The organism is Bacillus sp. JKS001846, assembly GCF_900176455.1.
GTDB classification, from domain to species: domain Bacteria; phylum Bacillota; class Bacilli; order Bacillales; family Bacillaceae_G; genus Bacillus_A; species Bacillus_A cereus.
The window spans coordinates 57,501-115,171 of the sequence record NZ_FWYG01000001.1; the positions used below are offsets into that span (position 1 = coordinate 57,501).

Genomic DNA, 57,671 nt, shown 5'->3' on the forward strand with positions numbered 1-57,671 from the left:
ATCTCCTGCGTGACAGGCAGGCATGTTAACCACTACACCACGGGACCATTTGGTTGCGGGGACAGGATTTGAACCTGCGACCTTCGGGTTATGAGCCCGACGAGCTACCGTGCTGCTCCACCCCGCGACAATACTATTCATATAAAATTATATGGTGGAGGATGACGGGATCGAACCGCCGACCCCCTGCTTGTAAGGCAGGTGCTCTCCCAGCTGAGCTAATCCTCCAAAAGTGGTGACCCGTACGGGATTCGAACCCGTGTTACCGCCGTGAAAGGGCGGTGTCTTAACCACTTGACCAACGGGCCAATATGTATGGCAGAGAAGAAGGGATTCGAACCCTCGCACCGCGTTAGCGATCTACTCCCTTAGCAGGGGAGCCCCTTGAGCCACTTGGGTACTTCTCTGTATGGCTCCGCAGGTAGGACTCGAACCTACGACCGATCGGTTAACAGCCGATAGCTCTACCACTGAGCTACTGCGGAATAATGAAGACAATTTGTATCTTATAAAAATTCTCTCTGTAAGTCAAGAAGTTTTTAACAACATCTTGTTCAAACGTGACATGTTTATAATATACTGGATTGCGTTTTTACTGTCAAGATGTTTTCGATATCGGTTTGAGTTTCCCTTTACACTTTCCACAGACATATCTTTTTGTATTTATTTGACGCCTTCTTACATATTGAAGTGAACACTCCATACATTCATACTTATAAATCTTTTTTTCCTTCTCTTCATTAATCATTTGTTTACAAAAACGTGGTGCATCAACTTTCTTTAACAACTCACGAAAATCCCTGTCCCTGTGCTTATACCCTCTTCCTGCAATATGTAAGTGATAATGACAAAGCTCATGTTTAATAATCCCGACTAACTCTTCTTCACCATACACTTCGTAATATCGATAATTCAGTTCGATATTATGACTCTTCAATAAATAACGCCCACCAGTTGTACGTAATCTATTATTAAACACTGCTTTATGTAAGAACGGTACCTCAAAGTATTGTAGTGACACTTCTTCCACTAGTCGCTGAATTTCTTGCTCATCCACTCTCATTCCTCCTAAACAAAAAAATATTTTTACACTTTTCTCCCTTCTTATACATATATTAAATAGTACATATACCCATCCTCATGTAAGAAGCGTGGTTTCTAAAAACAAAACATGAATAGAAATCCACTCACCAACCTCTCATCAATAGCATTTTAGATTTTTGAGAGCAGGATTAAACAAGGAGGGATTCCTATGCCTACGTGGCTAAAAAAACAAATGCAACGTGCATATTTCGAAAAAAACCGGTATCAAATTAAATTATTAAATGAATGCTGGTTTTATTATAGCAAAATACATCAAAGCTCATAATCCATTACACTTTTTATTCCATAAAAAAAGAGCAGTTTCATCTGCTCTCTTCTCTTACTATTCAATCGGCAACATAGATAGTGCAACGCGTCCTTTTTTTGTATCAATATCATCTACCCATACTTTTACAATTTGCCCTACTGATACAACATCTAACGGATGCTTTACAAACTGTTTGCTAAGTTTAGAAATATGTATTAAACCATCTTGCTTTACGCCAACATCAACAAAAGCACCAAAATCAACAACGTTACGAACTGTTCCTTCTAATTCCATACCACGTTTTAAATCTTCTAATTTCAAAATCCCTTTTTTCAGAAGTGGTTTAGGCAACTCATCCCTCATATCTCTTTCTGGACTAATAAGTGCATCTATAATATCAACTAACGTCGGCTCCCCAACTCCTGTTTCTTGAGATAACTTAGAAATCTCTACTTCTTCCAATCTCTTTTGTAATTGCGGTTGTCCTACGTCATCTATCGATAACCCTAGACTCTTCAATAACAATTCAACATTCTTATATTGCTCTGGATGAATACCTGTTCGATCTAATGGATTCGCTCCTTCTAGTATACGTAAGAAACCTATACATTGTTCATACGTCTTTGCACCTAAACGCGGGATTTTCTTTAATTCCGTGCGCTTCGTGAATTTCCCATCTTCTTCTCTCTTTGCCACAATATTTTTCGCAACAGTTTTCGATAAACCTGAAACATATTGTAACAATGCAACCGAAGCCGTATTTACATTAACCCCAACTTGGTTAACAGCTGTTTCTACTACAAATGTTAATGACTCATTCAGTCTCTTTTGAGATACATCATGTTGGTATTGTCCAACCCCAACTGATTTAGGATCAATTTTCACAAGTTCAGCAAGTGGATCTTGCAGACGTCTTCCAATAGAAACGGCACTTCTCTCTTCAACTTGTAAATTTGGGAATTCCTCACGAGCTAAATCAGAAGCTGAATATACACTAGCACCCGCTTCATTTACAATAATATAAAAGACATCTCGGTTCACACTTTGTAATACATCTACTATAAACTCTTCTGTTTCTCTAGATGCTGTCCCATTACCAATTGCAATCATTTCAACTTGATATTTATCTATAATAGAAAGAACTTTCGTTTTTGCATCATCATATTTACGAACAGGTGGATGCGGATAAATAACATCGATATGTAGTACTTTCCCCGTATCATCTACTACAGACAATTTACAACCAGTTCTATATGCCGGATCTACCGCTAGCACGACTTTCCCTTTCATCGGAGGTTGTAATAATAAGTTACGTAAGTTCTCAGAGAAAATATGTATCGCTTGTTCTTCAGCTGTTTCTGTTAATTCTTTACGAATTTCTCTTTCGATTGAAGATTGAATTAATCGTTTATAACCATCTTCAATCGCTAATTGTACATAATGTGCACTTTTCGAATCGTTATCACGAATTACTTTCTTATTTAAGAAAGTTACTATCTCATCTACTGGCGGAACAACAGCAACTCTCAATATATCTTCTTTCTCGCCACGATTCATTGCTAATACACGATGTGGTACTACTTTTTGCAATGGTTCTTCATAACTGTAATACATTTCATATATATTCTTTTCATCTTTTTCTTCATCTTTCACGGACGAAGACATAACACCTTTTCTAAAAGTAACATTTCGAATCCAACTACGATACGCAGCTTCATCTGAAACCATTTCTGCAATAATGTCTTGTGCACCTTGTAAAGCTTCTTCTGCAGATTGCACTTCTTTCTCTACATTAATAAATTCCACTGCCTTTTTAGCCGGATCTTCTTTCTTATATAACAATAACCATTCAGCTAATGGTTCTAATCCTTTTTCTTTAGCAATTGTCGCTTTCGTTCTTCTTTTCTCTTTATATGGACGATATAGATCTTCTACTTCTTGCAACTTTGTAGCTTTAACAATTTGCTGTCGTAGCTCTTCTGTCAGTTTCCCCTTCTCATCAATAAGACGAAGAACTTCTTCCTTCCTATCTTCAAGTTGCATCATATATTGCCATCTCTCTAAAATCGTACGAATTTGCACCTCATCTAAAGAGCCTGTCCATTCTTTTCGGTAACGAGCAATAAATGGAACTGTGTTACCTTCTTCTGTTAATTGAATAACATGACGAACTTGCTTTTCGGTAAAGCCTAATTCTTTCACTAACATTTTCATTAACGCTTGTCGATTATCTACCATTTCCATATACAACCGTAACCTCCTCTATAATAAAAAAAGTTGCCCTTCAAAGAGAGCAACTTAAACTGCCGATTTAAAAATCTATTAGTCCTAAACTAATTTGTAACGCTTCATCTACACGACTCATCATCACTTCATCCAAATGAGTGATTTTGTCCGTTAAGCGTTGCTTATCGATTGTTCGAATCTGCTCAAGTAAAATAACAGAATCTCTCTCAAAACCATACTTTTTCGCATCAATTTCCACATGAGTGGGTAATTTCGCTTTTTGAATCTGTGCAGTAATAGCCGCTACAATCACCGTTGGACTAAAACGATTTCCGATGTCATTTTGAATGACAAGAACCGGACGAACGCCTCCTTGCTCAGAACCAACAACTGGGGAAAGGTCTGCAAAATACACGTCGCCGCGTTTTACAATCAAAATATTACCCCCCGCTAACTAAGCGTTCTACTGTATGAGCTGCTTCATACTCTGCTAAGAAAGCTTCAGATGCAATACCAAGATTAATTTTTCCCATTTCAATGTACCCACGTCGCATTGATTCATGTTGGTAGCGTTTCTTCGTCTTATGTTGACGCAATAACAATTGTGTTGCCTGGCAAATTAGTTCATGGCGATTCTTATTCTCTTGTTTTCCAATTCCGTCCAATTCCGTTACCATTTGCTTTGGCAACCGAACCACGATTTCAGTAGTTACACTTGATTCGGACACAAAAATACACCTCCACCGTCAACTACACACCCAAATATATATATGACACCTATTGTAATAATACCATTGTATGGAGCCTGTTGCAAAGACTTCCTTATTCCTTGCTTATGTTTTCCAATTCACAAACAAAACATTCATCTTCTTAAATTTTTTATCTCATAACTAACTAAAAACAATAGAACTCCTCTTCAAAACTTACGTGCAACTTATATAAAAAATGATTATAAGTAAAAAGCTTCTCATCAAAAAGAGCTTATTATCCAGCAATGAACAGTCACTCCAATGACAAGAAGCAATCATACTACCTTCTATATATTGTTCAAGTAATTAATTATCTCTACAACCTTACCATTCCGTATAAATATTCTTGGCACACGGAAACTGATCGTTGCAATAATTTCATAATTAATAGTCCCTGAGTATTCCGCAACCTCTGTAGCGCTAATATACTCATCTCCTTGCCTTCCAATAAGCGTAACTTTCGTACCAAGTGGCACTTCACAAGGAAGATGAATCATGAACTGATCCATTGTTACTCGCCCTACAATCGGTACCCTTTTACCATTTATAAGCACTTCAAATCCTTGTAACCTTCTAAGCCACCCATCTGCATAGCCAATCGCTACAGTCGCAATCCATTCTTCAGTTTTCGTTCGATAGGTGACGTTATAACTAATTCCATCACCTTTAATTACCTGTTTAATATGAGCAACTTTCGTATGAAGTGATAGCGCCGGTTCTAATTCAAATGGTAAAAAAGGACGTATTTCTACAGAAGGAGATAATCCATACATTGCAATCCCAATTCGCACTGCATTAAATGTAATCCCTTGAAAACGTAACGTCGCAGCACTATTAGCTGTATGAACAAACTTAGGATCCACTCCGAATTCTTTCAACCAACTTAACTGCTCCAAGAACGTGTTATATTGCTTATCAAAATACGAAGTCTCAACCTCATCTGCCGTTGCAAAATGCGTGTATACTCCTTCTAACTCTAAAAACGGTGCACCCTCTAAACTCTTTAAAAATTCTTTTAGCTCTTTTCTTTCACGTATTCCAATTCTCCCCATACCACTATCAAAGTTAATATGGAATTTCATTACAGATGAACCATCCCAAAGTTTAATTGCTTCTTCCACCCATTCTTTTTGAAAAACAGTTAGCGCTACATCATTTTCAGCAGCTACATTTACATCACGCGGCGGCGAGGGACCTAACACTAAAATCGGTTCAGTAATACCAGCCCTCCGAAGCACTAAAGCTTCATCTAAAAAAGCAACAGCTAACCTTGTTGCACCTGCTTCTAATGCCGTTTTAGCCACCGGTACATAATCGTGCCCATATGCGTTTGCTTTAACTACAGCAAAAATCTCTACATTACTTGGGATGAACTCTTTAATATGTGTAACGTTGTTATAAATGGCATCTAAATCCACTTCCACCCAAGTGTCACGGTAAAATGGTGCTTCTTCCATAAATACACTTCCTTATACACGATATGCGAAGCTTATTCTTTTATATGCTTCTTTTATGAAATCCACCTTCAAACTAAGAAAAGACGTGGTGCACATATATCACCACGTCTAAGAAGTTTACTTCACCTGCTTCGCTGTAACTGAACGAGCAACCATTAACAGCTCCTTCGGCTCTAAACCTTTAGACACGAGCATATATTCTACTCCGTTATGCGACCACGTTACAGAGTCTTTCGTCAATGCACCAATCGTAAACCCAAGATCAACTGGTTCTCCACTTACACTTACCGCTGATGATGCCTCTGCAACTTTTGCCTTTTCTTGTATTAAAGTAAAGGATTTCTTATTTCCAGTGTATGTGAGTATCGCACGCTTGCCACTGTCTGTCTTCAACTCTTTTTCATCTTTCAGAGTCATACCTTGTGGTGTATCAAGTGGATACAAAATAGCAAACGGTTTGTCTTCTTTCGCTGTTGTTTGAACATCTACCTGTGCTCTAGACATATTTTGTTTCGTATCAAATGCACCTTTATCAAATTTCGCATCGAATTTCACTTTAGAGAAATCTACTTTCACAAGAACATTTTGATCATTATCCATTAACTTCACTGAAACTGGAGTCAAGTCGCTCTTATTCAATGTAATCTCTTGTCTCGGCAACATATTTTGATGTTGATAGTTTGTTTTTGTTTTAAAAATATAATACTTATCTGTTTTCTCAAAAGTAAGGTTTTTCTTGTCCTGCAAAATATCTCTTACAAGTGATTCATATAAATAAGCCTGGCTACTATTTTGCGGCCAATCACTTTGAAAACGGAAGCTCTTATTAAGTGCTGGCGTTAATACAAATACACCTTCTTCATTTCTCAAAATAATTTGGCTCTGATCTTTTTTTGCATTTTTTAAATTCACACGATAAAAAGACGGTTCCTTATGCCAAATCTCTACGTTATACTCTTGAGGCTCATTGCCTGTTTTAATAGATAATTTTGCCTCAGCTTGATAACTTTTCATCCCTTTTACTTTTGATTCTAAATCTCTCACGACATCATCTTGCTTCTTTTCCATACAACCCGCCAACACAAAAACGGTCAACAAACCGACAAGAACTAAAAACAGACGCCTTTTCATCAATTCAGCCCCTTTGCCCCTATAAATGAATGGAAGATGTACCTTCCTTATCGCTACCTCAAATATATGAGACAAAGATATAAAATATGCAGACTAGCGTGACGAGCTTTCTAAAACAACTTGAGCAACAGCAAATTCCTTACTATGACTAATTGATAAATGAACAATATACTCTGTACTTGTAATCAGAATTGGCTTACCTCTTTCATCATTTTTCACTTCAATATCTAAAAAACTCACTTCTTTTCCGATACCAGTACCTACAGCTTTTGAATACGCTTCTTTCGCTGCAAACCTTCCAGCTACAAACTCTGTAAGACGACTTCCTTTCAGCTCCATAGCAACATTACGTTCATTTTCCGTTAAAATACGTTCCATAAATTTAAGCTTTCCATCTAGCATTTTTTCAATACGATTTAATTCAATAATATCGATACCAATCCCTATAATCATTTCGAAATCCCCTTCTTCTATTTAACTTTCTTCTTTCATATTGATAAGAATAACAGAGAATCTTTCTGATGCAAAAGGGGTGAAAGTAACCGTATGCTAATAAGATCCACTCATATTTCTTTACAACCGACTATTCTTACCTTACTTCTTATTCATTTAGTCATGATGATATTAGGCGACTTTTTTCTCTTACCACTGGCAGCCTCTAATGAATATATCGCTAAAGGAGAATGGTGGCGTGTCATAACTTCTCTTCTCGTACACGTAGACTTACAACATTTTCTTTCTAATAGTATTTTTTTGTTTGCTCTTGGTTCTTCTATCGAAAAGCAACTCGGACACTTTTCTTTTTTTATTCTATTTTTTCTCTCTGGAATTTCTGGAAATATTTCTTCTTATATTATTATGCCGCTTGAATATATTCACGCAGGTGCATCAGGTGGTATTTTCGGACTATTAGGTGCACAGTTATTTTTATTGTACAATCGATACCGCTCTTCAAAACCAAAAGAAATTGCCATTTTCTCAATTATGATTCTTCTATTACTGCTATTTACTTTCTTTAACCCTTCTGCCAATCCGATCAGTCATTTAACAGGTTTAATAACCGGTGGCATTTTAACCCCTTTTTTAACCAAAAAAAACGATGGTGCAAAGCTTATTTAATATAAAAGCTTGCACCATCGATAATTTCTACATCTACTTGTTCACTTAAATCTCTCATTAATTGAAATAAAGACTCATCCTTCATCTTCGCCTCAATCATACAATCAATTTGCGGAACACTTCCCTTTATCCTTCTTAAAAAAGATAAAAATGTCTCTACATTAATATAATCTGCATGAGCTCTTGGATCTTTTCCCTCTCTAGGGCTAGAGATATGCATTTTAACTGGCAACAAAGACGTTTCCCACGTATGAACAACACGTGCCCAATCTTCATACCAATCTTCTTGCTCATTATTCATCATATGGTGATGCAAGTCAAATACGACGGGAATATCTAATTTTTCTCCTAAATATAATGTTTCCTCTAACGTAAAGGTTGTATCATCATTTTCTAATATAATCATTTCTTGAATACCCCTTGGGACATTCGACCAATTCTCTATAAAGCGCTCTAATGCAAGTTCTTTATCTTTATATCCTCCTCCGACATGCAGTACACATCGTTGCTTATGTTCAATCCCCATGCCTTTTAATAATTTTTTGTGCATCTGCAATGTTTTTACAGATTGTTTAAAAACACTCTCCTCAGGTGAATTTAGTACAACAAAATGATCTGGATGGAAATCAATTCTCATATTCATATGAACTGCATATTCACCTAGTTTTTTTAAATTTTCTTTTAAAGGACGAATATAGTTCCACTCTAGCAATTCCTCATGATTCGCTAAAGGAACGAGCTTTGAACTGAGCCGAAAGAAAGATATGTCATGCCCTTTATTATGCTTTAATAAACGTAAACAATTTTCTAAATTGGAATTGGCAATTCTTTCAAGTTTACGAATTGCAGCAGCACGATCATCTAATTTCTGAAACTGTGCATACGTCATCGTTTGAGATGGAGATGCATTCTTCAAATGTACACTCATCGCAACGTAACCAAGCCTTACAAGCATATAACAGCCCCTTTTCTATCATAACTATTATGTAGTATGCACAATTATAGAAATAAAAAAAAGAGAATGCCCGCAAAGGGCATTCTCTTTTTTTTATTAAGCTTGTGGACGGCTATGATGTTTTCTTTCGCCGCGTCCATTTGAAGAACCAGGGCGACCTTGGCCTTCACCTCTACGACCACGACTACCACCATCACGATTGCGATCACGGTTTCCGTCACGATTACGTCCATCACGGTTACGGTCACGATTACGTCCATCGCCACCGCCGCGTGCATCACGACTACGATTACGGTTACCATCACGGTATCCGCCTCCGTTACCACCGCGTTTTTTAGAACCGCCGCCTCTTGAAACAACAGGTGGTTCTGATGTTAAAGCGATCGGAGTTGTATCCGGCTCTTTAGTCATCATTTTTAAAGCAGCAGCTACTACTGTTACAGAGTCATTTTCTTCTAACATTTCTTCTGCAATACGCTTGTAGTATGCTAAGTTTTCATTTTCAATTGTGCTTTGAAGCTTTTCAGCGATTAAACGTTGTTGACCTTCTAATGCCTCGTCAAGTGTCGGTGCATCCATACGGTCCATTTTACGTTTTGTTGTACGCTCGATATTTTTTAATTGCCCTGATTCACGTGGTGTTACAAATAGCATTGCAATACCTTTTTTACCTGCACGACCAGTACGACCGATACGGTGAACGTATGATTCTGGATCTTGTGGAATATCGAAGTTATATACGTGCGTTACGCCTGAAATATCAAGACCACGTGCAGCAACGTCTGTTGCAACAAGAACTTCAATAGAACCTTCTTTAAATTTACGTAATACAGACATACGTTTCGCCTGAGTTAAATCACCGTGAATACCTTCTGCAGCATAACCACGTAAGTTTAATGCCTCTGATAATTCATCAACACGACGCTTTGTACGACCGAATACGATTGCAAGCTCTGGAGATTGAATATCTAATAAGCGTGTTAACACGTCAAACTTTTTCTTTTCTTGCACTTCTAAATAGAACTGCTGAATGTTTGGCATTGTTACTTCTTTTGCTTTTACTTTAATGTGTTGAGGCTCAGTCATGAAACGCTCAGCAATACGGCGGATTGGATCCGGCATTGTCGCTGAGAATAGTAATGTTTGATGTGTTTCTGGCACATCTGTTAAAATTGCTTCAATGTCTTCAATGAAGCCCATGTTTAACATTTCATCCGCTTCGTCAAGAACAACTGTCTCTACGTTTTGCAGACGAAGTGTTTTACGGTTAATATGATCTAAAATACGACCCGGCGTACCAACAATAATGTGTGGGTGTTTTTTTAGAGCACGAATTTGGCGGTTAATATCTTGACCACCATAAATTGGTAAAATACGAACGCGTTTATGCTTACCAATTTTGTATAATTCTTCTCCAACTTGAATTGCTAATTCACGCGTTGGCGCGATAACAATACCTTGAACCGATTCTTTATGTGTATCCACTTTATCTAATAGTGGTAATCCGAATGCTGCTGTTTTCCCTGTACCTGTTTGCGCTTGCCCAATAATATCTTTACCTTGCAATGCATGTGGAATTGTTTCAGCTTGAATTGGTGTAGCCTCTTCAAAGCCCATACTTTCAACAGATTGCAGTAAAGAATCACTTAATCCTAATTCTCGAAATGTTGTCAATGTTACTTCTCCTTTTCTATCCTATACTTATCATTTAAAAAAAGGCGTTTTCCGAATTTGCGGAAAAGCCCTTTTCCTGAATGCTCACGTATATAAACGGGCGTATATTCTTCACGAAAATACTTCTAAACGTTATTACACTTTATCAATTATAAGTTTTGTATGTGTAAAAAGCAAACCCAACTGTTACCTTATTTTCATATTCAGAGTTTTTTTCTTCACTTTTATTTTTTTATATTTACTGTAAGCGCTTATTATAAGTTTCTTCTATTTTCGTAACTATCATCCCTATTTATATACACCAATTATTTCAACATCGTAATTACTTCTTCTAATTTCATACCGCGAGATGCTTTTATTAATACAACATCTTTCACATCGACTACTGCTTGTAAATCTTTTACTAACTCTTCTTTATTATCATACGCCTTTACACGTTCATTAGGGAAATTAATTTTCGCTCCTTCAGCAATTTGAGCCCCTAATCTACCGTATGTGAATACATGCGAGATTTTTGCTGGATCGATTAATTTTCCTACCTCATAATGGAACTGTACTTCTTGATCTCCAAGTTCTAACATATCACCGAGCACAACGATTTTTTTAGCAAAACCATCTAAACCATTCATTAAATGGAATGCTGCTTCCATAGCCGTCGGACTTGCATTATAAGCATCGTTGATAATTGTTAAACCACTATTTGTTTTCACAATTTCCATACGCATGCCCGTCATTTGAAGTGTTACTAAACCTTCTTTCATCTCTTCCCACGTTACACCAAAATGTTTCGCAATTGCCATTGAAGCAAGTGTATTATACACATTATGTTTTCCTAACACCGGTAAGTAGAATGAAATATTTTCATCTCTATTCATTTTGAAATGTGTCCCAGTTGCTTGTAATGTTACAGTCGTTGGATAATAATCGTTTGCTCTTGCATCACCAAACGTAACCGTTTCTGTTGCTAAATTCATTTCAGGAACACGATTTGTTAATAAAGGCTCATCCCCGTTATATACGAACACGCCACCTTCTTGTAACCCTGTAACAATTTCTAATTTCGCTTCAGCAATTGCCTCACGAGATCCTAAATCCATTAAATGTGCCTCACCAATATTCGTAATGATAGCTGCATTAGGACGAGCTAACTTAGATAAGAATTCAATTTCGCCTCGGCTTGACATACCCATCTCTAATACTGCTACTTCTGTATTTTCTTCTAAGTTTAAAATGGTAAGAGGTAATCCGATATGGTTATTGAAGTTCCCTTCTGTTTTTTGCACTTTGAATTTAGTCGCAAGAAGACTTGTTACAATATCTTTCGTAGATGTTTTACCGTTACTACCCGTTACACCTACAACTTTAACATCCAATTGATCACGATAGTTTTTCGCTAACATTTGCAATGCGGATAGCGTGTCTTCCACAAAAATAACCGGAAGATTCTCAGGTGGATTCGCTACATCTTTCATCCATAATGTAGCCACAGCTCCATTTTCAACAGCTTTATCTACAAAAGCATGTCCATCAAAGCGCTCCCCTTGAATCGGAACATACAAGTTTCCTTTTTCAATTTTTCTTGTATCAATAGACACGCCTTGAATAGTAATTCCCTCATATTGCTCTGCTAATCCAGTACCATTTACCATCTGTTCCACTTGCTTTAACATTCGCTTTATCATATAGAAACGCTCCTTACATAGAGGAAGCACTATTCCTACGAATAGTGCTTCCTCCTTTTTTGTTAGATTGTATATTTAATTTTTTGTTTTTCTTCGTGACGTTCAATCGCTAAACGAATTAGCTCTTCGATTAATTCTGGATACGGTAACCCAGTATGTTGCCATAATAGAGGGAACATACTGAACGGTGTAAATCCTGGCATTGTGTTTACTTCGTTAATATACACTTCTCCATCTTTCGTTAAGAAGAAATCAGCTCGCGTTAAACCTGCACCGTCTAATGATTGGAATGCAATAATCGCATCACGCTTAATTACATTAGATTCTTCTTCTGTCATTTCAGCTGGAATAATTAGCGCCGTATCACCATCGATATATTTCGACTTATAATCATAGAAGTCCTTTTTCGGAACGATTTCACCTACAACTGAACATTTCGGCTCATCATTACCTAGTACCCCAACTTCTACTTCACGACCTACAATATTTTCTTCTACAATAATTTTGCGATCAAATTGGAATGCCTCTACAAATGCATCCTCAAGTTCTTCACGATTTTTACACTTATTAATACCAACACTTGAACCAAGGTTCGCTGGTTTTACGAAGCAAGGATATCCTAACTTATCTTCTACTTTAGAATAAGCTTCCTCACGATTTTTCTCCCATGCACTACGAATGAAAGATGCATATTTTGCTTGTTTTAAACCAGCCTCTGCAAAGATGTTTTTCATAACAACTTTATCCATACCAGCAGATGATGCTAGAACACCATTTCCTACATAAGGGATATTCATTAATTCTAATAGTCCTTGAACCGTTCCATCTTCACCGTTTGGTCCATGTAGTAATGGGAAAATAACGTCAATAGCGTTCTCCTCAGAAGCTGCAGATGGGATAATTTCTGTACTTAATGATAACGGAGAAATCGCATTTTCTGCACCGCTCATTTTTAAAGCTTCAACATCTGTTACTTCGCCTTCAATACGCTCACCGCGTACCCATTGACCTTGTTCTGTAATATAAATTGGATGAATCTCGAATTTATCTTGATTTAACGCTTTAATAGCAGCAAGAGCCGTCTGTAGCGAAACTTGATGCTCAGCTGATTTTCCACCATATAATAAACCTAATTTAATTTTCGTCAATGAAATCACCCTAACCAATTGTTTTCATTTTTCTATTTTAGCACTTTTTATAAAAATAGGTAGTTCCTATTTGAAATAAAATGTAACTTCCATAAATAATTAAATAACATCACTTATTGGTTTTTCATTTCATTTTCTATATAGGTACACAAAATAAAATGGCAATCTAATCTAGTTATGTACCTAAAATATGTAGAAATCCCCTTTTTTGTGTATGTCACCTATTCACTAAGAAGATTGTTTGGTTAGTGTGTCTTTTTGCCTTTGCTCAACAAGGCGATCTAAAGAAACATATACAATACCTGCAACTACACATCCTACAGCTAAAATTGTAAATAGAAAGTGACCAAGTAACCGATCTAATAAAAAACCTCCCAAAAGTGGGCCAAATGCGCTTCCTGTAATCCACTGCAAACTTGCAGCTCCCATATAAGTCCCTCTCAAATGCTCAGGGGCCAAATTTGCTACAAATGTCATCTGTACAGGCGACATAATCATTTCACCTAACGTATATATAGCATAAACGAACAGTAGTGTTATTAAAATAATTGTAGCATTTGTATTAAATTCTCCAAACCACTTCGGTAACCACCCTATAAAAAATAATCCAATCCCGAATAAACATGCACCATATAACATCGTCTTCCCAACTGGTTTATCCGTAGCCCATTTTGAAATTTGAAACTGGAATAAAACAACTAATAGTCCGTTTAACGCCATTAAATATGGATATGGATTATTCGTTCCAAAAATACGCTTCATTTCATTATCAAAATGTAGTGGCAGCATGCCTTCCGTTTGAGAAAACCCCATCGAAATGATAATACCTGCTAATAAGTAAATCATTAATGCCTTATCTCGCATTACAATTTTCCAAACTGCCCCAGATTCCTTTTCTTTATGTTCTTCCTTATCTATACTCTTTGGCATCGTCTCTTGAATAAGAAGTAATACAAGTAACGCATAAAATAGCATTGTAGAAGAGGCAATAATAAACACAAGGTTCTTTGACAACACAACTACTGATGCTCCCATTATCGGACCAATCGCAGCACCTATATTGTGTCCCATTCGTAATAAACCATATGCCTCTGTTCTTTTTTCTGGTGCCGTTACATCCGCGACCATAGCTGATGCAGCTGGATGAAATAAAGAATTACTCAACCCTAAAAAAATAGATAAAATTGCATACGGAATAAATCCTTCTATAAATAGAAAACCGAGCATTAATAATGCATTACTTGCCATAGAAAATATCATAATAGGCTTTCTTCCATATATGTCAGCAATTCTCCCTCCTATAAGTGATCCAAAGCTTGCAGCAATTGGAGAAAGCGCCATAATAACCCCAACTTCCAACAACGAATCTACCTTATCTTTTAAATATAATGCAAAAAAAGGCATTAACATCATCATTGCAATTCCATTTAACGTCTCTCCAATAAATCGAATCCATACGTTACGGTCCATCTCCCTTAACTCACGCCACGTATTTTTCATCATTCCACCCCTTTAGTTAGCCAACAATTATCTTATAACAAGTTCAGAAAAATGTAAATTTTCAAATAAAAAAATCCATTCTAACAGAATTAGAATGGATTTTTTCGCTTATAAATTTGCAACATCTTCTTCTTTTTTACTATTATTTAAAGCACTATGTTTTCGGCTATATAAGAAGTAAACCGCTATACCAATAACCATCCATATCCCAAAACTAATCCACGCTGTCCCTGATAATTGAAGCATTAAGTATAAACAGAAAATTACTGTTAATGCTGGTAAAAATGGTACAAGCGGAGCCTTAAATGCCCTTGGTAAGTCTGGATGAGTTCTTCTCATTACGATTACCGCAACAGCTACAAGTGCAAATGCTGACAATGTCCCCATATTTACAAGATGTGCTAAAACATTTAAATCTATTAATCCTGAAATCAGTGCCGCAATAATCCCCGTTGTCCATGTATTTAAAAATGGCGTTTTAAATTTCGGATGAACTTTAGCAAGACGCTTCGGCAGTAAACCATCTCGGCTCATCGCATAAGAAACACGAACTTGCCCATACATCATAACTAGCATTACTGTTGTAATTCCTGTAATTGCTCCTACTGAAATTACCCCCGCTAAACCATCTTGTCCAATAAATTGAAGTGCAAAAGCAACTGGATCTGATATATTTAGCTGGCCGTATGGAACAATTCCTGTCAAAATAAGCGAAACAACGATATAAAGAACTGTACAAATTAATAACGATGCAATAATACCAATTGGTAAATCACGTTGCGGACGTTTCACTTCTTCTGCCGCTGTTGAAACTGCATCAAATCCTATAAATGCGAAGAATACTGTAGCCGCTCCAGCCATTACACCATCTAAACCAAATGGCATAAAGGGCGTCCAGTTTTCAGGTTTCACATAATTAAAACCAGCAAAGATAAAAATAAGAACAACTGCTATTTTAATAAATACCATAATGTTATTTACTCGTGCACTTTCACGAACACCCCTAGATAAAAGAACTGTCATCACTAAAATAATTAGAACTGCAGGTAGATCAATTATTCCACCCTTTCCTGTACCAGGAGCCGAGGAGAGAATAGTCGGAATGTGAATTCCAAACCCCTTTAATAAAGATTGAAAATATGCAGACCAACCGTTTGCTACAGCAGATGTAGCAAGTAAATATTCAAGCATTAAGTCCCAGCCAATTAAAAATGCGAACACTTCCCCCATCGTCGCGTATGTATACGTATACACACTGCCCGAGACAGGAACTGAAGAAGCAAATTCAGCATAACAAAATGCAGCAAAGGCACAAGCTAACGCGGCAATCGCAAATGATAATATAATAGCTGGCCCAGAATGTTTCGCTGCCACAACACCCGTTAGAACAAAAATACCAGTTCCAACAATTGCTCCGATTCCAAGCATAGTTAAATCTAGCGCACCCAATGTTCTTGCTAACGTTTTTTGCTTACTTTCATGCATTAACTTTGCAATTGGCTTCTTTTGAAAAATTTGCTTCATCTTTCACTCCTCCAAGTTTTAAATTTTCTGAAAATTTTTAATTCGCTTTTTTATTTTACTCATTACGCTTTTCCTAGTCAATACTTTTGTCGAAACAAGTAGAAATTCTTCTGAATATGCACGATCCTTATTATTCTTTCTATATATCTTTCCATTATTTTTTTGGTATTATTATACATGTCGATTCCGTGAAAAAGGCATGCCCCCTTATTGAGAGCATGCCTTTTTTACTTATTTCACAGTATATGAACCTTGTTCAATCCAGCTATACATATACTTTTCATCTTCTGTTTCATGTGCTTGTTTTACAATACGAAGCGGACGGAATGTGTCTATCATAACAGCTAATTCAAGCGTCTCTTTCTTCCCTATACTGGCCTCTGTTTTCCCCGGATGCGGTCCATGGGGAATCCCGCTCGGATGAAGTGTAATAGAACCTTCTTCCACACCTTTGCGACTCATAAAGTTTCCTTCTACATAGTAAAGAACTTCATCACTATTAACATTACTATGATAATATGGTGCTGGAATTGACTCTGGATGATAATCGTATAAACGTGGTACGAAAGAGCAAATAACAAAATTATGTCCTTCAAATGTTTGATGTACTGGCGGTGGCTGATGAATGCGCCCTGTAATTGGTTCAAAATCCTCTACATTAAATACCCACGGATATAAATAGCCATCCCATCCAACAACATCTAACGGGTGGTGTCCTAAAACATGTTTATGCATATAGCCTCTTGATTTTGTCATTACGACAAACTCGCCTTTTTCATCATATGTCTCTAATTTTTCTGGACCACGAAGATCTCTTTCACAAAACGGACTATGCTCTAACAATTGTCCGTATTCATTTCGATAACGACGCGGCGTTGTAATTTGGCTATTTGCCTCTACAACAAGAAACTTAGTCTCTCCTTCATCTGGAATAACACGATAAATCGTTCCAATTGGAATCGTTACATAGTCGCCTTTTCTATAGTGAATCGTTCCAAACATCGTTTCAATTTTCCCTGTTCCATAATGAACAAATAACATTTCATCGCCATCACCATTACGATAGAAATAATCCATTTTTTCTGTTGGACTCACTACTCCAATTAACAAATCTTCATTTCCAAGTATGAAATTACGTCCACTTATTGCATCACCACTTTTTTTACTTTCTTTCGTTCGAAAGTGGCGATGAGAAAGAGCAACATCCTCTTCATACTGCAACTGACAAGAATGCGATAATGCAGAATGACCTACTTCTGTTGGCATATAATGATGATACAAAATAGACTGCGTACCAGAAAAACCTTTTGTTCCCATTACCTGTTCACGATAAAGCGACCCATCTTTTTTACGAAATTGTACATGTCGTTTATGAGGTAGTTCTCCCATGTGACGATAAAACATGCCCATCACCCGCTTCCTTTTCTTTTTTGATCGTATTACGTAGTGTACCTAAACCAGTAATCGACAGTTCTACAACATCTCCATCTTGTAGCCACTCTTCTGTACCCAGTTCTAAAATACATCCTGTTCCTACTGTCCCAGAACCAATCACATCTCCTGGATATAACGTAACGTCCTCTGAAGCACGTTCAATCATTTCAGCAAATGTATAGTAAATATCTTGGAAGTTTCCTTTTGATAATAGTTTTCCATTTACATGAGCAGTCATTTCTAAATTATATCGATCACCATTACGATAAACGTCTAATTCCTTTTTCGTAACGAGATGTGCTCCTAAAGAAGTTGCAAAGTCTTTTCCTTTCGCTGGACCGAGACCTACTTTCATTTCTGTTGCTTGTAAGTCTCTCGCACTCCAGTCGTTCATAATACAATAACCAAAAATATATTCCTCTGCTTGCTCACGAGAAATATTTCGCCCTTCTTTTCCTATTACGCAAGCAATCTCCAACTCATAATCAAGCTTTTTAGACTTTTTCGGACCAATTACAAAATCACCGGAACCAATTACAGCACGATGATTAGTAAAATAAAAAACCGGAATATCATACCATTCAGGCACAACATCTAATCCTCTTCGTCCACGAGCTGTTTTTACATGTTGTTCAAATGCGTAAAAATCTCGAATACTACTCGGATTAGGAAGAGCAGCTGTCAATTGTACTTCTTCTAAAGCATATATACCCTTATTTGGATTCTTAATATTCCGCACTACTTCTACATACTCATCCGCTTTCTCTAAAAAATCTATCATAGAAGAAGGGATTTTCCCTTCACTAGCAAGATTCATATCTATTACTTTGTCACCTTCAAGCCATCCAGCCCGTAGTTCTTTTGAAGGAAGACGAAATGTAACAAATTTCATCCTGATTCCTCCTTATAAAAATGAAATTTCCACCAGCAAAGGGACTTTTGCTGGTGGATACAAATCTTATAAGTTTCCGCGACGCTCTTGTTCTCTTTCAATTGATTCGAATAACGCTTTAAAGTTTCCTTCACCAAATCCACGAGAACCTTTACGTTGAATGATTTCAATAAATAAAGTCGGACGATCTACAATTGGTTTCGTAAAGATTTGTAGTAAGTAACCTTCATCATCACGATCTACTAAGATCTTTAATTCTTTTAACTTATCAATTTCTTCATCGATTTTTCCAACTCGTGCAGTTAGCTCATCGTAATAAGTATCAGGTGTATCTAAAAACTCCACCCCATTTGCACGAAGCGCTTCAACTGTTTTAACAATATCACTTGTTAATAAAGCAAGATGTTGTACACCAGCTCCATTATAGAATTCTAGATACTCTTGAATTTGTGACTTTCTCTTTCCGTCTGCTGGTTCGTTAATAGGAAACTTAATACGACTTCCATTCGTCATAACTTTTGACATTAACGCCGAATACTCTGTACTAATATCGTCATCATCAAAATGAATCATTTGTTTAAAGCCCATAACATTCTCGTAATAACTAACCCACTCTTCCATTTTTTCAACATTACCAACTACATGATCAACAGCAATTAAACCAGACTCCTCAAATGGAATATTAAATTCTACCTTTTGGAATCCTGGCATAAATGCCCCTTTATAATTTTTACGCTCTACAAGCGTATGAATTGTATCACCATACGTACCAATAACTGCTTTTTTCAATGTACCGTCCTCATCTGTTAATTCCTGCGGTGGAGCAATTGCGACGGCACCACGTTTCACTGCTTCTGAGTATGCTTTATCAACATCATCAACAAGTAGTGCCACATCCTTCACGCCATCACCATGAGTCTTTACAAACTCTGCAATACGATTTTCACTACTTAAAGCTCCAGACACAACGAAACGCATATTTTTTTGCACAAGAACATAAGATACCTTTTCACGGTTTCCAGTTTCTAATCCAGAGTAAGCTACAATTTTGAATCCGAACGCTCTCGCAAGATAATAACTCGATTGCTTTGCATTCCCTACGTAAAATTCCAAATGATCTACATCACGTACTGGAAAAAAGTCCTCCATTTGTGCAGCTAGCGTATCCATAGATTTTTGTTTCATAATATCTTCATCCCCCTGTAAATAGATTAAATGGTCCATACTTAAAACCAACCGAAAACGCTTCCAACATTAATTAATAGAAATTAGTTAGCAAGCTAACAAATTCTGACCTTTAAAATTTTCTATCTTTTCTGTCAAATTCCTCTTTTTTTCTTACATATAAAATTCGACTTTTTTCTCTTTGAAATAAAGCGGGATTTTATTCAGTGGATTTTTGATTATTCGTTGAATCAAGTTTCAACCGCAGCGTTTAATTAGCCATGAATGCTGGATAATGAGGTAACTTTAATACTTGAGGGTATATAAGAAGAATATAAAAAAGACTCCAACATATTAACTACTTACTAATACGTTAGAGTCTTTATTTTTTTTGAATGATTGTATTTATATATCTCATACTAATACATTTGCAAGGAATAGAATAAATGATGTTAATATTACCGCTCCACCTAAGGATCCTAATAAATCTGTTTTTGTTACTTGAAACACTTGTTCACTGTTCATATCCCTCATTCTCCTTCCTTTTTTGTTTAATTTAAAACTTCTATTATACTAATACGCTTGATAGAAATACGATTAACGCTGTTAATACTACCGCTCCACTTGCTGATCCTACGAAGTCACCTTTTGTTACTTGTAATACTTGCTCTTTCATATCTTTCATTCTCCTCTCTTTTTCTTTTATTACAAAACTTCTATTATACTAATACGCTTGATAAAAATACGATTAATGCTGTTAATACTACCGCTCCACTTGCTGATCCTACGAAGTCACCTTTTGTTACTTGTAATACTTGCTCTTTCATATCTTTCATTCTCCTCTCTTTTTCTTTTATTACAAAACTTCTATTATACTAATACGCTTGATAAAAATACGATTAACGCTGTTAATACTACCGCTCCACTTGCTGATCCTACGAAGTCACCTTTTGTTACTTGTAATACTTGCTCTTTCATATCTTTCATTCTCCTCTCTTTTTCTTTTATTACAAAACTTCTATTATACTAATACGCTTGATAAAAATACGATTAATGCTGTTAATACTACTGCTCCACTTGCTGATCCTACGAAGTCACCTTTTGTTACTTGTAATACTTGCTCTTTCATATCATTTATCCTCCCTTTTTATAAGTTATCTATATGTAATTTCTAAGAAATGTTTATTTCATAGTTTTTATGTTAACGTTACATTAAATTCGATAACGTAACGTTTGTAACATTAATGTAACATAACTATTATTACGTTGCAATATAATTACGTAAAATTTATTACACTTTTTTTACGTTTTTTTATAATAACCCTCAAAAACCTTTATTTAATGCATTTTTCACTAAGTTCACGTTTGTAACATTCGTGTAACATTACAGTCATAAAGTGAAATGTAGTCATATTCCTCTCTATTTTTGTTACAAATTGTTTATTTAGTGCCACTAAACCTATCTAATCTTTACTTACTTTTAATATGAGATAAAATACCGTCTTTCCAAGATAAGTTTATATGTTTCCTCTATATAACTATGTATAATAAAAACAAAGAGGTGGTCATTTTGAAATTAATCGCATTAGATATGGATGGTACACTACTATCATCTAATCTTGAAATCTCCAAAGAAAACCTACAAGCAATCCAAACTGCACAAGAAGCCGGTCATATTGTAATGATCTGTTCTGGTCGTGCGAAAGAGGATGCTTTAAAGCTATTGGAAGAATATAAATTATCTCTTCCAGTCGGAGCAAGCAATGGGGCTATTGTTTATGTGGATGGAAAAGTAATTAACTCGCGTTGTATACAAAACGACAAAGTGTACAAACTTGCAAAATTACTAGAATCTGAAGGTTTCCCATATAAGCTATATACAAATAAAGGAGTTTATTCTCCATATACATGGCAAGATCAAGTGATGCAAGCATTCGAAGAAAATAAGCATTCGCTTGATGTTACATTAGAGGAACTTGAACGAATTACAGAAAAGCAAAAGAAATCGAACCTAATTACTGATTTCAAAAAAATAGAAGATGTTGTAAATAACCAAGAACTAGAAATATCTAAATTCTTCATTTTAACGTTTAATGCAGCGCATCGCGCACAGCTATTAAGTATATTACAAGAGGATGCTGATATTATGGTTACAGCATCGGCTCCTACTAACTTAGAAATTATGGATAAGAATGGACATAAAGGAAACGGGATACAGCAGATGGCAGCTCATTTTAATATCCCTATTGAAGATACAGTTGCTATTGGTGATAATTTTAATGATGTACCGATGTTAGAAGTAGCGGGCTTATCTGTTGCAATGGGCAACGCTGAAGAAGATGTAAAAAAGCTATGTGATGTTGTAACACTAACAAACAATGAACATGGTGTTGCTCACGCAATCGAGCAATTTGTATTGAAACAAACTTCATCTAGTAAATAAAAAAAGGACTCTTTCAATTTGAAAGAGTCCTTTTTTATACGTGATGACAAGCAACAAAATGCTCTACACCAACATTACGGAATTCTGGTACTGTTTTTTTACAAACATCCGTTGCAAATGGGCAACGTGTATGAAAACGACAGCCCGAAGGTGGATTTGCTGGACTTGGAATATCCCCTTCTAGTATAATTCGTTCTCGCTTCACTGTTGGATCTGGTATTGGAACAGCTGATAACAATGCTTTCGTATAAGGATGTAGCGGATTGGTAAATAACTCATCACGCGGTGCTGTCTCCACAATCGTACCTAAATACATAATTCCGATTTTCGTACATAAATGTTCTACTACACTTAAATCATGCGAAATGAATAAATAAGATAATCCCTTTTTCTCCTGTAACTCACTAAATAAATTAATAATTTGTGCTTGGATAGATACATCTAGTGCCGCTACAGGTTCATCAGCTACAATGAATTCTGGATTTAATACCATAGCTCTTGCGATTACGATACGCTGACGTTGTCCACCAGAAAACTCATGGGGATACCGGTCAATATGATAAGGAGCTAATCCACATAACTCCAATACTTCAATTACCTTTTCACGCACATTTTCTTTCGTTGCTAATCCGTGGGCCAACATTGGCTCTCCAAGCGCTTCTCCAATTCTCATTCTCGGATTTAATGAGCTAAATGGATCTTGGAAAACGAGCTGCATATTAGGGCGATGTTTTCTTAATTCATCCTTGGATAAAGAATGAACATCTTTTCCTTTAAACTTCACTTCTCCCTCCGTTTTTTGAACGAGGCGTAAAATTGTTTTTCCTATTGTTGTTTTCCCGCTCCCTGATTCACCAACGAGACCAAACACTTCACCTTTATTAATAGTAAAACTTACTCCATCAACTGCTTTTACATGCCCAATTGTTCTACTAAATACGCCACCCTTAATTGGAAAATATGCCTTTAGGTTTTTCACCTCTAATAATGGTTCACTCATTGTTCCGCACGCTCCTCATATAACCAGCAAGCTACTTTATGATTTTCATCATTTACATTTAGATTTGGGGCTTCTTTTTCACATATTTCCATACAATGCTCACAACGCCCACTAAAGTAACAAAACTCACCTAAACCAACTAAATTCGGAACTTGCCCTGGAATAGAATATAGTTTATCTATTCGTTTTCCCATTACTGGTTTTGATTTCAATAATCCTTTCGTATAAGGATGTTTTGGATTTTGGAATATCTCTAGTACTGGGGCTTCTTCAATAACTTTCCCGCCATACATAACGACAACATAATCAGCCATTTCCGCTACGACACCTAAGTCATGTGTAATTAATAAAATCGACGTTTTAAATTCTTCTTTCACTTGTCTTAGTAGATCCAATATTTGAGCCTGAATGGTAACATCAAGAGCTGTTGTTGGTTCATCTGCAATTAATAACTTAGGATTACAACTAAGCGCAACAGCAATCATAATACGTTGTAACATCCCACCGCTCAGTTCATGCGGATAAGAATGGACGATTTCATCAGCGCGGGCTATGCCAACTTTACGAATTAACTCAATTGCCTTCTTATATGCTTCATTTTTACTAAGTAATTCATGCTCTCTTAACGTTTCTACAATTTGCTCCCCTACAGTGAAGACGGGGTTTAGCGATGTCATCGGTTCTTGGAAAATCATTGCAATATCATTGCCTCGTAAACTACGAAGTTCTTTCTCTTTCATTCCTAAAAGACTTTTTCCTTCATATAAAATGTCTCCACCCACTACACTACCAGATTCAGCAATAAGCCCCATAATAGATAAAGCTGTTACACTCTTTCCGCAACCTGATTCTCCTACTACACAAACTGTTTCCCCTTCTCGAACCGCAAAGCTAACATGGTTCACAGCCTTTACTGTCCCCTCGTCAGTTTGAAAATGTGTTTGTAAGTCTTTCAGCTCTACTACCGCTTTACTCATATCTTCTCACCTACCGTCTCATCTTTGGATCTAACGCATCACGAAGTGCATCACCAAGTAAATTAATTGATACAACTGTTATAAAGATTGCAAAACCGGGCGGAATCCATAACCATGGACGCTTTTGGAAATCGATTAATGAGTTAGCTGCGCTAATCATGTTCCCCCATGATGGTGTAGGTGGAACGACTCCGAGGCCTAAGTAACTTAGTGCGGACTCACTTAAAATAGATCCAGCCACACCCAAAGTTGCTACAACAATAAGTAACGGAAAAACGTTAGGAATTAGATGATGAATGATTTTTCGAGAATCTTTTAATCCTAATACATCTGCCGCTTGCATAAAGGCTTGCTCCCGCAATGTTAAAATTTGTCCTCTCACAAGACGGGCAAGTCCTGGCCATCCTACTAAACTTAAAATAATCATTACAACATATAAACGGTACTCCGATGGTAATTTCCATTCTGATAAAATTGCTCCCATTATAATAAGTAGTGGTAATCCTGGAATGGACATTAACACATCTGCAACACGCATAATTAAATGATCTACAACTCCTCGATAAAAACCAGCAATTGCTCCTAATAGAGCTCCTAGTATAACGGATAGTAGCATCGACGCTAAACCGATTGTTAATGAAATACGCCCTGCTTGCATAAGTCTAGTTAAAATATCCCGTCCCAACTGGTCTGTCCCAAGCCAATGTGACAGGCTGGGTGGTTTATTAATTTGTGTTACTTGTACTTTCCCATCAGCATACGGTGAAAAGATTGGACCGATAAAACTAAATAAAAACATAAATATTAAAACGTATAAGCCACACAGTGCCATCTTATTTTTCTTGATTTTTTTATATGCTTGGCGCCATGGTGATGATTCATTTCTCTTTTTCCGTTCTTTCTTTTTCTCTATTATTGGTGTAATAGTCTCCATATCTTCCCCCCCTTACTTCAATCGAATTCTTGGATCAACAAACGCATATACAATATCAGCTAAGAAATTAGCCATAATTGTTAAACAAGAAAGAAACATTGTAAAGGCCATTAATACCGTATAATCACGGAAGTTTAATGCTTCTAATTGAATACTCCCAATCCCTGGCCAATTAAAAATCTGTTCAATAATAATAGCTCCTGAAAATAAACCCGGTAATTCAAAAGCGAGTAATGTAATTGCTGGCAAAATTGCATTTTTCAATGCATGTTTATAAATAACGGTCCTTTCTTTTAAACCTTTTGCACGAGCAGTACGAATATAATCTTGCCTAATAACATCCAACATGCCAGTTCTAAAATAGCGTGTTAACGATCCTACACCAAGAAGCGTTAAAATAAATACAGGTAGAATCATATGACGTAATACTTCTAATATGTATGCTATCCCTGTTGAGTTACTCCCAATATCAATCATGCCACCAATAGGTAATAACTTTAAATCAACTGCTAATAATTTAATTAAAAATAGTCCGATAAAAAATGATGGAAATGACATTGCTGCAAAGACACCGATTGTTACCAATCTATCAAACCAAGAGTGCTGCTTTGTTGCAGAAATAACCCCAATAATAAGAGCAATAATCCAAGTGAAAAATAAAGCTGCAGCAGCAACAATAAATGTATTCCAAATGAATTTATTAAGTAATGAAGTTACCGGTTCTTGATACTGTAAAGAAAATCCAAAATCACCATGCAAAGCATTCACTAACCAATGAAAATACCTTTCAATAATCGGTTTATTTAAACCGTACAACTCTCTTAATTCTTGAGCTCTCTCTGGTGTTAATTTTGGATTTGAATCGATATAATCACCCGGTAAGAGTGCAAATAAGAAAAAGATAATAATAGACGTACCAAACAATGTAGGAATCATTTGTAGAAACCTACGAATGATATATGTTTTCACCTTTTGTCTCCCCAATCCTATTTACTTAAAAATAGAAGAACATTTTTTCAAAACAGCTACCATTCCATTGCTGTGTGAAAAAACGTCTTCTATTATTTAGGTCAACCCTTATTGTTCAATAGATAACACTGGTAAGTTGGAACTGATGCTATCGTACTTTTCTGGATCAATTCCTTTTATACGTGCATTATGAGCATAAAGTAGTTTACGATAGTTTAATAAAATAACTGGTGGATCATCACTTAACTCTTTATACAGCTCTTTATAAATCGCTTTACGTTTTTCAATATCTGTCGTTCCTATACCTTTTACAATCAAATCATCTACTTTCGGATTATTATAACCCGTATCACTTTTTGGATTAGTTGATAAGTACTCACTTACAACTTCACTTGGATCACTAATTCCTGGTGTTGAAACTGCCGCTAAATCGTAGTCACCTTTTCCTACTTTTGAAAGCATCGTATTAAAGTCCATCAACTCTGGATTTAATTCAACACCAATTTCTTTGTAACTTTCTTTTGCAATCGGAATAAAGATATCATTTGTTTTACCTGTATTTGATGCGTAGTATGTTAATTTTAATTTTTGACCATCTTTTTCACGAACCCCGTCAGAACCTACTTTCCAACCAGCCTCATCCAATAATTTTTTAGCCTTTTCTACGTCATGCGGATATTTATTAATACCTTCTTCTGTATATGCCCATGAAACTGGAGCAATTGGTACGTTAGCGACAGAGCCATAGCCTTGTAAAGCTGTATCCACATACTTCTTACGGTCTAATCCATAAGTAAGTGCTTGGCGTACCTTTTTATCTTTCAAATACGACTTCTTATTATTTACATAGATATAAGCAATATCACTTGATGATTCAAGATTAATATTTGCAAACTCTAATCCTTTTAATTGGTCTATATTTTCAGGGTTCGCTCTAAACCCACTATAGTCCAGTTCACCTGTTTGGAATAATTGGAATCCAGTATCACCTGATGTGATTTTGTAAATAAAGTTTTTAATTTTTGGTTTACCTGCATAATAATTTTCGTTAGCAACAAAGCGGACTTCTTGACCTGGAACATATTTTTCAAATTTATATGGACCCGCTGCAATTGGTTGCCCATATAATGCTTTTAAATAGTCTAAACTTGTATTTTGTTTATAATCTTTTCCATAATAAGCTTTTGATAGCACTGGGCCACCTAAATTCGTTAGCGCCTGTGAATTAACTTTTTCAGTTGTAATTTTAATTGTCTGTGGATCAACAACTTGGATTCCTTCAATAGAAGTTGCTTTTCCTTCTTTATATTCTTTCCCACCTTTAACAGCATACTGAGCAATATCCAATCCACCTTCATACGCTTTATCATGAAGTAGTGTTAATGTAAATGCTACGTCATCCGCTGTTAGAGGCGACCCATCACTAAATTTTAAATTTTCACGTAAATGGAATGTATATGTTAACTGGTCAGCAGAAATATCCCATTTTTCCGCAAGATCCGGAATAGGTTTACTTTGTTTGTCTGTTGTTACTAATGAAGCAAAAATAACCGACGTTACATTTCCATCCCAACCATTATCTTGGAAATACGGAAGGAAAACTCCCCCTGGCTTAGAAATGGCTGTAATGAAAGTATCTTTTCGTTGATTTGCTTTCTCTGGACTTTTCTTTTTATCTGTAGCTGGAATTGATTCAATCTTAGAGTCTTTTAAATCCTGCTTTTTTACTGGTTCTGTAGAAGCCGTATCCTCCTGTCCCCCACAAGCAGATAACACAAGCGAACTACTCAGTAATACTGAAAATACACCAGCCCATTTTTTTGTCTTTTTCTTCATTGTCCCCACCCTAACTGTTTAATAGTTATACCCTTTGAACTTATTAGCTTATGTATGCCTCCCACAGCACATTTATAGCCAATCGGAAAAGTCGGTTTTAATCGTAAAAAAATAGATGTTTTTGAGGGGTAACAATCCTATTCCGACCTTTCCGGTAGACTTTATGGTTATTAGCTTATATCTTCCGTTATATTTTGTCAATTATTTCTAAATAAATATTTTGAGAATTTTTCCAAAATTATTGTTCTATCTTTAATTTAGGTAAACTTAACAAGATACCGTTATAGTTATCTTCTTGTAATCCTTGAATGCGTGCATGATGTGCAGACACAACTTTACTATTATTTAAGAAGATTACAGGCGGATCTTCACTCAACTCCTGGTACAACTTTTTATAAATTTCTTTTCGTTTTTCAATATCTACTGTTTCTAGTGCCTGCTTCGCTAATTCATCTACTTTCGGATTATGGTATCCATCATAGTTTCGTTTACTTGTCGAAACAAACTCTTCAATCATTCTCTTTTATTTCGTATTAAAAAATTAAAAATTTACTTCTATTCGTTCCGTATGAAACATAGAATACTAATAACCAATTACCAAAAAGGGGGCGAAAACATGGACAACCTATTCCAATACGTCCTTCACTACGTATTATTAACAATTATGATAGTTGGGGCGCTATTACTATTCCCATTCTTCCCAAAGTTCGTCCTCTTTTTAGCTTTTTTTATTATGCTCGGGATCGCTATTATCATTTCAACAAGAGAAGATACGACACAAAAAGAAAACAGAGTTCAGCGTGTAAAGCTGTAACTCTGTTTTTTTCATTCGTAACGTATTCTTGTTAAACTAATTATGAAAAAGACTCCTGCAAATAAAATGAGTATACCAATATATCCCCCTATATCTGCCAATGTACCTCCCCTTACAATTAACTCCGTAAAGCCACGCATCGCCCAAGTTTGCGGAACAAAATTTGCTGCCGTCTGCATCCATGCTGGTTCAATTTCAATCGGCCAATAAAGACCGCCAATCATGCATGTTGAAATCACAACGATATTACCTAATGCAGACTGTTGTTCTGTTGTTTTCACGATACTTGCTAATAATAAGGCTAGACCAATGACAGCTAATAATAACACGGAAACGAGTATAATAACCCCTAATAAATTTCCCCACTGCACATTAAATAAGGAATGCGTTAATATCATTAGAACACCAAATTGAATCCACCCTATTAAAAAGAATGAAAGGATATATCCCGTTAGTATTTGAACTTTTGAAACTGGTGCTTCTAATAAACGAGACCAAACCCCAAGTTGTCTAGCTTTCAAAATAGTCCCCGTCGCACTTAACATAACAATCATAACGAATAGAATTGAAAATCCTGCCGCTCGCCCTGTAACGTTATTTAACTTTTGATCATCATGTGAAATTGATTCTTTTTGAATCGAAGCAGGTTCTATTTTTGTATAGATTTCTTTATACATAGGTTCCCACGAGGCGTTGCTTTTCTTCTCAAAATCGCTCGCTGCACTAACTTCTATCTCCATTTTTTTTAATGCACTTGCCAATACTTGCTCTACAGAAGTTCCACCAGTAAAATCAGCACTGGCTTGAAACTGAATACTTTCTTTACTTCCATCTAGCATACTCTTTTGAAAGTCTTTCGGAATAATAACTATGCCGGATGATTTTTTGTTTTCAATCTTCTGTTTTCCTTCCTTATACGTTACCTTCTCTATAGAAATTAAGTCACTTTTCTTTATGTCCTCGTAATACTTGCTAGATAATACAGAACCATCTTCATCTACTAAGCTAACATTTACTTTCGTATTCCCACTTCCACCCAAAAGTCCGCCGAAAATGAGTGTAAAAATAATAGGCATTCCAAACATAAGTATATAACTTTGTGGTTTTATTAAAATTTGTTTTAACTCTAGCCAACAAAGTGCCCAAACCTTCTTCATCATTTCTCCCTCCTATCTCGTACGTAAACGTAATGTTCCTATCATAACGGAGACAATTCCTGCACTACATAAACTAAAAATAACAGGGAGTAGCACATCCCAAGATGTTCCCGACATAATATTTAAAAAGCTTGTAAGTGCCCATTTATTCGGAGCAATATTCGCAATGGTTTGAAGTGTATCAGGGAATACATAAATCGGTAACATTGATCCTCCTAATATAGCGAGTATTTGAATACCGATTCCTCCCATTACATCTGCCGTTTTTTCCTCACGAATAAAAGCGGCAATTAACATAGATAAACCAGAAACACAAATTGCATAAGAAATTCCTATCGCTACTATTTGAGACAAGTCTCCGCCCCATTCCACATGAAACATAAAGTGTGTAGCAACTATAAATATTCCAAATTGTATACATGCAAATAATAACGTACCTAAAAACTTCCCAAATAAAATTGAAAATGAGCTCGTTGGTGTACTAAACAAACGCGCCAACGTTTCAGTTCGTTGCTCTGTGACAACTGACTTTGCACCTACTGTTATGTTATATAGTAAAAACATGACTAACATCGCTGCTGCATAATACTGCATCGCTGCAACTGTTTTTTTACCTATCGTTCCTTTTTCAATGTTATTTGCATCCGAAGTTGCTACTGTTTGTAAATCTCCACTTACTTCTTTTGCAACTTGTTCCACATTACTATGCTGAGACTTTGCTAATTCCGTCACAACACTTTTAGTAGATACCGCAACTGTTTGAACACGCTCTGAAAAAGAGCGGATCATTGATTCAGCAATTTTTGCTTGTATATCTTTTGATGGGTCTATAAGCACCTTTGGCTCTTTTAATTTTCCATCTTGTACTTGTTCGCTCCATTTATTTGGGATGATGATTCCCACATCGATTTTCTTTTCCTTTAACATATCTTCAAGCTCTTCCTGAGAATTAACTATCTTTACTTTCACATCATCTTTTAATTCTTTAGATTGCAATACTTCTTTTTGAAAGACATCTGCAAACTCATCAGTTCCTACTTGATAATAGCCAATCACTGTTTTTGGTAGTCCACCATTATCAAATATATTACTTAACGCTGAACCTAAAATCGCTGTTAATAAAAGCGGCATAATTAACATCATCATAAATCCGCGTCGATCAATTAAACGTATTTTTAAATCTTTCCATGCAATAATAAAACTTTTCATCTCGCACTAACCTCCTTAATCACGAAGTGAACGTCCTGTTAATTGTAAAAAGAGTGCCTCCAAATTCGGTTCTTGCACTTCAAGCTTTAAAATTTGAGCGTTGTTCTCCACCACTACTGACACAACTGTACCAATGGACTCACCACCATTTAGCCCAATATCAATCGTACTATTATCTTCATCAAAAATAATTCGTTCAACAACAGATAGTGCTTTCAACTTTTGTAGCAGTTCCGTACTATAACGATTTAATTGCAATCTCACTATAAACCCATCTGCCAGGCGATTACATAGCTCCCTTTTCGTTCCTAATGCAATTACCTTTCCATGATCAACAATTGCAATTCTTTCACATAAATACTCTACTTCTTCCATGTAATGACTCGTATAAATAACTGTCATCCCTTTTTCATTTAATTTTTTAACAGTCTCTAAAATATGGTTTCTCGATTGCGGATCAATCCCAACTGTCGGTTCATCCATAATTAACAACTCTGGCTCATGCATAAGTGCGGCACCAATATTAATACGTCTTTTCATTCCACCTGAAAATGTTTCAATTTTATCTTTTCCACGGTCCTGTAAACCGACGTAAGCCAATACTTCCTCCGCTCGCTCTTTTGCAACTTTTCCATTTAAACCGTACATCTTTCCCCAAAAAACCAAATTTTCCTTCGCTGAAAGTGTTGGATAGAGCGCAATGTCTTGTGGAACAATACCAATTTTCTTTTTCGCCTCTAATGGATATTCTTTTACAGATTTCCCACCAACTTTTATATCGCCACTGTCGTATGAAATTAACCCGCAAATCATTGATATCGTCGTTGATTTTCCCGCTCCATTTGGACCAAGCAATCCGAATGTTTCCCCTTTCTTCACCTCAAAAGAAACATTCTTTATGATTTTCTTCTTACCAAATGATTTCGTAATATGATCTATGACTAACATACTGATTCAGCCCCTTTGCATTCATCTACACTTTCATTGTAGAAAAATTTCTTCTTCTCTCCATCATCCTTGAGATAGAAATACAAAATAAAAAAGCAGCAAATTCTGCTGCTTTTTCACACTTATATATGCCAAAAGTCATGTGTACATCGTGATGCCATACCTTACTGCGTATATGGCTGCTTGCGTTCGATCTCTCAGTTCTAGCTTACTAATTAAATTAGAAACATGATTCTTAACAGTTCCCTCTGTAATAAATAACTTTTCCGCAATCTCTTTATTATTTAACCCAAGTCCAATTTCCCTTAAAACATCTACTTCTCGCTCAGTTAATTGCGCTAATTGTTCTGGTGTGGTGCACTCTACTGCTACTTTTGTCTTTTTTAATTCTTTTATGATTTGCGCTGTTATATCCTGAGGAAGCACAGCCCCTCCACTATGCACCGTTAAAATTGCTTGAGCGATTGCATCTGTCTCCATATCCTTCAATAAATAACCACTTGCTCCTTGCTCCAATGCTTCAAAGATAAGCTCACTATCACTAAAAGTCGTCAACATAAGTACCTTTATATGAGGGAACTGTTCTCTAACTAAACGTGTTCCTTCAACACCATTCATACGAGGCATCCGAATATCCATCAAAATAATTTCAGGATGTAGCTCTTTCACCTTTTGTATCACTTCGTCTCCATCTGTAGCAGTTCCCACTACTTCAAGTTCTTGACGTAAGTTTAATAACATCGCTAAACCATCACGAATGAGTGATTGATCATCAACAATCATAATCCGAATCATACAGTTCCCCCTATTAACCACGTTTTCTCCTGAAGTGGAAATTCAATCTGTAACCGAAAGCCTTTTTCTATCTCACTCTCAAATTGAATAGTTCCACCATGTTCCTCTACTCGTTCTCTCATATTAAGTAAACCAAAACCAGGGCTTACCTCGTTAACTCCCAAGCCATTATCCAAAATACATAGTTTAACTTGTTTCGCCGAACAAGTTAAACTCACTTCACATAAACTCGCTTTGCCATGCCGCTTTGCATTTGTTAAAGACTCTTGCATAACCCGGAGGAGTGTAGGTTGTAGTGACAACGGAATCAAAACCGGATCCCCTTGTAATTGAAAAGATACTTGTACTTTCGTCGCTTTAGAATATCCATGTAACATTTCACGCATATTTTCTATTATGTTCCCTAGTTTACCTTCTTCTTTTAAGGCATGTACAGACGCTCTCACCTCTTGAAGTGATTTCCTGGCTAGCCCATGACATGTATGTAAAACCTCTTCCGTAGCGTCCGACTTTTGTTTCCACAAAGCCTCTGCAAGTTGTAATTGGACAAGTAAGGCTGTCATATTATGACCGACAGTATCATGAATTTCTCGGGCAATATCATTTCGCTCTTGAACGGCTGTCAATTCTTCTACCTCTTTGGCATATAGACGTAATTGTTCATGCGCTTCTTTTAGAGCTGTATGAGACAATGTCAATTCCTCATATTGCTCATCTACCATTTTCCGAGCAGCTGTAAGTTTTTTTATTAAGCTTCCAGCTAAAGCACTAAAAACGATAAACATAAAATTAATAGCATTACTCTCCAATTCTAAACTACCTGTATGTTCATAAGCATGTATTATATTTATAAACCAGCAAAGAAAGAAAAAAGTAATAAAAAAGTACGTCATGCTTCTACGAAATTCATGAATAAATAGCCCTACTGCATCAATTCCAAATATAATTAAATATAAACATGTCTCGGGAAATAAAAAACCTAATAAAGCTGTGACTATCCCATTTGCTAATAGTGTATAAAAAACAAGTTTTTTACCTCCATTCACTTTTACTAGCAAAATATGATTCACAATATAAATAAAAAGTGCTGTACCCACAAAAAATTGCAAATGTGCTGTTTCACGTGAAACATGGCTTGCATAAACAAAACAGATCATGACGATTGTAACAATTCGCGCGTATCCTAACATAACATTCTCCTCACGTTTTAATAACCTAAAGTTCTTTTCTTGATTTTAATAACAAGAAAATTATACCAATTTTTGTCTTTCCGTACACAAAAAGAGCAAGCCCTCCCTCAAAACATGAGAAAACAACTTGCTCTTTCATTCTAATCTCTTTACTCCACCATATTCTCTAACTCATTATATAGTTCTGCTCGTAACAACTCTTTCTTCGTTTTTTCCTCATATAATTTTTCAAGTTTTTCAACATCAGCTACATGTTCCATTCCACATTCTATTGCATATATATCTTCTTCTACATGCATTAACTCATTTTCAATCTCTTCAAGATTCCTAGCTTCTTTCTCTTTTACAGGAACCGTTTCAACACTTTTTCTCCCTTGGCGTTTCTGCTTTATTACTTGCTTCTCAAGCTTTTCCTCCCACTTTTGACGAGCCCATGCATAATTTCCTGCAAACTCAAATAATTTGCATCTATCAATCCAGTACGTCTTTTCAAATAACTTATTTAAAAAATATCGATCGTGTGAAACAGCTAAAATCGTCCCATTATATTGCTCAAGGGCTTCCTCTAAAACTTCCCTTGATTCAATATCAAGGTGGTTTGTCGGCTCATCTAAGATTAGAAAATTGATGTCTTGATACATAAGTTGCGCAAGTCTTAACCTCATTTTTTCTCCACCGCTCAGTTGTGTTACTTTCTTAAACACCGCTGGACCATAAAATAAAAACTTAGCTAATATATGTCTTGCTTCTCCTTCTGTTACAGCCACATACTCTCTAAACGCTTCCAATACATTATTTTTCACATTTCCATACGTATGCTGCGATAAATAACCAATTTTGACACTACTGCCAATGCGAATTTCACCAACGTCTGGATTTATTTCTTCTAATAGTAGTTTTAATAATGTAGTCTTTCCTGTACCATTACGACCAACGATAGCAGTACGCTCTTGAAAACGAACATGTAAATTCGCTTGTTCAAATAAAGGTCGGCCAGCAAAACCTTTACTCACTTCTTTCATTACAACAACATCTTTTCCGCTTCTCTCTTGCCCTTCAAACTGAAGACCCATCTGTTTTCTTTCTAAAATTGGCCTCTTTAATTTCTCTATACGCTCTAACGCACGTTCCATATTCCTCGCTCTTTTATGCAATCCTTCATTCGGAGGATTCGCTTGATTTGCCCATTCACGTAGGCGCTTAATTGCTTCTTTCATTTTCTTTATCTTCTTTTGCTGCTCTTGATAAGCTTGAAACTCTTGAAGTAACCTTTCTTCCTTCTCCTCAACGAACTGAGAATAATTCGTATGGTACACGTGAATCTCTCCATCTTCCAAATCCAAAATTTTCGTTACAACTTCATCAAGGAAATAGCGATCGTGTGAAATAACCATAACTGTTCCATTATATTCTTTTAAAAATTTCTCTAACCATTCAACTGCAAACAAATCTAAATGATTTGTTGGTTCATCTAATAGAAGTAAATCTGGTTTCTGCAATAGCATATATGCAAGGCTTATTTTCGTCTGTTCTCCTCCACTTAATTCCGTAAATACTCTTGGAAATAAGTCTGTTACTTGTAAGCCATTTGCTACCTTCATTATATTTGCCTCTATTTCATAACCACCGAGAAATGCAAATTTTTCTTGAATTACTCCGTACCTCTCCATTAGCTTTTGCAAAGCAGATTGTTCCTGCTCCTCCGCCATATTTTTTTCTAGAGCATGCATTTCTTTTTCTAATTCCTTTTCTACTTTAAAAGCGGAACTCAATACATCATATACAGTCATAGCCTCATCAAACTTCGGAATTTGTGCGACATGACCAATACGTGTACCTTTCTTCATATGAATGGCTCCTGCATCCAAACTCTCCATTCCCGTTAGAAGCCCAAAGATTGTTGTCTTCCCACTACCGTTACGACCAACTAACCCAACACGTTCACCATTCTTTATTTCAAGCGATATATTTTCAAATATGATGTTTCCACCAAAAGATTTCGTTACATCATTTACACTACAAATAGTCATTTTCCGTACTCCTTTCAATATAAAAAACCATGAGAAAGAAACATTCCCCATGGTTTTCGGCATAGAAAAAGGAAGCCAAATAGCTCCCTTTTCACACGTTTATTAAAAATGGGTGAAGAGATTTCTATCGTTCAATAGTCACTATGCAATTGTTAAAAAAGGGCATACGTATCCCGTTAACAACTACATCATGAAAAATCGCACGACAAAAATAGATAAAATCTAAAAATTTGGCACGCGCAGCTAAAGAACGTTTCATCTCATTCACCCCTTTCGTACGGAATTTAATACTTACTTCTTTATTATACTTTTCAATTTCATGTTTGAATAGTCATTTTTCTGAAAATAATGAAGATAGACTAAACATTTCAATAAGTGACATCAAATCTTACAAAACTGTTATGTTCACGTAATGGAAAGCGATAGTACGAAAAGATGCCTCCCTATACAATAAAGATGTAAAACAAGAGTGACAAACACAAGGAGGAAACAAACATGATGAAAGAAATCGTAAAAGCAATCTTTGAGGTATTAGTGAACGGACAAGCAGTTGTAAAAGAACTAAATGAACTATAAAAAGGAGTGAAGAAATATGATGAACATGGTGAAAATGATTTTACACGCTTTAGTCGATGCAAAAGCAGTTAGCCAAGAATTAAACCAACAATAAAAAGGGGTATATGAATATGAAGAAAGCCATTATTATAATTGCAAGCACAGCAATTACTTTATACACAATAAAAAATAGAAAAAAGAAAAATAATGAAAATGTTCTATATTATCCATACACACTATTAGAGAAAAAATAAAAGACAAGGTACCCTATCGTAATGAGGATATCTTGTCTTTTATTTTTTCCATATTGTCTTTAGAGGATTTCCTTCTCCTTTTCCCGAATGTATTAAGCGGGATTTTTACACATATTTTAAAGGGGCATATATACAAATGGATACACAACAACTATATTTTTTAAACGATATCGGTAAACAAAAACCAGAAAGTATTCGGAATAGAAGCGCTGCATGTCCATTTTGCGATAAAGAACATTTAACGGATATTTTAGCAACTGATGGTTCTATTATTTGGTTAAAAAATAAATTTCCTACATTACAAGATACATTTCAAACGGTGCTGATTGAAACGGATAATTGCGAAGATCATATCGCAACATATACAGAAGAACATATGCGAAAATTAATGCAATTTTCTATTCAACATTGGTTACACTTACAGAAGAACGAAGAATTTGCATCTGTAATTTTATACAAAAATCACGGTCCATTTTCAGGTGGAAGTTTGCATCATGCACACATGCAAATTATCGGAATGAAATATGTAGATTATCTTGAAAATATTGAAGAAGAAAATTTTCAAGGGGTAATTGTTCAAAAAAATGAACGCATTGAGCTTAATATTTCAGAGCGTCCCATTATTGGCTTCACTGAATTCAATATAATCATTGATAATATTTCATATATAGATGAAATGGCAAATTACATTCAGCAAACTGTACGTTACATACTGATAGATTTCCATAAAGGATGCAGTAGTTATAACTTATTCTTCTATTACTTAAATGAAAAAATCATTTGTAAAGTTGTACCTAGATTTGTCGTTTCACCATTGTATGTAGGATATAAAATACCGCAAGTTTCTACAAAACTAGAAGAGGTGAAAATACAACTCACGCAGTATTTCACGAAAGAAAAGGATGAAATTATTCATAAAAAAACAGAGTAGGTATAGAAAACCTACTCTTTTACCCCGCATTAACGAGCAGTAAAACTTCCACCTCAAAATCCGGAAAACGCTAGAATTTAGGCGGAAGATTAACTGCTCGTAAAAGTCCGATTGGTGAAGACTAATAATCAGCGGGGGATGAACAGACTCCCCCACTGATTAAAGTTTCACTTTATTACACCTTTATTTCGATAGTACACATCTTCTAATCCGATGTTATACTTCATGTTATTATCCGTCCACTCTGGCCCTAAATTCCCTGGCCATCCAGATGTATTCGCTATATATTTCAGTAATGCAAAATCAGTCAAACCTTTTTGCACCCCACGCTTATATCCTTTCATTAAATGCGGCATTGCAATTTGCGCATTTGTACGTGGATCTTTCAGCTCATCATCAGTTAAATGTTCTGGTGCAAGCCCGCCGCCGCGGTGTAGTTGAAACAATCCGAATGAAGTTCCATTATCTCCAACACTTCTTGGATTTAATCGACTTTCATGCTCGGCAATTGCAAGAGGTATCCATTCTGGAAGATTTACTTTCTTCGCTTCCTCTATAATGATTTGTTTCATCTGTTTTGCTTCTTCTGAATCAACATAGCTTGTTCCATTCACTAGCTTATCCATTCCTTCAGACTTTCCTTGGAAATATAAATATACTCCAAGAACAACTAAAAATCCTACAAAGAATTTCTTCACTACCTCTACCTCTTTCTCCGCTGAAATTTGTCCCCTTTCAGCCTTCCCTTTACAATTACCTACATTCTATTACTCTTTTATCATAGCAAATAACTATACGTATTATCATCATGCTTTAGACCGATTTTGTGAAAAAACAGCTGGTAAATATGTGCAAAAATGTAACTTTCATAGACTATAACGCATTTTTCGTATATAATTGTAAACTGAACTCTATATATAGAATAGGAGCGTACAAAATGAAAAAATGCCTAACACTCTTGTTCAGCATTTTACTACTCATCCCTACCTACACCTCTGCACAAACATCATCAAAACCAAAAGTACTTGTTTTGTATAGTACACAAGACGATAAAGTTTCAAATAATGTCCAAATCCTTAATACTCAATTAGGACATTTTACAAATGATATAACCGTAAAAAACTTAAAAGAAGCAACTTCAATTAATAACGTATCCTCCTATACACATATTGTTTATATCGGTGAAACAAAAGAAGCGTTTTCTGATGAAACGAAACAATTTCTAGAAAACTTCTCCGGCCCTGTATTAGTATTAGGACAAAATGTTGAACAATTATCTAAGCGTTTTTCTTTCATTACATTGAAGAGTGACGATATACGAGTTAATAAAATTGAATATCCAGAAAAGAAGCTAAAAAATACCTTAGAAGAGGAACGATTAATTCAATCATTTGATACGAATGGAACTGTGCTTGCTAACGCTTTAAGCTCAAATAACACTAACCCACTAATCGTTCAGCATGAAATATCTTATTATGTTGCAACACCTAACCTCTTTGACTGGATGTCTCATTACGTCGGTGAAATGTTATTTTCTTATTTCAGCCAAAAACCAACGAAAAATAAAGTTGAAGCTTATTTACGTCTTGAGGATGTTCACCCAGCAGCAGATATAAATCAATTGAAAGAAATTGCTGAATTACTAAAAGAGAAAAAGATGCCTTACATGATTACTGTTATTCCGGTATATAAAGATCCAGATACAGGAAAGATAATACATTTAAAAGATAAACCAGAACTAGTTGATCTTTTACGCTCTATGCAAGATGATGGTGCAGCAATTATTATGCATGGTTATACTCACCAATTTTATGACAGTGAAACAGGTGAGGGCTTTGAATTTTGGGATGTCAAAACAGATCAACCAATTCGCCAACCGAAGCATGAAAAACCGAAGACAAAAGATGACTTTCCAAATATAGAGGCATATAACCAATATGTAAAAAAAGGGGAAGAATTCGAGGAAAAATATACGAAAGATCATATTGAAAAAGGAATTCAAGAACTTGTAGATGCTAAACTATATCCTGTTGCCTTTGAAGCACCTCATTACACGATGTCTCAAAAAGGATATGAAATATTATCAAGGTACTTTTCAACTTATGTAGGACAACTACAGTTAAATGATACAACTTGGAAATCCATGCACTCACCATATTATACAAGTACTCCGTCATTTTTACATGGAATGAAACTATTGCCTGAAACAGTCGGATTTATTGAAGAAGATACGCCACAAACTATTGCTAAAATGAAAGAACGTGCTCTATCTGTTTCTAAATTATCCGATGGAGTTATTGGTGCATTCTATCATCCTTACTTAGGTGTGAAACCATTAAAAGAAGTATTAAAGGATCTAGAAAGTATTCCAAATATAGAGTGGATTGATTTACAAAAGGAAAAGAATGAAGTAAAAATGAAAGATATTCATATTACGACGAATAAAGACGGCATTCACGTTGAAAAACCAACCAGTGCGAATGACATAATTGATTATATAAAGCAATATGGCTTCTTCCTTATACTGGGGTTCGTTATCATTGTCTTTCTTTTATTATTAAAACGTGCGAGAAAATTAGAATCCTAATACAAAACCACCGAGCGGAACGCTTGGTGGTTTTTTGTCATATATCAAACCGTGGCATTTTATTAAATACATTCAATTTTCACTTTTTCCGTTACATGATTAAAACTATAATTCTCCTATCCTTTCAAATAAAATCGACTTGTATTTTCATATATTGTTTTTGCGACCTTATCAATGGATATGTTTTGTATAGAACTAATTTCCTTTAATACATCTCGAATCATTCTCGGGTGCGTCATAACATCGTCTTGAAATTCCCACGGTCCATCTGTTTCTACCATCATATATTCAAGCGGATAATACGAAACAATTTTTCTAATCTTCTCCTTATGTAAAACATCCGGTGTAATCGAAATATAATAACCATTCTTCATCATCCGTTTCATTGTTTCATCACTTCCTTTAAACCAATGGAAATGTGCACGTGAAACTTTATATTTCTCTAGCAAATCACATACAGTGTCAGCATCTTCATAAACTGCGTGTAATACAATCGGCAAATTATACTTACTAGCTAGTTCTATAAATTTTTTCAATACAGCTATGTATGGATCTACAGCAATGCTTTCATCTTCTTTCCTCAAATAATAGGGCAAACCTACTTCACCAATCGCAACAATTTCCTCTGCGTTCTGTTCAATAAGTTTATAAATCTGTTCACACTCTTCTTTATGAATCTGTTGCTCTGGATGAAACCCTATCGCTGGATATATAAAGGGATACTTCTTCGCTAAAGATAACGTTTCCTTACAAGATTGATAATTCATAGATACAGCAATAAGCCCCTTTATTTCATTACTATTTTCCACCTCTTTCAGTAATCTGTTCTTCTCTTCATCCTTATATTGATCAACATGTATATGACTATCAATCCATTTCATCTTTATGCCCCCATAAAAAAAACAAGAAAGGACTTCCTTTCTTGTTTTAGCATCTATATTATTTAACAATTAAGTTTGTTATGATATCAAATAATCCAATACACACTACGGCAACAGTAAAGTAGCTACAGAAATCTTTAATTGGTAACTTCACTACTTCTTCTTTACGCATCCCATTTTTCTCCCTTCTTACTAGCTCCCTAATTATTTTTCTATCTGTATCTATTATGCAAAAAATATGACAAATTTACTATCGAATTAACTTACGTAAACCTTACAATGTTGTAAGGTTTAAAAAAGGATCCTCATCTTTATTCAGATGAGGATTATTAAAAATTAGTTGGTTTTTCATTCTTCATTACAAACAGAAAGTAATACATTAAGACTTTCTAGTTACACTATATGAAAATTACTATCTTTTAACTATCGAATTACATTACAGAAGACTTACATGTTTGTAAGTTATGTGTAATGTAATTCGATAGTTTCCCTTACTTATATTTCGTACAATAAAGTTAGAAAGTAAGCCAAATAAGAAGAACACTCAAATAACCAAATTGCATTGCTAGTAGCTACTCTTCTTATACCTTTCAACCATGCTACTACAATGTACCCCCTTCCCCTTTATATAATAAAAAAGCCTTAGTCTATATGGACTAAGGCTTTTTTATTAACCCCTAAAATACCCTTACCTGGTATTTTTATTTTCGACAAAAAATAGCTGGGGGTATATTTTACTATCTCATCGTTAAAAGTTTACTCTTCGCATTTATAGGAATATTTGCAACCTCAATCTCTTCAATCGATTCACCGTAACGTCCTTTTGCAAAAACCTTTAATGCTTCATCTCTCTTTAACATATGCTTAACCGTTTTCTTTATTTTCTGCTCTCTACCACGTTCATCGAATGCAATAAATTCATATTCATACCACTCATCACCAATATGCTGACCAATTGTATTCACAACCGTATAGTATTCTTTCGTCTTATAAAATGGATTATATTTATCGATAACCGGTCCAAGTTTCGTAGGCAGTAACATTACTACTATCACTATCATCGCTATTATAGTAGTGATCATTTTTTTCTTCATAATAAACATTCCTCCTCTGCAGGATATATATACATCCATTTTAAAAAGGGGGAATAAAATCTACTATTGAATCTCATTACATTACACTTACATTTTTGTAAGAATTAAAAAAGGTGAACGAATTTACTCGTTCACCTTTTAGCTTGCTTTAAAGCCACCGCCAAGTACATCACGTACATCATGTATAACAACGAAAGCATCTTCATCTACCCGGCTAATAACTTGTTTTAACTTAACAAGCTCTTGTTTATTAATAACAACATATAAAACTTCTTTATTTTTACCAGTATATCCGCCGCGCCCTTCTAATACAGTAACACCGCGTGTCATATTTTTCGTAATAGCTTCACGAATTAAATCTGGTTGATTCGAAATAATCGTAACAGCCGTTTTTGTATCCATTCCTTCTACAATGAAATCAATCACCTTCGCTCCGATGAACACAGCTACAAGTGTATACATTGCCTTTTCTTGCCCTATTATAAATACAGAACCAGCAATTACAACAATATCAATAATTAGTACGCCTTTACCTACGCTCCAACCTAAATATTGATTTGCTAACCGAGCTAAGATTGCTGACCCTCCCGATGTACCTCCGGCTTTGAACATACAGCCTAATCCAATACCCACAAATAAACCAGCAAATAAAGCTGCTAATAATGTATCACTATTTACATGATACTCAATATGTTCTGTAACGTATAAAAACAAAGATGTTTCTACAATCCCTAAAATTGTATAAATCATTGTTTTCTTATCAAAAAATTTATAACCAATAGCTAGTAAAATTGCATTTATAGCAAAATTCACAATCCCTGGTGACCAATCAAATAAGTAGTACGTAACAACCGTTAAACCAATAATTCCACCTTCCGATAAACGGTTTGGAATTGCAAAGTAATTAATACCAATTGCGAATAATAATGAACCAATTGTAATTAGTGTTATTTCCTTTATACGTTGATTAACCATAGTTCATACCCTCCCCCCATTTGACATTGTATCACTATCTCCTAGAGGTTTAGAAGTGGTTTTTATTCCGCATTTTCCCTCTTAAAAATTGAAATATTATGTTTAAACAGAGGGTTGATTAATTATTCATATTTGCTCTAACTGCACGGACAAATTGCTCCACATTCCCTTTCTGAATATACTTAGCGCGAATGCTTTCATGATTACAAGTAAACTCAAAGTACGGATGAAAATCTATGCTATCTATATGCACATATGAGTACTCTTTAAATGTTGAAGGATAGTAAGGAAATTTCCCGTAAAACAGGAGGCGTCTAGTAGTGGCAACAAAAATTCCATGTTGATAACATAACATGAAATTATCCTTCTCAAAGATCCCTACCACAAAAACCAAAATCTTTTCATCATCATCTACATACTTTTTCATACTCGATAAAAGTTCATTCATGCATATTCCTCCAAATTCTATTCACTGCTTTAACACTTGAAAAGAATCCATGGATATTACAGACCGGTTTAACTCCTTTATAAAGTATGAAACGCGTTTCCTGTCAAAGATATTTCAAAAAAATAATCCGTTATGCGATTATATACATAACGGATTAAGATTAAACTGTAGAGCGTTCCACAAGTTCGTATGGAATTTCCAGCTTTTCTTGTTTAGAACTCTCGTCATTCACTTTTCTATGCAACATTTCAAAAGCAGTTTTCCCTATCTCCTTTAAATTTTGATCAATAGTTGTCAATTGTAACACTTGCGAGATAGGTTGATTATCAAAGCCAATAATCGCTAAATCCTCAGGAACTTGAATCCCTAATTTTTCAACCTCTGTCATAACCCCAATCGCAACTTCATCACCTGCTACTATTAATGCTCCAGGAAGATCCTGCATCTCTTTTAACTTATGAGCCACTTTTACACCATCTTCTAGTGTAAAACATTCTGTAAAAATCCATTCTTCGTTAACCTCTTCATCTATAGATTGCAATTGCTGTTTATAAACATCAAAACGCTTTTGACTACTCGGCCCTAATTTTCTTCCCGTACAATAGCCAATTTTTTTATAACCTTTCTCAATCAAATAATCCATTCCTAATTGAAAGGCCGCTGAATGATTCGTATATACACTTGAGATGTTTGAAATATCATTATCTTCACAAGCAATTATTGTGCCGTAAGAAGCATACGGTTCTATCGTTTCCCAATCATTTGCACGTGAACAAATAATAAGACCATCCAATTGTTTTGTTTTTAACATATGTAAACTTTTCATTTCTTCTTTTTTATTATAATTCGTTTGGCAAAGTAACACTCTGTAATTATGAGTTAACGCAATCTCCATCATTCCGCTCACCATCGCATCAAAACACGGATGATTAATATACGGTAAAATCACACCAACAATATTCGTCTTTCCTTTTGATAAATGAACAGCATTTGCGTTTTGCGAGTAATTCAATTTCTCAACTATCTCTATAACCGCTTTCCTTTTTTCTTCACTTACATATGGGTGATCATTCAACACTCTCGAAACAGTCGTAACTGAAACTCCCGCCATCTTTGCGATATCTTTAATATTAGCCATGCACTCACCTCTATCTTTAAGTTAATGAATCTCATGAACATATGTCAAATCTTCTTATCATTACACCTTCATTTGTTTCTCTTACAAAAGTGTAATTTTTCTGTAAGCTAATTTGATAGTGACTTTCCGCAACATTTCATACAATTAAGTCAGAAACAAGGTAACAACTATTCGAAAAGGAGCGGATTAATATGATGAACAAAATGAAAACGAACAATTTCTTGCATACAATGGGCATGGTATTTTCCGCTCTTATCGACGCAAAAGCTGTTGCTTCTACATTAAACAAGTAAGGAGAATATATTATGAATAACATCACTTTTAACAAATTAGATTTTTTAGGACTAGCTAGTGGCTCGCTTCTTCTTACTGCTTTTATTTACGCCGCTACGCTTGTATAACTTTGTGTCCCCTTTCCCCTTTATTATAAATAGTAATAGAAAAGACGACCGTCTATGCCCGGTCGTCTTTTCTTATTTTTGATTTGATTGCAAAGCTTCTTTTAACTCCTCAAACTTCTCATTTAATTGATCTGTCATCATTTTCATAGCGGTTTTTCGATCTATTTGTTCTCCAGCCTCAATTTGAATCGGATCTCCAAAAATCAATTTTGCCTTTTTCCCCTTTATTAATTCTTTTACACTTGATGGACCAACATAAGCTGCCGGCACTAAAGGTACATTAGAACGCATCGCAATTGTCACAGCACCCGCTTTTAATGAAACATCTTCCGCTGATCTCGTTCCACTCGGAAAAATCCCTACTACCTTTCCTTCTTTTAATAAACGTGATGGAATTTTAAGTGTACTCGGTCCCGGATTCGCGCGATCTACAGGGAATGCATTTACATTTTTAAAGAACCAATTTTTGAATTTCCCTTCAAATAATTCTTTTTTTGCCATGTAATGAATTTGAGTTGGGTACATCCCTGTAGCTAACATTAATACATCCATAAAACTTGTATGTGTACACGCAACAACATACGGACCACCTTCTGGTAGCTTTTCTCTTCCTTGCACTTCTACTTTCCCAGCTGTTTTAAATATATATTTCAACAAAAATGTAATTGGTTTATACATTTATTTCGTTCCTTTCTAAACATCCGAAGTATAATCATATTCTTACAACAATTATAACACTAAGTTTTAGGAGTTGGTAATAAAAATAAGTATGAATTGTTAAATTTCAATTCTTACAAAAGTGTAATTTTCTTGTAAGCTAATTCGATAGTTACTTCTTACTATATTTCATACAATTAAGTCAGAAACAGGGCAACAATTATTCGAAAAGGAGTCGATTAATATGATGAACAAAATGAAAACGAACAATTTCTTACATACAATGGGCATGGTATTATCGGCTCTTTTCGATGCAAAAGCTGTTGCTTCTACATTAAACAAGTAAGGAGAATGTATTATGAATAACATCACTTTTAACAAATTAGACTTTTTAGGATTAGCTAGCGGCTCTCTTCTTCTTACTGCTTTTATTTACGCTGCTACGCTTGTATAACTTTGTGTCCCCTTTCCCCTTTATATAGAAAAAGACGACCGTCTATGCCCGGTCGTCTTTTTAATTTTTTCTTTCTTTCAACTCTTTTAAAAGCTGTATCAGCTCAGCTTGTTGTTTTATCTTTTTACGACCATTTCGATTAATTGCTGCAAGCTCACAGGCAACTCCGACGGCGAAGAAAAACAATAAACTTTCTAACATGTGAAATCCTCCATTTACCTATTAAACAGCTTGACGTAATTGTTCTTCTTGTAAAACTCTATTATTTATATTTTCTTCTTTTCTCTGGCAAACGTTATTGCGAATAAGTGCTGCAATAACAAGTACAGTCCCTATAATATCAAACATTGTGATTTGATACCCTTGCATCATCATAATAGCTAAAGTCGTAATTGGTACAAAATTAATAAATAAAATCCCATTAATGGATGATAAAATTTTCACACCGTAGTTCCAAGCAAGTAGCGCTACAATACCTGGCAATGTCATCATAAATAACAAATCATATTTTACAATAGAAATCGTTCCCATACTAGGAACTGAAACATATCCAAGCCACGTAATAATTACCGTTATAATTCCTGTAACAGTCGTACCGAATACACACGTCAACGTAGAATAACGTAATGTTGACCAATCACTACACGTTTGACCACCCATCGTATAAATAACCCAGCCTATAACACCAATAAATATAAATGCTAATGGGAACATATTATCTTTCAATGTTACAAAGAAACTCATGTCACCTTTTGTAATAACAAACACAGCTCCTACAAAAGCAATAACCATACTCGTTATCATATACTTCTTCGGTTTTATATGCTTATATCCCCATAAAATACAAATAGAAATCATCGGCATAAGTGCTTCCATAATGGAAGCTACCATTACACCCGACTTACCCATCAACATTTGCCCTAAAAATATGAGGACATTATATACTGTAAATGCCATCGTTCCAAAAAAGACGAGTAACTTTCCTCTTCCCTCTAAACGAAATGCCTGTTTTCCTTCTTTCACTAACAACAATACAATCAGCATTATCGCCACTGCTCCATAGCGAATAAGCGAAAAATAAAATGGATCTATGTATTCTAGCGCATGATCAGCAACTGGAAACATCGCTCCCCATGACATACTCGCAATTAAACACGCTACAGCCCCTATTATCATTTGACCTCTTCTCACCGCAATCCCCCGTTTCTTTCTATTTGCACAAAGAGAATTGTAAAAGAAAAAATATATCACGTAAAATGATTCAAAATGATGTTAACTATCATTTATAATGATAGTTAACATCAAGGGGGATTACAAAATGGAATTACGAGACTTACAAATCTTTAAAAGCGTTGCCGATCAGGGTAGTGTAAGTAGCGCAGCAAAGGAATTAAATTATGTACAATCAAATGTAACTACACGTATTAAACAACTAGAAAACGAATTAAAAACCCCACTCTTTTACCGCCATAAACGAGGAATGACTTTAACAGCTGAAGGAAGAAAAATGCTCGTTTATGTTAGTAAAATTTTGCAAGATGTCGACGAACTAAAACAAGTATTTTTAGATAGCGAAACACCCTCCGGTATATTGAAAATCGGTACAGTCGAAACAGTAAGTACACTGCCTACCATTTTATCTTCTTACTATAAAAGCTATCCAAATGTCGATTTATCATTACAAGCGGGTCTAACAGAAGAATTAATTAGAGAAGTACTTGATCATCAATTGGATGGCGCCTTTATATCAGGTCCTATTAAACATCCACTAATCGAACAATACGATGTTAGTACAGAGAAATTAATGCTTATAACACAAAATAAAGCCTTTCATATAGAAGAATTTACAACAACGCCTCTACTCGTTTTTAACCAAGGATGTGGATACCGCTCCAAACTAGAACGTTGGCTTAAAGATGAAGGTTTGCTACCAAAAAGAATTATGGAATTCAATATATTAGAGACAATATTAAACAGCGTTGCACTCGGCCTCGGAATTACACTCGTACCACAGTCTGCTGTCCATCATCTTTCTAAAGCAGGTAAGGTACATTGTCATGCAATCCCTGAAAAATACGGCAGTATTTCAACGGTTTTCATACGCCGTAAAGATAGCTATATGACGAATTCAATGCGTAGTTTTTTAAAAACAATTGAAGACCATCATCATATCAATATGCTGTGAAAGACATTCTTACATGAATGTCTTTTTTTCTTACAAAAGTGTAAGTCTTTCGTAAGCTAATTCGATAGTTGCAAGTAGCCATATTTCCTATAATTAAGACATAAGCAGGGCAACAACAATTCGAAAAGGAGCGGATACGCATGATGAACAATATGAAATCAAATAAATTTTTAAATACAATGGGCATGGTGCTATCCGCACTTGTCGATGCAAAAGCTGTTGCAACTACATTAAACAAATAAGGAGAGTTTATAATGAACAACATTACTTTCAACAAATCAGACTTTATCGGACTTGCAAGTGGAGTCACTCTTCTTACGGCTTTCATTTATACACTTGCTCAAGGTCTTGTTTAACACTTTGTTTCCCCAACCCCCTTTATATATAGAAAAAGCCGCTCGTCTTATAGACAAGCAGCTTTTTAGTTTGTTTCATATACAATTTGACCTGTTTTCGTAATATCATATCCGCCAATCGCATTTAATTCATTATGAAATTCTTCCGATTGCAGAATGTCTTTCACAACTTCAATCAACTCTTCATTTTCTTTATTCTTCAAAATTACTAAATCATACTGTTCTTTCATGATTGGAATAAAGTCCACATTTACAATTTGCGAAAACTTTTCTGAACCTACTCCTACATCAGCTTTTCCATTTGCAACTTGCGTGGCAACACCAAGATGATTCGATTCTTCCCATTCATATCCACTAATATCAGCTTTATTTAATTTTTGGATTCGTAATTGTTCATCGACTAACACTCTAATACCAGAACCCTTTTCTCGATTCACAAACTTTATAGTGGACCCGGATATGTCAGCCCATGCCTTTATTCTCTTCGGATTTCCTTTTCGGACATAAAATCCTACATTTCTGGACAATAAATTAATCATAATGCATGGCTGTCCTACTAAAATGCGTTTTACGTAAGGAACATTATATGTACCAGTTTCACCATCAAACAAATGCAAACTAACGATACTTCCTTCTCCTTGATACATTTTCACTAAACTCGTTAAGCTACCTTGATACGCCCTTAAAACATTAGAACTTGGCAAACGATTTTCTATACGTTTAGCTAACATATCTAACGTTAGTTCTTGACCACTAATAATACACGTGTTCAAGATACTACTACCATCGTTTTTTACAGGAGTAACTTGTACCTTTCCTGTTTTCATTTGTTTTATATATTGATCTAAATCTGTTGCATCAATGCGCATCTGTCTACCAACTCTATAAGAAGGAAGTTCTCCTTTTTTAATTAAGTCGTATACAGTTAATTTTGATACTTTTAATCGCTTTGCTACTTCTTCCGTTGTGTAGGAATGATGATCCATAGACGATTCCTCACTTTCTCCTTTCATTGTAACAAAGAAAAGAATATTTCTCCTATTTTTTAAAAATAGATATATGTTCAAATTACATTCAATTATAACTAGTTATATTTAGATATAATTAGTTATAATTAGTTATAATTAGATGTATCAAAACGAAAGGGGATTTTTTTATGAATAAATTTACATTACGTTCCATCGGGGCACTTATACTTTCTTTCCTTCTTATATTTAGTGCTGCTTGTACAAGTGGGGAAAAGCATACAAAGTCAGCTGCTAAAGAGGATAAAACAGTTGAACTGACTATCTCAGCTGCTGCAAGCTTACAAGATGCATTAAAAGAAATCGAAAAACAATATAAAGAAAAAGAGCCAAATATCAAACTTTCTTTTAACTTCGGTGCTTCTGGAGCACTTCAACAACAAATTGAACAAGGTGCACCTGCTGATTTATTCTTCTCTGCAGCAGAAGATAAATTCCAAACCCTTGTAAAAAAAGGATTCATTAGTGAAAAAGAAGGGAAAAATCTTCTTGGAAATGAACTAGTTCTAGTCATCCCTAAAGATAGTTCACTTACAAAATTTCAAGATTTAAAAGATGAGAAAATCAAAAAAATTGCACTTGGTACACCTGAATCTGTACCTGCTGGCAAATATGCAAAGGCTTCTCTAACACACGAAAACCTTTGGAATGATGTTCAAAATAAAGTCGTATTTACAAAAGATGTTCGCCAAGTGTTAACATATGTAGAAACAGGGAATGTCGATGCTGGCATCGTATACAAAACAGATGCTCTCATTTCGGATAAAGTAAAGATTGGTGAGACAGCAGCAACTACTTCTCATGAGCCAATCCACTATCCTTTAGGTGTTATAAAGGAATCTAAACATAAGAAAGAGGCGACTTCATTTTATGAGTATTTGCAGTCAAAAGATGCACAATCTATCTTTAAGAAATATGGATTTACAGTTCTGTCGTAATTACTATGAGCATTGATGCTATTTTATCGCCTGTCTTTCTATCTTTAAGAGTAGCTGCGTGCGCCACTATTCTCGTTACAATTTTAGGGACAATTGTCGGGCGAGCACTAGCTCGCTCCTCATGGCGATATAAAGTACTATTAGAAACCATATTTTTATTACCAATGGTACTTCCACCAACTGTTATCGGCTTCTTTCTCATTATCATCTTTGGAAACAACAGCCCGATCGGAAAGTGGGTTGAATCATTATTTCAGCAGTCTATTATGTTCACATCTACTGCTGCGATTATCGCTTCTACAGTTGTTGCATTTCCGCTTATGTACCAATCAGCGAAAACGGGATTTTCTATCGCAAATGTACAAATTGAAGAAAGTGCTCGTGACCTTGGCGCAAGTGAATATCAAGTTTTTCTGCACGTTACACTTCCACTCGCATTTCCTGCCTTACTAAGCGGGATGATTTTGAGCTTTGTCCGCGCGCTCGGTGAGTTTGGTGCTACACTCATGTTTGCCGGGAACATTCCTGGTAAAACACAGACAATCCCAACTGCAATTTACATGGCTATTGATGCAAGTAATATGCAACTCGCCTGGACACTTGTAGTTATTACTATCGGTATGTCACTCGTATTTCTACTATGTATTCAACTTATTAATAAAAGAATCACTAACTCTTAAAGCAGCTTTTGTCGAAGCTGCTTCTTTATTTCTTAGGAAATAAAATATACCAATGGGAAATAACTGAATTTTACCTCTTATTTAAATATACATTTTATTTGAATTCACTTTCTAAAATAGGCAATTTCCTGTTATTATATGGAGGTGTTTCAAAAAATGAAGAAATGAAAACGCATTTATATTGTGAATTCTTCATCCTGTTTTAGCGATCGGTAATCTTCTACTCTATTAGTGGGGCATTACCGATCGTTAGAACGATATGTAACTATATTGGTATAGCAAACCGAAGGGAGTCTTGTAATGGACATTTTATTAGCGCTTCTTCCTGCAATTGCATGGGGAAACATCTTATTAGTAAGCGTAAAAATGGGCGGTGGTGCATATAGCCAAACGGTAGGTATGACAATCGGTGCTCTATTCTTCGCAACAATTATGTATGTATTTACTCAACCAGCTTTAACAATGACAATCTTAATTGTTGGTTTTATTTCAGGTTTATTCTGGGCTTTAGGACAAGTAAACCAATTAAAAACAGTTGAAAAACTAGGTGTTTCAACTACTGTAACGATTTCTACTGGTATGCAACTTGTTGCAACTTCTATCTTTGGGGTTATCGCTTTCCGTGAGTGGACTACTACTACAACGATCATTCTGGGAACGATTGCAATCCTATTAATTGTAGTTGGTGTTGTATTCACATCATTAGATGATAAAGAAAATGCTCAGCCACCTGGACAATTGAAAAAAGGACTTCTTACTTTAATTGTTTCTACTTTCGGCTATCTTGTATATGTAATTATTATTCGTTGGTATAATATTGATGGTTGGTCTGCTATTTTACCACAAGCAGTTGGTATGTTTGTTGGTGCGGTTGTACTGACGTCTAAACATAAACCATTTAACAAATATGCAATCCGTAATGCTTTGTCTGGTTTACTATGGGGAACTGGAAACTTATTCTTACTTCTTTCATTACCACGTGTTGGAGTAGCAACAAGCTTCCCATTATCTCAAACTGGAATCGTTATCTCAACATTTGGTGCGATTGTCTTCTTAGGTGAAAAGAAAACAAAACGTCAATTGATCTTTATTGCACTAGGTAGTGTTTTAATTATCGGCGGCGCTGTATTACTTGGTATGACAAAAGCATAATCTTATATTCTATTAGTAAACCCCTGAAGCATATATGCTTTAGGGGTTTTTCAATTCTAATTATTTTCTAGATATAATTATTTGTATGTTCTTGCCCCCTATAATTGCTCTTCCACTCTAGCAAACCAGCTACACATATAAAGAGATTAATAACAGTTAATATTAGCATGACGTATAAACCTGTGGAAATATAAATCACAATGCTAATCACGTTATACAAAATCCATAAATACCAGTTCTCTAAAATTTTTCGACTTAACATAAATTGAGCTACTAATCCTAGTACAGCATTTAAAGCGTCTAAATATGGACTTGTTGATTCTAAATAACGGATTTGATAATAGCCCCAACCAACCCAAGCAAATAACATGAAGATTATATAAATCGTCCATCCTTTTATATTTAAACGAACTGTTGCTTTTACCTCTTCCTCCCCACTACGTGCAATCCAATGATACCAACCATATATATTAAATATAAATTGAAAGGCTGCTAATACTGCCATTGCATATAAACCTTGTGTAATGAAAATATATAGAAATACCGCAACCGTAATCATGCCAAACAAAAAATTAGATACCTTTTCCCTCGCTAATAACCAAACATTAATAATCCCCATAACCGATGCAAAAATTTCAATATAACTCGATTGAATATAAAATCCAACCAATACGCAAATGATACTAGAAACAACTAAAAATAGCGGACTTCTAATCATGATCATCTCTCCCCAGATGTATAATAAATTCCCTATCATCAGTATAAGGAATAGCCCTTATATTTACCATGAATTTCCTGATTTTCATTATCCATTCCACCTACGGGAAGTCTTTTCTTTTTACAAAATTCTCTTAAAAATGGTATCGTTTTTTATAACATATTTCCACTAGAAAGGAATAAAGAATATGCTAACTAAACATCGAATTTTATTTATTGGTGCCGGTCGTATGGCAGAAGCTATATTTTCCGGATTACTTAAAACAAGCAAAGAGTACATCGAAGAAATTATCGTCTCTAATCGAAGCAACGTAGAAAAGCTAAAACAGTTACAACATCGATATAATGTGTCTACTGCAACAGATTGGAAACAGCATGTTACATCTGTTGATACGGTTGTTTTAGCAATGCCACCTTCTGCTCATGAAGAGTTATTAGCTGAGCTATCTCCGTTAATATCAAATCAACTAGTCGTAACAGTCGCAGCTGGCATTGGACCATCTTATTTAGAAGCTAGACTCCCAAAGGGCACGCCTGTTGCTTGGATTATGCCTAATACAGCTGCTGAAATTGGAAAATCTATCTCCTTATATACAATGGGACAATCAGTAAATGAGATGCATCAAGAAACCCTGCAACTGCTTTTAAAAGGTATTGGTACTTCGCAACTTTGTACTGAGGAAGAAGTTCATCAGCTTACTGCAGTTACTGGAAGTGCACCAGCCTTCCTTTATTACTTTGCTGAAAGCTTAATTGAAACAACAAAAAGTTATGGAGTCGATGAAGAAACCGCAAAACATCTTGTCATTCAAATGATTTCTGGCTCTGCTTCTATGCTCGAACAAATGCAAAATCCAGCTAACCTCCGCGAACAAGTAACAACGCCAGGTGGTTCCACAGCTGAGGGTCTCAAAACTTTATACGAATATAATTTTTCAGAGGCAATTCAAAAAGCAGTAGAAGCAACAAACAAAAAAGCTAGGGGGAAATAATATGATTTTAACAAGTTTAAAAGACTATACAACATTACATAACGGTGTAAAAATGCCTTGGTTTGGTTTAGGTGTTTTTAAAGTAGAAGATGGTTCAGAAGTAATTGATTCTGTAAAAGCAGCAATTAAAAATGGCTACCGCAGCATCGATACTGCAGCAATCTATCAAAATGAAGAAGGCGTTGGACAAGCGATTCGTGAATCCGGTGTTTCACGCGAAGAATTATTTATTACCTCAAAAGTATGGAATAGCGATCAAGGATATGAAACAACACTTCAAGCATTTGAAACTACATTAGAGAAATTAGGTCTAGAATATTTAGATTTATATTTAGTACATTGGCCTGTAAAAGGGAAATATACCGAATCATGGAAAGCATTAGAAAAACTTTATAAAGATGGCCGTGTTCGCGCTATCGGTGTGAGTAATTTCCACATTCACCACTTACAAGACGTATTTGAAATTGCTGAAATTAAGCCAATGGTCAACCAAGTGGAATACCACCCACGTTTAGCACAAGAAGAGTTACATGCATTCTGTAAAGAACATAATATTCAGCTTGAAGCTTGGTCACCATTAATGCAAGGACAACTACTAGATAATCCAACGTTACAAGAAATTGCGACAAAATATAATAAATCAACTGCGCAAATTATTTTACGCTGGGATTTACAAAACGAAGTTGTAACAATTCCCAAATCAATTAAAGAACATCGCATTATTGAAAATGCAAACATCTTCGACTTTGAATTAAGTGCTGATGATATGAAAGCAATTCAAGCTTTAAATGAAGATCGTCGCGTTGGTCCAGATCCAGATAACTTTAACTTCTAGTAGAAAAACCACTGCCCTATGCAGTGATTTTTCTGTTTGATAAAACTGAAAATTTAAACTATTTTTCATTTAGTTGACACTTCATTATTCAAGGTGTAAGATTTTGAATTATCAAAGAAACACAAAAATTAATAAAATTTATTCGTTTACTCATTGTATCAAGAGAGGTGGAGGGACTGGCCCTTTGAAACCTCGGCAACAGGTTCATTTTGAATACTGTGCCACTTCCTGCAAGCTTTATGCTTGAAAGATAGAATGAGGGACTTCGTTTATATACGGGTGCATAACTTGTACGTAAAAATCCCTCTTTCTCAATATGAAAAGAGGGATTTTTTATTTTTCATTTCCCTCATCATCATCCAAACTTAATTATTTAGGAGGAAAATCAAATGAAAAAGAAGTTTGTACCCGGTATTGCATCAGTTGTAGGAGTAAGTATTTTATTAACTGGTTGCGGTAGTTATAAAAACGAAGCAAGCGGAGCAAATGCAAAAGACGAGGCACCTAGTAAACAGGTTTTAAACTTATCTTCACCTACTGAAATACGAACAATGGATACGGCTCGTGCTACAGATACTGATTCTGGTCAAGTAATGAGAAACGTATTTGAAGGTTTGTATAATCTTGGTGAAGGTAACAAACCTGTTCCTGGTGTTGCAAAATCTCATGAAGTAAGTGGCGATAAAACGAAATACACATTCCATTTGCGAGATTCAAAATGGTCAAACGGCACTCCTGTTACAGCTAAAGATTTTGTGTTCGCTTGGCAAAGAGCCGTAGATCCAGCAACAGCCTCTGAATATGCATTTCTATTCTTTGATATTAAAAACGCAACAAAAATTAACAACAAAGAACTTCCAGCCGACCAACTTGGTGTAAAAGCAGTTGATGACCATACGTTTGAGGTAGAATTGGAGCGTCCTGTTCCGTATTTTATTAGCTTAACAGCGTTCCCAACATTTCTACCAATTAACGAGGAATTCTTTAAAGCACAAGGTGATAAGTACGCTTTAGAAGATAATACAATCTTGTACAACGGAGCTTTTACACTAAGCGATTGGAAGCACGAACAAAGCTTTAAATTCAAGAAAAACCCTACCTATTGGGATAAAGATACTGTCAAACTAGAAGAAATCAATTTTAACGTCGTAAAAGAAAAATCAACAGAAGTAAATTTATTCGAGTCAAAACAATTAGATCGTATAAAACTAACATCTGACTTCGTCGATAAATATAAAAAGGATGCTAACTTTAAAGAACGTCCAAACGTAGGCGTACAATTTTTACGTATGAATCAACAAAACAAAGTGCTTCAAAACGTTTCTGCACGCCAAGCAATTGATCAAACAATTGATAGAAAATCCTTTGTAAATACGTTATTAAATGATGGATCTACACCAACATTTGGTCTCGTTCCAAAAAACTTTGCAAAAGGACCTGAAGGAAAAGACTTCCGTACTGCAAATGGCGATTTAACAAAAGTTGATACAAAATCTGCACAAGAGTTATGGAAAAAAGCTAAACAAGAGCTTGGTTCTGAAAAGATAACATTAGAATTATTAACGAGTGATGCTGACCTTGATAAGAAAACTGGTGAATTCTTAAAAGGACAACTAGAAAAGAATCTAGATGGATTAACAGTAAATATAAAACCGCAACCGCGTAAGCAACAAGTTTCGCTTCTATTAAAAGGTGACTACGAAATCGGAATTGATGGCTGGAGCCCTGACTTTGCGGATCCAATTACATTCCTTGAGCTATTTACAACGAATAACCCTTATAACTTAGATCATTACTCTAATAAGGAATTCGATGAAACAATAGCAAAAGTGAAAACAACTTTAGCTGGTGATGAAAAAGCTCGCTGGGAAGCATTACTAGCATCCGAGAAAATATTATTTAAAGACTCTGTTATCGCTCCTCTTTACCAAAAAGGCGAATCTTATTTAGAACGTTCTTATGTGAAAGGAATTGTGCAAGTAGACTTTGCAGGGCAATTAAACTTCAAGTGGGCAAAAATTGAAAAATAAAGTGAAACTTTAATAAGTGGGGGTTTCTTCATCCCCACTTATTATTAGCCCACACCAATTGTTTTTTTAGCAAAATAT

At 35.4% G+C, this 57,671-nt stretch carries 61 protein-coding genes, 6 tRNA genes, 1 pseudogene and 1 riboswitch (1 of these 69 only partly in view); of the genes and pseudogenes, 17 read left to right on the forward strand and 51 right to left on the reverse strand.

The genetic code is table 11. The features are described from left to right. The 7 genes from B9A45_RS00270 to B9A45_RS00300 form a co-directional block, all read right to left on the reverse strand. Positions 1-47: transfer RNA gene (locus B9A45_RS00270), tRNA-Asp, on the reverse strand (it extends 29 nt beyond the left edge of the window). Between the two features lie 3 nt (positions 48-50). Then, positions 51-127 (reverse strand) — tRNA-Met (locus B9A45_RS00275). A 25-nt stretch (positions 128-152) separates the two neighbouring features. After that, positions 153-228 (reverse strand) — tRNA-Val (locus B9A45_RS00280). A gap of 5 nt (positions 229-233) precedes the next feature. Beyond that, a tRNA-Glu gene (locus B9A45_RS00285) sits at positions 234-308 on the reverse strand. An 8-nt stretch (positions 309-316) separates the two neighbouring features. Next, positions 317-407: transfer RNA gene (locus B9A45_RS00290), tRNA-Ser, on the reverse strand. Positions 408-410: 3 nt separating this feature from the next. Then, positions 411-485 (reverse strand) — tRNA-Asn (locus tag B9A45_RS00295). 113 nt (positions 486-598) lie between these two features. Continuing rightward, positions 599-1,057 (reverse strand): SprT family protein, encoded by a 459-nt coding sequence (locus B9A45_RS00300; RefSeq protein WP_000344241.1) that lies wholly within the window; start codon positions 1,055-1,057, stop codon positions 599-601. A 195-nt stretch (positions 1,058-1,252) separates the two neighbouring features. Between B9A45_RS00300 and cmpA the strand changes: the two genes are divergently transcribed. After that, entirely contained in the window at positions 1,253-1,369 is a 117-nt protein-coding gene (gene cmpA / locus B9A45_RS00305; protein ID WP_001143642.1) for a cortex morphogenetic protein CmpA, read from the forward strand. Positions 1,370-1,426: 57 nt separating this feature from the next. Here cmpA and B9A45_RS00310 read toward each other — a convergent pair whose 3' ends face one another. The 6 genes from B9A45_RS00310 to acpS all read right to left on the reverse strand — a co-directional run bounded on the left by B9A45_RS00310 (position 1,427) and on the right by acpS (position 7,367). Continuing rightward, positions 1,427-3,595, reverse strand: a complete 2,169-nt coding sequence (locus B9A45_RS00310; protein ID WP_142263033.1) for a Tex family protein — start codon at positions 3,593-3,595, stop codon at positions 1,427-1,429. A gap of 67 nt (positions 3,596-3,662) precedes the next feature. Further along, the gene (gene ndoA / locus B9A45_RS00315; protein ID WP_000635965.1) at positions 3,663-4,013 is read right to left on the reverse strand and encodes a type II toxin-antitoxin system endoribonuclease NdoA; all 351 of its coding nucleotides are present in this window, start codon (positions 4,011-4,013) and stop codon (positions 3,663-3,665) included. A 4-nt stretch (positions 4,014-4,017) separates the two neighbouring features. Beyond that, complete coding sequence (locus B9A45_RS00320) at positions 4,018-4,305, reverse strand: antitoxin EndoAI (RefSeq protein ID WP_000004570.1); 288 nt, start codon at positions 4,303-4,305, stop codon at positions 4,018-4,020. A gap of 308 nt (positions 4,306-4,613) precedes the next feature. Next, complete coding sequence (gene alr / locus B9A45_RS00325) at positions 4,614-5,783, reverse strand: alanine racemase (protein ID WP_000390617.1); 1,170 nt, start codon at positions 5,781-5,783, stop codon at positions 4,614-4,616. Between the two features lie 117 nt (positions 5,784-5,900). After that, positions 5,901-6,851, reverse strand: a complete 951-nt coding sequence (locus B9A45_RS00330; protein WP_002060618.1) for a LolA family protein — start codon at positions 6,849-6,851, stop codon at positions 5,901-5,903. Positions 6,852-7,007: 156 nt separating this feature from the next. Next, positions 7,008-7,367, reverse strand: a complete 360-nt coding sequence (acpS, locus tag B9A45_RS00335) for a holo-ACP synthase (RefSeq protein ID WP_000583417.1) — start codon at positions 7,365-7,367, stop codon at positions 7,008-7,010. Between the two features lie 93 nt (positions 7,368-7,460). Here acpS and B9A45_RS00340 point away from each other — a divergent pair, with 93 nt between their 5' ends. Then, a complete protein-coding gene (locus tag B9A45_RS00340; RefSeq protein WP_000908523.1) occupies positions 7,461-8,033 on the forward strand; it encodes a rhomboid family intramembrane serine protease in 573 nt (190 codons plus the stop codon). Here B9A45_RS00340 and uvsE read toward each other — a convergent pair. From uvsE to B9A45_RS00415, 14 genes are all read right to left on the reverse strand, one after another. Next, entirely contained in the window at positions 8,026-8,988 is a 963-nt protein-coding gene (gene uvsE / locus B9A45_RS00345; RefSeq protein ID WP_084063787.1) for a UV DNA damage repair endonuclease UvsE, read from the reverse strand. The two genes, B9A45_RS00340 and uvsE, sit on opposite strands and share 8 nt — an antisense overlap. A 96-nt stretch (positions 8,989-9,084) precedes the next feature. Then, positions 9,085-10,662, reverse strand: coding sequence for a DEAD/DEAH box helicase (locus tag B9A45_RS00350; protein WP_000206584.1), 1,578 nt, complete (start codon positions 10,660-10,662; stop codon positions 9,085-9,087). A 305-nt stretch (positions 10,663-10,967) separates the two neighbouring features. Then, positions 10,968-12,344 (reverse strand): UDP-N-acetylmuramoyl-tripeptide--D-alanyl-D-alanine ligase, encoded by a 1,377-nt coding sequence (gene murF / locus B9A45_RS00355; RefSeq protein ID WP_000595963.1) that lies wholly within the window; start codon positions 12,342-12,344, stop codon positions 10,968-10,970. Positions 12,345-12,406: 62 nt separating this feature from the next. Beyond that, on the reverse strand, positions 12,407-13,492 hold the full coding sequence (locus B9A45_RS00360; protein WP_000161427.1) for a D-alanine--D-alanine ligase: 1,086 nt from the start codon (positions 13,490-13,492) through the stop codon (positions 12,407-12,409). A 228-nt stretch (positions 13,493-13,720) separates the two neighbouring features. Further along, positions 13,721-14,992 carry an MDR family MFS transporter gene (locus tag B9A45_RS00365; RefSeq protein WP_084063788.1) on the reverse strand — a complete coding sequence of 424 codons (1,272 nt, stop codon included), beginning with the start codon at positions 14,990-14,992 and terminating at the stop codon, positions 13,721-13,723. A gap of 108 nt (positions 14,993-15,100) precedes the next feature. Continuing rightward, positions 15,101-16,516 carry an amino acid permease gene (locus B9A45_RS00370; RefSeq protein WP_000809349.1) on the reverse strand — a complete coding sequence of 472 codons (1,416 nt, stop codon included), beginning with the start codon at positions 16,514-16,516 and terminating at the stop codon, positions 15,101-15,103. A 231-nt stretch (positions 16,517-16,747) separates the two neighbouring features. Beyond that, positions 16,748-17,920 (reverse strand): homogentisate 1,2-dioxygenase, encoded by a 1,173-nt coding sequence (locus tag B9A45_RS00380; RefSeq protein WP_013141710.1) that lies wholly within the window; start codon positions 17,918-17,920, stop codon positions 16,748-16,750. Further along, positions 17,886-18,842, reverse strand: a complete 957-nt coding sequence (locus B9A45_RS00385) for a fumarylacetoacetate hydrolase family protein (protein ID WP_084063789.1) — start codon at positions 18,840-18,842, stop codon at positions 17,886-17,888. Before B9A45_RS00385 ends, B9A45_RS00380 begins: the two co-directional genes overlap by 35 nt. A 66-nt stretch (positions 18,843-18,908) precedes the next feature. Continuing rightward, positions 18,909-20,027, reverse strand: a complete 1,119-nt coding sequence (hppD, locus tag B9A45_RS00390; protein WP_000810922.1) for a 4-hydroxyphenylpyruvate dioxygenase — start codon at positions 20,025-20,027, stop codon at positions 18,909-18,911. Positions 20,028-20,420: 393 nt separating this feature from the next. Beyond that, a complete protein-coding gene (locus B9A45_RS00395) occupies positions 20,421-20,531 on the reverse strand; it encodes a DUF3948 family protein (protein ID WP_001083690.1) in 111 nt (36 codons plus the stop codon). Between the two features lie 43 nt (positions 20,532-20,574). After that, on the reverse strand, positions 20,575-20,691 hold the full coding sequence (locus tag B9A45_RS00400; protein WP_000654250.1) for a DUF3948 family protein: 117 nt from the start codon (positions 20,689-20,691) through the stop codon (positions 20,575-20,577). Between the two features lie 34 nt (positions 20,692-20,725). Beyond that, a complete protein-coding gene (locus tag B9A45_RS00405) occupies positions 20,726-20,842 on the reverse strand; it encodes a DUF3948 family protein (protein WP_000654250.1) in 117 nt (38 codons plus the stop codon). Positions 20,843-20,876: 34 nt separating this feature from the next. After that, positions 20,877-20,993 carry a DUF3948 family protein gene (locus B9A45_RS00410; protein ID WP_000654250.1) on the reverse strand — a complete coding sequence of 39 codons (117 nt, stop codon included), beginning with the start codon at positions 20,991-20,993 and terminating at the stop codon, positions 20,877-20,879. 34 nt (positions 20,994-21,027) lie between these two features. Beyond that, positions 21,028-21,144, reverse strand: coding sequence for a DUF3948 family protein (locus B9A45_RS00415; RefSeq protein ID WP_025988984.1), 117 nt, complete (start codon positions 21,142-21,144; stop codon positions 21,028-21,030). Positions 21,145-21,576: 432 nt separating this feature from the next. Here B9A45_RS00415 and B9A45_RS00420 point away from each other — a divergent pair, with 432 nt between their 5' ends. Continuing rightward, positions 21,577-22,449, forward strand: a complete 873-nt coding sequence (locus B9A45_RS00420; protein WP_084063790.1) for a Cof-type HAD-IIB family hydrolase — start codon at positions 21,577-21,579, stop codon at positions 22,447-22,449. A gap of 34 nt (positions 22,450-22,483) precedes the next feature. On the opposite strand, the gene B9A45_RS00425 is transcribed toward B9A45_RS00420, so the two are convergent. From B9A45_RS00425 to B9A45_RS00450, 6 genes and pseudogenes are all read right to left on the reverse strand, one after another. Beyond that, positions 22,484-23,449 carry an ABC transporter ATP-binding protein gene (locus B9A45_RS00425; RefSeq protein ID WP_001294485.1) on the reverse strand — a complete coding sequence of 322 codons (966 nt, stop codon included), beginning with the start codon at positions 23,447-23,449 and terminating at the stop codon, positions 22,484-22,486. Beyond that, positions 23,446-24,426 (reverse strand): ABC transporter ATP-binding protein, encoded by a 981-nt coding sequence (locus tag B9A45_RS00430; protein WP_000030767.1) that lies wholly within the window; start codon positions 24,424-24,426, stop codon positions 23,446-23,448. Before B9A45_RS00430 ends, B9A45_RS00425 begins: the two co-directional genes overlap by 4 nt. 10 nt (positions 24,427-24,436) lie before the next feature. Beyond that, positions 24,437-25,360, reverse strand: a complete 924-nt coding sequence (gene opp4C / locus B9A45_RS00435) for an oligopeptide ABC transporter permease (protein WP_000447957.1) — start codon at positions 25,358-25,360, stop codon at positions 24,437-24,439. A 12-nt stretch (positions 25,361-25,372) separates the two neighbouring features. Next, entirely contained in the window at positions 25,373-26,329 is a 957-nt protein-coding gene (locus tag B9A45_RS00440) for an ABC transporter permease (RefSeq protein ID WP_000860687.1), read from the reverse strand. Between the two features lie 108 nt (positions 26,330-26,437). Next, a complete protein-coding gene (locus tag B9A45_RS00445) occupies positions 26,438-28,165 on the reverse strand; it encodes an ABC transporter substrate-binding protein (RefSeq protein WP_142263034.1) in 1,728 nt (575 codons plus the stop codon). Between the two features lie 238 nt (positions 28,166-28,403). After that, positions 28,404-28,679: pseudogene (locus B9A45_RS00450) on the reverse strand (oligopeptide-binding protein oppA); the annotation flags it as partial. Between the two features lie 102 nt (positions 28,680-28,781). Here B9A45_RS00450 and B9A45_RS00455 point away from each other — a divergent pair. Continuing rightward, on the forward strand, positions 28,782-28,979 hold the full coding sequence (locus B9A45_RS00455; RefSeq protein WP_000369258.1) for a hypothetical protein: 198 nt from the start codon (positions 28,782-28,784) through the stop codon (positions 28,977-28,979). Positions 28,980-28,990: 11 nt separating this feature from the next. Here B9A45_RS00455 and B9A45_RS00460 read toward each other — a convergent pair whose 3' ends face one another. The 7 genes from B9A45_RS00460 to B9A45_RS32530 all read right to left on the reverse strand — a co-directional run bounded on the left by B9A45_RS00460 (position 28,991) and on the right by B9A45_RS32530 (position 36,567). Next, positions 28,991-30,136: an ABC transporter permease gene (locus tag B9A45_RS00460; protein ID WP_000758393.1), complete on the reverse strand. Its 1,146-nt coding sequence runs from the start codon at positions 30,134-30,136 to the stop codon at positions 28,991-28,993. A gap of 12 nt (positions 30,137-30,148) precedes the next feature. Continuing rightward, positions 30,149-31,345, reverse strand: a complete 1,197-nt coding sequence (locus B9A45_RS00465; RefSeq protein WP_084063791.1) for an ABC transporter permease — start codon at positions 31,343-31,345, stop codon at positions 30,149-30,151. Positions 31,346-31,360: 15 nt separating this feature from the next. Further along, complete coding sequence (locus tag B9A45_RS00470) at positions 31,361-32,293, reverse strand: ABC transporter ATP-binding protein (RefSeq protein WP_000960165.1); 933 nt, start codon at positions 32,291-32,293, stop codon at positions 31,361-31,363. Between the two features lie 138 nt (positions 32,294-32,431). Then, entirely contained in the window at positions 32,432-33,088 is a 657-nt protein-coding gene (locus tag B9A45_RS00475; RefSeq protein ID WP_000619343.1) for a response regulator, read from the reverse strand. After that, positions 33,085-34,278: a sensor histidine kinase gene (locus B9A45_RS00480; protein WP_084063792.1), complete on the reverse strand. Its 1,194-nt coding sequence runs from the start codon at positions 34,276-34,278 to the stop codon at positions 33,085-33,087. Before B9A45_RS00480 ends, B9A45_RS00475 begins: the two co-directional genes overlap by 4 nt. 149 nt (positions 34,279-34,427) lie before the next feature. Beyond that, a complete protein-coding gene (abc-f, locus tag B9A45_RS00485; protein WP_142263094.1) occupies positions 34,428-36,359 on the reverse strand; it encodes a ribosomal protection-like ABC-F family protein in 1,932 nt (643 codons plus the stop codon). A gap of 73 nt (positions 36,360-36,432) precedes the next feature. Next, positions 36,433-36,567 (reverse strand): RAxF-45 family protein, encoded by a 135-nt coding sequence (locus B9A45_RS32530; RefSeq protein WP_000830643.1) that lies wholly within the window; start codon positions 36,565-36,567, stop codon positions 36,433-36,435. Between the two features lie 421 nt (positions 36,568-36,988). Between B9A45_RS32530 and B9A45_RS00495 the strand changes: the two genes are divergently transcribed. Both B9A45_RS00495 and B9A45_RS00500 read left to right on the forward strand, forming a co-directional pair. Continuing rightward, on the forward strand, positions 36,989-37,117 hold the full coding sequence (locus tag B9A45_RS00495) for a hypothetical protein (protein WP_001998915.1): 129 nt from the start codon (positions 36,989-36,991) through the stop codon (positions 37,115-37,117). Positions 37,118-37,253: 136 nt separating this feature from the next. Beyond that, on the forward strand, positions 37,254-38,048 hold the full coding sequence (locus B9A45_RS00500) for a DUF4931 domain-containing protein (protein WP_084063794.1): 795 nt from the start codon (positions 37,254-37,256) through the stop codon (positions 38,046-38,048). Between the two features lie 167 nt (positions 38,049-38,215). On the opposite strand, the gene B9A45_RS00505 is transcribed toward B9A45_RS00500, so the two are convergent. Further along, positions 38,216-38,746 carry a transglycosylase SLT domain-containing protein gene (locus B9A45_RS00505; protein ID WP_000713248.1) on the reverse strand — a complete coding sequence of 177 codons (531 nt, stop codon included), beginning with the start codon at positions 38,744-38,746 and terminating at the stop codon, positions 38,216-38,218. A gap of 239 nt (positions 38,747-38,985) precedes the next feature. Between B9A45_RS00505 and B9A45_RS00510 the strand changes: the two genes are divergently transcribed. Next, positions 38,986-40,635: a DUF2334 domain-containing protein gene (locus B9A45_RS00510; protein ID WP_084063795.1), complete on the forward strand. Its 1,650-nt coding sequence runs from the start codon at positions 38,986-38,988 to the stop codon at positions 40,633-40,635. 116 nt (positions 40,636-40,751) lie between these two features. Here the strand turns inward: B9A45_RS00510 and B9A45_RS00515 are convergent, their stop codons facing one another. The 5 genes from B9A45_RS00515 to B9A45_RS00540 form a co-directional block, all read right to left on the reverse strand. Next, a complete protein-coding gene (locus tag B9A45_RS00515; RefSeq protein ID WP_084063796.1) occupies positions 40,752-41,516 on the reverse strand; it encodes a TatD family hydrolase in 765 nt (254 codons plus the stop codon). A gap of 737 nt (positions 41,517-42,253) precedes the next feature. Next, positions 42,254-42,610 carry a YxeA family protein gene (locus B9A45_RS00525; RefSeq protein WP_000728422.1) on the reverse strand — a complete coding sequence of 119 codons (357 nt, stop codon included), beginning with the start codon at positions 42,608-42,610 and terminating at the stop codon, positions 42,254-42,256. A gap of 138 nt (positions 42,611-42,748) precedes the next feature. Beyond that, on the reverse strand, positions 42,749-43,585 hold the full coding sequence (locus tag B9A45_RS00530) for a YitT family protein (RefSeq protein WP_000248040.1): 837 nt from the start codon (positions 43,583-43,585) through the stop codon (positions 42,749-42,751). Positions 43,586-43,703: 118 nt separating this feature from the next. Next, the gene (locus tag B9A45_RS00535) at positions 43,704-44,033 is read right to left on the reverse strand and encodes a PH domain-containing protein (RefSeq protein ID WP_084063797.1); all 330 of its coding nucleotides are present in this window, start codon (positions 44,031-44,033) and stop codon (positions 43,704-43,706) included. A gap of 160 nt (positions 44,034-44,193) precedes the next feature. Further along, positions 44,194-45,171 (reverse strand): LacI family DNA-binding transcriptional regulator, encoded by a 978-nt coding sequence (locus tag B9A45_RS00540; RefSeq protein WP_001273899.1) that lies wholly within the window; start codon positions 45,169-45,171, stop codon positions 44,194-44,196. A gap of 305 nt (positions 45,172-45,476) precedes the next feature. Here B9A45_RS00540 and B9A45_RS00550 point away from each other — a divergent pair, with 305 nt between their 5' ends. Next, a complete protein-coding gene (locus B9A45_RS00550) occupies positions 45,477-45,572 on the forward strand; it encodes a DUF3948 family protein (RefSeq protein ID WP_001060007.1) in 96 nt (31 codons plus the stop codon). Between the two features lie 72 nt (positions 45,573-45,644). Here B9A45_RS00550 and B9A45_RS00555 read toward each other — a convergent pair whose 3' ends face one another. Further along, entirely contained in the window at positions 45,645-46,250 is a 606-nt protein-coding gene (locus B9A45_RS00555) for a lysophospholipid acyltransferase family protein (RefSeq protein WP_000277777.1), read from the reverse strand. A gap of 337 nt (positions 46,251-46,587) precedes the next feature. On the opposite strand from B9A45_RS00555, the gene B9A45_RS00565 reads away from it, so the two are divergent. Beyond that, the gene (locus B9A45_RS00565) at positions 46,588-46,683 is read left to right on the forward strand and encodes a DUF3948 family protein (protein ID WP_001060007.1); all 96 of its coding nucleotides are present in this window, start codon (positions 46,588-46,590) and stop codon (positions 46,681-46,683) included. Between the two features lie 60 nt (positions 46,684-46,743). Here B9A45_RS00565 and B9A45_RS00570 read toward each other — a convergent pair whose 3' ends face one another. After that, positions 46,744-46,884 carry a YrzO family protein gene (locus tag B9A45_RS00570; RefSeq protein ID WP_000894065.1) on the reverse strand — a complete coding sequence of 47 codons (141 nt, stop codon included), beginning with the start codon at positions 46,882-46,884 and terminating at the stop codon, positions 46,744-46,746. A 21-nt stretch (positions 46,885-46,905) separates the two neighbouring features. Then, on the reverse strand, positions 46,906-47,874 hold the full coding sequence (locus B9A45_RS00575; protein WP_002100652.1) for a DMT family transporter: 969 nt from the start codon (positions 47,872-47,874) through the stop codon (positions 46,906-46,908). A 127-nt stretch (positions 47,875-48,001) separates the two neighbouring features. Here B9A45_RS00575 and B9A45_RS00580 point away from each other — a divergent pair, with 127 nt between their 5' ends. Together B9A45_RS00580 and B9A45_RS00590 are read left to right on the forward strand one after the other, a co-directional pair. Next, positions 48,002-48,868, forward strand: a complete 867-nt coding sequence (locus tag B9A45_RS00580; RefSeq protein WP_000423040.1) for a LysR family transcriptional regulator — start codon at positions 48,002-48,004, stop codon at positions 48,866-48,868. A 254-nt stretch (positions 48,869-49,122) separates the two neighbouring features. Then, positions 49,123-49,224, forward strand: coding sequence for a DUF3948 family protein (locus tag B9A45_RS00590; protein ID WP_084063798.1), 102 nt, complete (start codon positions 49,123-49,125; stop codon positions 49,222-49,224). Positions 49,225-49,289: 65 nt separating this feature from the next. Here B9A45_RS00590 and B9A45_RS00595 read toward each other — a convergent pair whose 3' ends face one another. Next, a complete protein-coding gene (locus B9A45_RS00595) occupies positions 49,290-50,210 on the reverse strand; it encodes a substrate-binding domain-containing protein (RefSeq protein WP_001987638.1) in 921 nt (306 codons plus the stop codon). A gap of 170 nt (positions 50,211-50,380) precedes the next feature. Here B9A45_RS00595 and modA point away from each other — a divergent pair, with 170 nt between their 5' ends. The 3 genes from modA (at position 50,381) to B9A45_RS00615 (ending at position 53,019) form a co-directional block, all read left to right on the forward strand. Next, complete coding sequence (gene modA, locus B9A45_RS00600; protein WP_084063799.1) at positions 50,381-51,187, forward strand: molybdate ABC transporter substrate-binding protein; 807 nt, start codon at positions 50,381-50,383, stop codon at positions 51,185-51,187. A gap of 5 nt (positions 51,188-51,192) precedes the next feature. Continuing rightward, a complete protein-coding gene (gene modB / locus B9A45_RS00605; protein WP_000020526.1) occupies positions 51,193-51,867 on the forward strand; it encodes a molybdate ABC transporter permease subunit in 675 nt (224 codons plus the stop codon). A 300-nt stretch (positions 51,868-52,167) separates the two neighbouring features. Then, complete coding sequence (locus B9A45_RS00615; RefSeq protein ID WP_000353544.1) at positions 52,168-53,019, forward strand: GRP family sugar transporter; 852 nt, start codon at positions 52,168-52,170, stop codon at positions 53,017-53,019. 67 nt (positions 53,020-53,086) lie between these two features. Here the strand turns inward: B9A45_RS00615 and pnuC are convergent, their stop codons facing one another. After that, the gene (gene pnuC / locus B9A45_RS00620; RefSeq protein ID WP_053514335.1) at positions 53,087-53,737 is read right to left on the reverse strand and encodes a nicotinamide riboside transporter PnuC; all 651 of its coding nucleotides are present in this window, start codon (positions 53,735-53,737) and stop codon (positions 53,087-53,089) included. A 187-nt stretch (positions 53,738-53,924) separates the two neighbouring features. Here pnuC and proC point away from each other — a divergent pair, with 187 nt between their 5' ends. The 3 genes from proC (at position 53,925) to B9A45_RS00640 (ending at position 57,593) form a co-directional block, all read left to right on the forward strand. Then, a complete protein-coding gene (gene proC, locus B9A45_RS00630) occupies positions 53,925-54,728 on the forward strand; it encodes a pyrroline-5-carboxylate reductase (RefSeq protein WP_065702683.1) in 804 nt (267 codons plus the stop codon). 1 nt (position 54,729) lies between these two features. Beyond that, positions 54,730-55,563 (forward strand): aldo/keto reductase, encoded by an 834-nt coding sequence (locus B9A45_RS00635; RefSeq protein ID WP_000604196.1) that lies wholly within the window; start codon positions 54,730-54,732, stop codon positions 55,561-55,563. A gap of 152 nt (positions 55,564-55,715) precedes the next feature. Further along, positions 55,716-55,820, forward strand: a riboswitch (SAM riboswitch). Positions 55,821-55,952: 132 nt separating this feature from the next. After that, complete coding sequence (locus B9A45_RS00640) at positions 55,953-57,593, forward strand: peptide ABC transporter substrate-binding protein (RefSeq protein ID WP_000726474.1); 1,641 nt, start codon at positions 55,953-55,955, stop codon at positions 57,591-57,593. Positions 57,594-57,671: the final 78 nt, after the last annotated feature.

What these genes read in the sequence shown, in the direction of transcription:
- cmpA (WP_001143642.1), top strand. Translation starts at nt 1,253, where the DNA reads ATGCCTACGTGGCTAAAAAAACAAATGCAACGTGCATATTTCGAAAAA.
- B9A45_RS00310 (WP_142263033.1), bottom strand. Translation starts at nt 3,595, where the DNA reads ATGGAAATGGTAGATAATCGACAAGCGTTAATGAAAATGTTAGTGAAA.
- alr (WP_000390617.1), bottom strand. Translation starts at nt 5,783, where the DNA reads ATGGAAGAAGCACCATTTTACCGTGACACTTGGGTGGAAGTGGATTTA.
- B9A45_RS00330 (WP_002060618.1), bottom strand. Translation starts at nt 6,851, where the DNA reads ATGGAAAAGAAGCAAGATGATGTCGTGAGAGATTTAGAATCAAAAGTA.
- acpS (WP_000583417.1), bottom strand. Translation starts at nt 7,367, where the DNA reads ATGATTATAGGGATTGGTATCGATATTATTGAATTAAATCGTATTGAA.
- B9A45_RS00340 (WP_000908523.1), top strand. Translation starts at nt 7,461, where the DNA reads ATGCTAATAAGATCCACTCATATTTCTTTACAACCGACTATTCTTACC.
- uvsE (WP_084063787.1), bottom strand. Translation starts at nt 8,988, where the DNA reads ATGCTTGTAAGGCTTGGTTACGTTGCGATGAGTGTACATTTGAAGAAT.
- murF (WP_000595963.1), bottom strand. Translation starts at nt 12,344, where the DNA reads ATGATAAAGCGAATGTTAAAGCAAGTGGAACAGATGGTAAATGGTACT.
- B9A45_RS00365 (WP_084063788.1), bottom strand. Translation starts at nt 14,992, where the DNA reads ATGAAAAATACGTGGCGTGAGTTAAGGGAGATGGACCGTAACGTATGG.
- B9A45_RS00370 (WP_000809349.1), bottom strand. Translation starts at nt 16,516, where the DNA reads ATGAAGCAAATTTTTCAAAAGAAGCCAATTGCAAAGTTAATGCATGAA.
- B9A45_RS00380 (WP_013141710.1), bottom strand. Translation starts at nt 17,920, where the DNA reads ATGTTTTATCGTCACATGGGAGAACTACCTCATAAACGACATGTACAA.
- B9A45_RS00385 (WP_084063789.1), bottom strand. Translation starts at nt 18,842, where the DNA reads ATGAAATTTGTTACATTTCGTCTTCCTTCAAAAGAACTACGGGCTGGA.
- hppD (WP_000810922.1), bottom strand. Translation starts at nt 20,027, where the DNA reads ATGAAACAAAAATCTATGGATACGCTAGCTGCACAAATGGAGGACTTT.
- B9A45_RS00395 (WP_001083690.1), bottom strand. Translation starts at nt 20,531, where the DNA reads ATGAACAGTGAACAAGTGTTTCAAGTAACAAAAACAGATTTATTAGGA.
- B9A45_RS00400 (WP_000654250.1), bottom strand. Translation starts at nt 20,691, where the DNA reads ATGAAAGATATGAAAGAGCAAGTATTACAAGTAACAAAAGGTGACTTC.
- B9A45_RS00405 (WP_000654250.1), bottom strand. Translation starts at nt 20,842, where the DNA reads ATGAAAGATATGAAAGAGCAAGTATTACAAGTAACAAAAGGTGACTTC.
- B9A45_RS00410 (WP_000654250.1), bottom strand. Translation starts at nt 20,993, where the DNA reads ATGAAAGATATGAAAGAGCAAGTATTACAAGTAACAAAAGGTGACTTC.
- B9A45_RS00425 (WP_001294485.1), bottom strand. Translation starts at nt 23,449, where the DNA reads ATGAGTGAACCATTATTAGAGGTGAAAAACCTAAAGGCATATTTTCCA.
- B9A45_RS00430 (WP_000030767.1), bottom strand. Translation starts at nt 24,426, where the DNA reads ATGAGTAAAGCGGTAGTAGAGCTGAAAGACTTACAAACACATTTTCAA.
- opp4C (WP_000447957.1), bottom strand. Translation starts at nt 25,360, where the DNA reads ATGGAGACTATTACACCAATAATAGAGAAAAAGAAAGAACGGAAAAAG.
- B9A45_RS00445 (WP_142263034.1), bottom strand. Translation starts at nt 28,165, where the DNA reads ATGAAGAAAAAGACAAAAAAATGGGCTGGTGTATTTTCAGTATTACTG.
- B9A45_RS00455 (WP_000369258.1), top strand. Translation starts at nt 28,782, where the DNA reads ATGGACAACCTATTCCAATACGTCCTTCACTACGTATTATTAACAATT.
- B9A45_RS00460 (WP_000758393.1), bottom strand. Translation starts at nt 30,136, where the DNA reads ATGAAGAAGGTTTGGGCACTTTGTTGGCTAGAGTTAAAACAAATTTTA.
- B9A45_RS00465 (WP_084063791.1), bottom strand. Translation starts at nt 31,345, where the DNA reads ATGAAAAGTTTTATTATTGCATGGAAAGATTTAAAAATACGTTTAATT.
- B9A45_RS00470 (WP_000960165.1), bottom strand. Translation starts at nt 32,293, where the DNA reads ATGTTAGTCATAGATCATATTACGAAATCATTTGGTAAGAAGAAAATC.
- B9A45_RS00475 (WP_000619343.1), bottom strand. Translation starts at nt 33,088, where the DNA reads ATGATTCGGATTATGATTGTTGATGATCAATCACTCATTCGTGATGGT.
- B9A45_RS00480 (WP_084063792.1), bottom strand. Translation starts at nt 34,278, where the DNA reads ATGTTAGGATACGCGCGAATTGTTACAATCGTCATGATCTGTTTTGTT.
- abc-f (WP_142263094.1), bottom strand. Translation starts at nt 36,359, where the DNA reads ATGGGGAATGTTTCTTTCTCATGGTTTTTTATATTGAAAGGAGTACGG.
- B9A45_RS32530 (WP_000830643.1), bottom strand. Translation starts at nt 36,567, where the DNA reads ATGAAACGTTCTTTAGCTGCGCGTGCCAAATTTTTAGATTTTATCTAT.
- B9A45_RS00495 (WP_001998915.1), top strand. Translation starts at nt 36,989, where the DNA reads ATGAATATGAAGAAAGCCATTATTATAATTGCAAGCACAGCAATTACT.
- B9A45_RS00500 (WP_084063794.1), top strand. Translation starts at nt 37,254, where the DNA reads ATGGATACACAACAACTATATTTTTTAAACGATATCGGTAAACAAAAA.
- B9A45_RS00510 (WP_084063795.1), top strand. Translation starts at nt 38,986, where the DNA reads ATGAAAAAATGCCTAACACTCTTGTTCAGCATTTTACTACTCATCCCT.
- B9A45_RS00515 (WP_084063796.1), bottom strand. Translation starts at nt 41,516, where the DNA reads ATGAAATGGATTGATAGTCATATACATGTTGATCAATATAAGGATGAA.
- B9A45_RS00525 (WP_000728422.1), bottom strand. Translation starts at nt 42,610, where the DNA reads ATGAAGAAAAAAATGATCACTACTATAATAGCGATGATAGTGATAGTA.
- B9A45_RS00530 (WP_000248040.1), bottom strand. Translation starts at nt 43,585, where the DNA reads ATGGTTAATCAACGTATAAAGGAAATAACACTAATTACAATTGGTTCA.
- B9A45_RS00535 (WP_084063797.1), bottom strand. Translation starts at nt 44,033, where the DNA reads ATGAATGAACTTTTATCGAGTATGAAAAAGTATGTAGATGATGATGAA.
- B9A45_RS00540 (WP_001273899.1), bottom strand. Translation starts at nt 45,171, where the DNA reads ATGGCTAATATTAAAGATATCGCAAAGATGGCGGGAGTTTCAGTTACG.
- B9A45_RS00550 (WP_001060007.1), top strand. Translation starts at nt 45,477, where the DNA reads ATGAATAACATCACTTTTAACAAATTAGATTTTTTAGGACTAGCTAGT.
- B9A45_RS00555 (WP_000277777.1), bottom strand. Translation starts at nt 46,250, where the DNA reads ATGTATAAACCAATTACATTTTTGTTGAAATATATATTTAAAACAGCT.
- B9A45_RS00565 (WP_001060007.1), top strand. Translation starts at nt 46,588, where the DNA reads ATGAATAACATCACTTTTAACAAATTAGACTTTTTAGGATTAGCTAGC.
- B9A45_RS00570 (WP_000894065.1), bottom strand. Translation starts at nt 46,884, where the DNA reads ATGTTAGAAAGTTTATTGTTTTTCTTCGCCGTCGGAGTTGCCTGTGAG.
- B9A45_RS00580 (WP_000423040.1), top strand. Translation starts at nt 48,002, where the DNA reads ATGGAATTACGAGACTTACAAATCTTTAAAAGCGTTGCCGATCAGGGT.
- B9A45_RS00590 (WP_084063798.1), top strand. Translation starts at nt 49,123, where the DNA reads ATGAACAACATTACTTTCAACAAATCAGACTTTATCGGACTTGCAAGT.
- B9A45_RS00595 (WP_001987638.1), bottom strand. Translation starts at nt 50,210, where the DNA reads ATGGATCATCATTCCTACACAACGGAAGAAGTAGCAAAGCGATTAAAA.
- modA (WP_084063799.1), top strand. Translation starts at nt 50,381, where the DNA reads ATGAATAAATTTACATTACGTTCCATCGGGGCACTTATACTTTCTTTC.
- modB (WP_000020526.1), top strand. Translation starts at nt 51,193, where the DNA reads ATGAGCATTGATGCTATTTTATCGCCTGTCTTTCTATCTTTAAGAGTA.
- B9A45_RS00615 (WP_000353544.1), top strand. Translation starts at nt 52,168, where the DNA reads ATGGACATTTTATTAGCGCTTCTTCCTGCAATTGCATGGGGAAACATC.
- pnuC (WP_053514335.1), bottom strand. Translation starts at nt 53,737, where the DNA reads ATGATTAGAAGTCCGCTATTTTTAGTTGTTTCTAGTATCATTTGCGTA.
- proC (WP_065702683.1), top strand. Translation starts at nt 53,925, where the DNA reads ATGCTAACTAAACATCGAATTTTATTTATTGGTGCCGGTCGTATGGCA.
- B9A45_RS00635 (WP_000604196.1), top strand. Translation starts at nt 54,730, where the DNA reads ATGATTTTAACAAGTTTAAAAGACTATACAACATTACATAACGGTGTA.
- B9A45_RS00640 (WP_000726474.1), top strand. Translation starts at nt 55,953, where the DNA reads ATGAAAAAGAAGTTTGTACCCGGTATTGCATCAGTTGTAGGAGTAAGT.